This window comes from Levilactobacillus yonginensis (genome assembly GCF_003946265.1).
In the GTDB taxonomy this organism is placed as follows: Bacteria; Bacillota; Bacilli; order Lactobacillales; family Lactobacillaceae; genus Levilactobacillus; species Levilactobacillus yonginensis.
The window spans coordinates 1-56792 of the sequence record NZ_RHNO01000018.1; the positions used below are offsets into that span (position 1 = coordinate 1).

48 protein-coding genes are annotated in these 56792 nt (G+C 48.6%); 38 read left to right on the forward strand and 10 right to left on the reverse strand.

What is annotated here, in order from left to right; all coding sequences use genetic code 11:
* Positions 1-347: 347 nt before the first annotated feature.
* The 4 genes from EKM87_RS09290 to EKM87_RS09305 all read right to left on the reverse strand — a co-directional run bounded on the left by EKM87_RS09290 (position 348) and on the right by EKM87_RS09305 (position 4073).
* The gene (locus EKM87_RS09290; RefSeq protein ID WP_125684068.1) at positions 348-764 is read right to left on the reverse strand and encodes a MerR family transcriptional regulator; all 417 of its coding nucleotides are present in this window, start codon (positions 762-764) and stop codon (positions 348-350) included.
* Between the two features lie 279 nt (positions 765-1043).
* The gene (gene yidA / locus EKM87_RS09295; RefSeq protein ID WP_125684070.1) at positions 1044-1853 is read right to left on the reverse strand and encodes a sugar-phosphatase; all 810 of its coding nucleotides are present in this window, start codon (positions 1851-1853) and stop codon (positions 1044-1046) included.
* Between the two features lie 4 nt (positions 1854-1857).
* A complete protein-coding gene (locus EKM87_RS09300; protein WP_125684072.1) occupies positions 1858-3222 on the reverse strand; it encodes an HD domain-containing protein in 1365 nt (454 codons plus the stop codon).
* Between the two features lie 20 nt (positions 3223-3242).
* Positions 3243-4073 carry a lipoate--protein ligase family protein gene (locus EKM87_RS09305; RefSeq protein ID WP_125684074.1) on the reverse strand — a complete coding sequence of 277 codons (831 nt, stop codon included), beginning with the start codon at positions 4071-4073 and terminating at the stop codon, positions 3243-3245.
* A gap of 887 nt (positions 4074-4960) precedes the next feature.
* Here EKM87_RS09305 and EKM87_RS09310 point away from each other — a divergent pair.
* The 3 genes from EKM87_RS09310 (at position 4961) to EKM87_RS09320 (ending at position 7884) form a co-directional block, all read left to right on the forward strand.
* The gene (locus EKM87_RS09310; RefSeq protein WP_125684076.1) at positions 4961-5401 is read left to right on the forward strand and encodes a DUF1934 domain-containing protein; all 441 of its coding nucleotides are present in this window, start codon (positions 4961-4963) and stop codon (positions 5399-5401) included.
* Between the two features lie 44 nt (positions 5402-5445).
* Entirely contained in the window at positions 5446-6105 is a 660-nt protein-coding gene (gene rpoE, locus EKM87_RS09315; RefSeq protein WP_125684078.1) for a DNA-directed RNA polymerase subunit delta, read from the forward strand.
* Positions 6106-6276: 171 nt separating this feature from the next.
* Complete coding sequence (locus EKM87_RS09320) at positions 6277-7884, forward strand: CTP synthase (protein ID WP_125684080.1); 1608 nt, start codon at positions 6277-6279, stop codon at positions 7882-7884.
* A 696-nt stretch (positions 7885-8580) separates the two neighbouring features.
* On the opposite strand, the gene EKM87_RS09325 is transcribed toward EKM87_RS09320, so the two are convergent.
* Complete coding sequence (locus EKM87_RS09325) at positions 8581-9000, reverse strand: MarR family winged helix-turn-helix transcriptional regulator (RefSeq protein WP_125684082.1); 420 nt, start codon at positions 8998-9000, stop codon at positions 8581-8583.
* A 140-nt stretch (positions 9001-9140) separates the two neighbouring features.
* Between EKM87_RS09325 and alsS the strand changes: the two genes are divergently transcribed.
* From alsS to EKM87_RS09340, 3 genes are all read left to right on the forward strand, one after another.
* Positions 9141-10817, forward strand: coding sequence for an acetolactate synthase AlsS (alsS, locus tag EKM87_RS09330; protein WP_125684084.1), 1677 nt, complete (start codon positions 9141-9143; stop codon positions 10815-10817).
* A 14-nt stretch (positions 10818-10831) separates the two neighbouring features.
* Positions 10832-11542, forward strand: a complete 711-nt coding sequence (gene budA / locus EKM87_RS09335; protein WP_125684086.1) for an acetolactate decarboxylase — start codon at positions 10832-10834, stop codon at positions 11540-11542.
* A 246-nt stretch (positions 11543-11788) separates the two neighbouring features.
* Positions 11789-13045, forward strand: coding sequence for a hypothetical protein (locus EKM87_RS09340; RefSeq protein WP_125684088.1), 1257 nt, complete (start codon positions 11789-11791; stop codon positions 13043-13045).
* A gap of 117 nt (positions 13046-13162) precedes the next feature.
* On the opposite strand, the gene EKM87_RS09345 is transcribed toward EKM87_RS09340, so the two are convergent.
* Positions 13163-15496: an ABC transporter ATP-binding protein/permease gene (locus EKM87_RS09345; RefSeq protein ID WP_125684090.1), complete on the reverse strand. Its 2334-nt coding sequence runs from the start codon at positions 15494-15496 to the stop codon at positions 13163-13165.
* Positions 15497-15784: 288 nt separating this feature from the next.
* Between EKM87_RS09345 and EKM87_RS09350 the strand changes: the two genes are divergently transcribed.
* The 11 genes from EKM87_RS09350 to EKM87_RS09400 all read left to right on the forward strand — a co-directional run bounded on the left by EKM87_RS09350 (position 15785) and on the right by EKM87_RS09400 (position 28449).
* A complete protein-coding gene (locus tag EKM87_RS09350) occupies positions 15785-16321 on the forward strand; it encodes a TetR/AcrR family transcriptional regulator (protein WP_125684092.1) in 537 nt (178 codons plus the stop codon).
* 126 nt (positions 16322-16447) lie between these two features.
* The gene (locus EKM87_RS09355; RefSeq protein ID WP_125684094.1) at positions 16448-17734 is read left to right on the forward strand and encodes a UDP-N-acetylglucosamine 1-carboxyvinyltransferase; all 1287 of its coding nucleotides are present in this window, start codon (positions 16448-16450) and stop codon (positions 17732-17734) included.
* A 100-nt stretch (positions 17735-17834) separates the two neighbouring features.
* Positions 17835-18086, forward strand: a complete 252-nt coding sequence (locus EKM87_RS09360; protein WP_125684097.1) for a type B 50S ribosomal protein L31 — start codon at positions 17835-17837, stop codon at positions 18084-18086.
* Between the two features lie 108 nt (positions 18087-18194).
* A complete protein-coding gene (locus EKM87_RS09365; RefSeq protein WP_125684099.1) occupies positions 18195-18584 on the forward strand; it encodes a hypothetical protein in 390 nt (129 codons plus the stop codon).
* 199 nt (positions 18585-18783) lie between these two features.
* Positions 18784-19506: a class A sortase gene (locus EKM87_RS09370; protein ID WP_125684101.1), complete on the forward strand. Its 723-nt coding sequence runs from the start codon at positions 18784-18786 to the stop codon at positions 19504-19506.
* 502 nt (positions 19507-20008) lie between these two features.
* Entirely contained in the window at positions 20009-20458 is a 450-nt protein-coding gene (locus EKM87_RS09375; protein ID WP_164506471.1) for an LPXTG cell wall anchor domain-containing protein, read from the forward strand.
* Between the two features lie 14 nt (positions 20459-20472).
* Positions 20473-21261 carry a WxL domain-containing protein gene (locus EKM87_RS09380; RefSeq protein ID WP_164506472.1) on the forward strand — a complete coding sequence of 263 codons (789 nt, stop codon included), beginning with the start codon at positions 20473-20475 and terminating at the stop codon, positions 21259-21261.
* A 41-nt stretch (positions 21262-21302) separates the two neighbouring features.
* The gene (locus EKM87_RS09385) at positions 21303-22004 is read left to right on the forward strand and encodes a WxL domain-containing protein (protein WP_125684107.1); all 702 of its coding nucleotides are present in this window, start codon (positions 21303-21305) and stop codon (positions 22002-22004) included.
* 95 nt (positions 22005-22099) lie between these two features.
* Positions 22100-23149, forward strand: a complete 1050-nt coding sequence (locus EKM87_RS09390) for a DUF916 and DUF3324 domain-containing protein (protein ID WP_125684117.1) — start codon at positions 22100-22102, stop codon at positions 23147-23149.
* Between the two features lie 536 nt (positions 23150-23685).
* The gene (locus tag EKM87_RS09395) at positions 23686-25935 is read left to right on the forward strand and encodes an L-type lectin family protein (protein ID WP_125684119.1); all 2250 of its coding nucleotides are present in this window, start codon (positions 23686-23688) and stop codon (positions 25933-25935) included.
* A gap of 300 nt (positions 25936-26235) precedes the next feature.
* A complete protein-coding gene (locus tag EKM87_RS09400; RefSeq protein ID WP_125684121.1) occupies positions 26236-28449 on the forward strand; it encodes an L-type lectin family protein in 2214 nt (737 codons plus the stop codon).
* A 115-nt stretch (positions 28450-28564) separates the two neighbouring features.
* On the opposite strand, the gene EKM87_RS09405 is transcribed toward EKM87_RS09400, so the two are convergent.
* Entirely contained in the window at positions 28565-29026 is a 462-nt protein-coding gene (locus tag EKM87_RS09405; RefSeq protein WP_125684123.1) for a low molecular weight protein-tyrosine-phosphatase, read from the reverse strand.
* A 107-nt stretch (positions 29027-29133) separates the two neighbouring features.
* Here EKM87_RS09405 and EKM87_RS09410 point away from each other — a divergent pair, with 107 nt between their 5' ends.
* From EKM87_RS09410 to EKM87_RS09455, 10 genes are all read left to right on the forward strand, one after another.
* Complete coding sequence (locus EKM87_RS09410; protein WP_125684125.1) at positions 29134-29709, forward strand: LemA family protein; 576 nt, start codon at positions 29134-29136, stop codon at positions 29707-29709.
* Between the two features lie 8 nt (positions 29710-29717).
* Positions 29718-30608, forward strand: coding sequence for a zinc metalloprotease HtpX (htpX, locus tag EKM87_RS09415; protein ID WP_125684127.1), 891 nt, complete (start codon positions 29718-29720; stop codon positions 30606-30608).
* Between the two features lie 75 nt (positions 30609-30683).
* Positions 30684-31469: a hypothetical protein gene (locus EKM87_RS09420; RefSeq protein WP_125684129.1), complete on the forward strand. Its 786-nt coding sequence runs from the start codon at positions 30684-30686 to the stop codon at positions 31467-31469.
* A 195-nt stretch (positions 31470-31664) separates the two neighbouring features.
* Complete coding sequence (locus tag EKM87_RS09425) at positions 31665-33050, forward strand: UDP-N-acetylmuramoyl-tripeptide--D-alanyl-D-alanine ligase (protein ID WP_125684131.1); 1386 nt, start codon at positions 31665-31667, stop codon at positions 33048-33050.
* 191 nt (positions 33051-33241) lie between these two features.
* Positions 33242-34846, forward strand: coding sequence for a DEAD/DEAH box helicase (locus EKM87_RS09430; protein WP_125684133.1), 1605 nt, complete (start codon positions 33242-33244; stop codon positions 34844-34846).
* A 250-nt stretch (positions 34847-35096) separates the two neighbouring features.
* Complete coding sequence (locus EKM87_RS09435) at positions 35097-36239, forward strand: baeRF6 domain-containing protein (RefSeq protein ID WP_125684135.1); 1143 nt, start codon at positions 35097-35099, stop codon at positions 36237-36239.
* Between the two features lie 195 nt (positions 36240-36434).
* On the forward strand, positions 36435-36791 hold the full coding sequence (gene acpS / locus EKM87_RS09440) for a holo-ACP synthase (RefSeq protein ID WP_125684169.1): 357 nt from the start codon (positions 36435-36437) through the stop codon (positions 36789-36791).
* Positions 36792-36796: 5 nt separating this feature from the next.
* Complete coding sequence (gene alr, locus EKM87_RS09445) at positions 36797-37924, forward strand: alanine racemase (protein ID WP_125684137.1); 1128 nt, start codon at positions 36797-36799, stop codon at positions 37922-37924.
* A gap of 81 nt (positions 37925-38005) precedes the next feature.
* Entirely contained in the window at positions 38006-38233 is a 228-nt protein-coding gene (locus EKM87_RS09450) for a hypothetical protein (protein ID WP_125684139.1), read from the forward strand.
* Between the two features lie 29 nt (positions 38234-38262).
* Positions 38263-38646, forward strand: a complete 384-nt coding sequence (locus tag EKM87_RS09455) for a type II toxin-antitoxin system PemK/MazF family toxin (protein WP_125684141.1) — start codon at positions 38263-38265, stop codon at positions 38644-38646.
* Positions 38647-38729: 83 nt separating this feature from the next.
* On the opposite strand, the gene cbpA is transcribed toward EKM87_RS09455, so the two are convergent.
* From cbpA to EKM87_RS09470, 3 genes are all read right to left on the reverse strand, one after another.
* The gene (gene cbpA, locus EKM87_RS09460; RefSeq protein ID WP_011667295.1) at positions 38730-39371 is read right to left on the reverse strand and encodes a cyclic di-AMP binding protein CbpA; all 642 of its coding nucleotides are present in this window, start codon (positions 39369-39371) and stop codon (positions 38730-38732) included.
* Between the two features lie 308 nt (positions 39372-39679).
* On the reverse strand, positions 39680-41068 hold the full coding sequence (locus EKM87_RS09465) for a L,D-transpeptidase family protein (RefSeq protein WP_125684143.1): 1389 nt from the start codon (positions 41066-41068) through the stop codon (positions 39680-39682).
* A 324-nt stretch (positions 41069-41392) separates the two neighbouring features.
* A complete protein-coding gene (locus EKM87_RS09470; RefSeq protein ID WP_125684145.1) occupies positions 41393-42358 on the reverse strand; it encodes an L-lactate dehydrogenase in 966 nt (321 codons plus the stop codon).
* Positions 42359-42651: 293 nt separating this feature from the next.
* Here EKM87_RS09470 and pth point away from each other — a divergent pair, with 293 nt between their 5' ends.
* The 11 genes from pth (at position 42652) to dusB (ending at position 56472) form a co-directional block, all read left to right on the forward strand.
* Positions 42652-43209 (forward strand): aminoacyl-tRNA hydrolase, encoded by a 558-nt coding sequence (pth, locus tag EKM87_RS09475; protein ID WP_125684147.1) that lies wholly within the window; start codon positions 42652-42654, stop codon positions 43207-43209.
* 16 nt (positions 43210-43225) lie between these two features.
* Entirely contained in the window at positions 43226-46774 is a 3549-nt protein-coding gene (gene mfd / locus EKM87_RS09480; protein WP_125684149.1) for a transcription-repair coupling factor, read from the forward strand.
* Between the two features lie 11 nt (positions 46775-46785).
* On the forward strand, positions 46786-48366 hold the full coding sequence (locus EKM87_RS09485) for a polysaccharide biosynthesis protein (protein ID WP_125684151.1): 1581 nt from the start codon (positions 46786-46788) through the stop codon (positions 48364-48366).
* 1 nt (position 48367) lies between these two features.
* Positions 48368-48640 (forward strand): RNA-binding S4 domain-containing protein, encoded by a 273-nt coding sequence (locus EKM87_RS09490; protein ID WP_125684153.1) that lies wholly within the window; start codon positions 48368-48370, stop codon positions 48638-48640.
* Positions 48641-48753: 113 nt separating this feature from the next.
* Positions 48754-49164 (forward strand): septum formation initiator family protein, encoded by a 411-nt coding sequence (locus tag EKM87_RS09495; RefSeq protein WP_125684155.1) that lies wholly within the window; start codon positions 48754-48756, stop codon positions 49162-49164.
* Between the two features lie 346 nt (positions 49165-49510).
* Positions 49511-50077, forward strand: a complete 567-nt coding sequence (locus EKM87_RS09500) for a S1 domain-containing RNA-binding protein (RefSeq protein ID WP_125684157.1) — start codon at positions 49511-49513, stop codon at positions 50075-50077.
* Between the two features lie 66 nt (positions 50078-50143).
* Positions 50144-51505: a tRNA lysidine(34) synthetase TilS gene (gene tilS, locus EKM87_RS09505; protein ID WP_125684159.1), complete on the forward strand. Its 1362-nt coding sequence runs from the start codon at positions 50144-50146 to the stop codon at positions 51503-51505.
* Between the two features lie 16 nt (positions 51506-51521).
* Positions 51522-52064 carry a hypoxanthine phosphoribosyltransferase gene (gene hpt / locus EKM87_RS09510; protein WP_125684161.1) on the forward strand — a complete coding sequence of 181 codons (543 nt, stop codon included), beginning with the start codon at positions 51522-51524 and terminating at the stop codon, positions 52062-52064.
* A gap of 108 nt (positions 52065-52172) precedes the next feature.
* On the forward strand, positions 52173-54281 hold the full coding sequence (ftsH, locus tag EKM87_RS09515) for an ATP-dependent zinc metalloprotease FtsH (protein ID WP_125684163.1): 2109 nt from the start codon (positions 52173-52175) through the stop codon (positions 54279-54281).
* Positions 54282-54555: 274 nt separating this feature from the next.
* Positions 54556-55443: an Hsp33 family molecular chaperone HslO gene (gene hslO / locus EKM87_RS09520; protein ID WP_125684165.1), complete on the forward strand. Its 888-nt coding sequence runs from the start codon at positions 54556-54558 to the stop codon at positions 55441-55443.
* A gap of 12 nt (positions 55444-55455) precedes the next feature.
* Positions 55456-56472 carry a tRNA dihydrouridine synthase DusB gene (gene dusB, locus EKM87_RS09525; protein ID WP_125684167.1) on the forward strand — a complete coding sequence of 339 codons (1017 nt, stop codon included), beginning with the start codon at positions 55456-55458 and terminating at the stop codon, positions 56470-56472.
* The last annotated feature ends 320 nt before the right edge of the window (positions 56473-56792 follow it).

A 56792-nucleotide genomic window follows, 5' to 3' on the forward strand; every position in this document is an offset into this window, starting at 1 on the left:
TTCCTCAGTGAGATACTGTTTAGTGTACACAAAATTTCGAAACATTTTTATTTACAGAGCTTGACTAAACGTAGGAAAATGAGTCTGAGACAAAATTCTAAAATTTGAACTAGTAAGTGGTGTTAATTGCCGATTCGTAGCAATTAACACCACTTTTCTCTAATAAAAATCTTACCAACTTATTTGGTGAGATTATCATCTCGTGGCTTTACCGCCAATCATTAGACGGTTAGTTAGTAGATGCTTATCGTTGAACCAACTGGGCGACAAAAAAATCGAGGTACCAACCAACGGGCACCTCGAAACTAGGTTTGCTTCATGTCAATTTGCCTCATCCGGTCCAAATTTTAGATGACCTGATCATCTAATTCGCCGATTTGTTCAATCATGGTTTCTAACTCACTATGTGAGAGGGTGGAACGAGTCAGTGCTTCAGCCATTTCATCGGTCAGTCCTGAGAGGGCCGCGTAGAAATGCTGATTGTCGATGAACTGGGTGTGTTTACCCGTGATAAAACGTAAGGTATCTGCGCAACAGGTGGCGCTTACATTTTCCGAACGCAACTGTAAGATGTGTTTGATTTCTGCGAGAGGAAGGCCCGCTCGCTTCAAACTATGAATAATTCGGTAAGTCGCAAGGTCACTTACTGTGTATTGACGGTAGTTACGGGCGGTTCTTACGGGAACTAGCAAGCCAGCCTTCTCGTAAAACCGCAGTGTATCTCGACTACACCCCACCTTAGCCGCAAATTCAGTCATGTTCATAATCAATCATCTCCTCTGATTGCCGTTAGGATAACACGCTGGCCCACTAAAGGTTTAAATAACGCGGTTAAATCCCGATTTTTAACCGAGGTTCGTTTAGTTTATAAAAAAATCGACTTATCTGCTTGGCGGGTAAGTCGATAACACTTGTAATATTTTGGGTAATCATAGCATTGGTAATTTCCTATAGGTCACCCAAAAAATACTATCCAAAGTCACGCCGAGTTTAGTCGGGTTCGTCACTTAGAGATAGTATTTTCAATGACTTAGTAAGGTGGTTTAGTCTAATGCGTACTTACGAATGGCAGCAGCTACACCATCCTCGGCGTTGGTCAACGTGACCGCTTGGGCGGCTTCTTTGACTTCGTCGATGGCGTTGCCCATGGCGACACCTAAGCCGGCGTATTTGATCATGGTCAAATCATTGCCTTGATCGCCTAGGGCCATGACGTCAGCTGGCGTCAGGCCTAGTTTGGTGACCAACTCGTGGAGGGTGTTCCCCTTGCTGGCGTTTTTGTTCATGATTTCCACGAAGTAGGGTTCACTCTGTACGACGTAGAACCGATCCTTCAGGTCCTGGGGAATCAACGGTACGATGCGGTTGATTTCTTTAGGGTCACCCACGAACATGGCTTTAGAAATGGTCAAGTCACGGCTCATTTCGCTGGGGTCGCGGTACCGAATGAACATCTTGACCAGGTAACTTTCACCAATCGTGTAAGCACTGATGTTTTTGTTGGTGGTGTAGATGTAGTCGGGCGTTTCAATCTGAAAATTGATTTGGAGTTTCCGAGCAGCGGCTTCTAAGTCGACGTAGTTATCATAACTAAGTGAGTGGTACGTCAACACGTTGCCAGAGACAGTTTGGGCTACCGAGCCGTTGAGTGTGATGGCATACTGTTCATCACCGTTGATGCCTAAAGCATCCAGGTAGGGTTGGACCCCAGCCAGGGGCCGGCCGGTACAGAGGACGACTTTGATGCCTTGTTTGAGGGCGGCCTGAACGGCAGTCACCGTTGCGGGAGCCAGTTCGTTTTTTTCGTTCAGCAGGGTACCGTCGATGTCGATTGCAATTAATTTGATGGTCATCTGGTTAAATCTCCTTGGGTTGAATGAGTTGGTTGTTTTGAATGTAACTCCCGAATTCATCGTAGATCGGTTGGAAAATTTCGGGTGCGTCGTCACCGGGATTCAACATTTCTTTCGGGAAGAAGAAGCGTTGATCCCCGCTGAATTTACCGCGAATGGCGTTGACCAGGTCGGACACCGTTGAAAGTTCAAGCAAGGTACCGTCTGGTTCTTGTAACTCAATCTGGGTCAACGGATACGTCATCTTTGGATCGTAGGCGTCATCGTATGGCAGATCATAGCTGTTGTCGGTGGCGGTGTAGTAGTCGGTGTTAAAACCAACTGAACGAATCATTTCTTGAAGTTGGGGTAACAGGGATTGCGTTTCAGCGGTGTACTCCGCACTTTTGAGCGGTTTGCGATCGAGGAAGCGGTGCGCGAGGTCGGCCAAAATTTCGTCCGGTGACTGGCGCCAGTGAATGAAGTAGGTCGTGAGGACACCGTCGTCCAAGTTTAAGTAGTCTTGGAGGTCGAACTGGTGATTGAAGAACGGTAAGAGGAGGTGGGGGATGAAACTTTCGTCACTTTCCCCGGCCTGATAAAGTTCGTTAGCCCGTCCCAGTAGGTGGTCCAAGATGACTTCCATGGCCCGAGATACCGGGTGGAAGTAGACTTGTTGGTACATTTGGAATCGACTGACGATGTAGTCTTCTACCGCATGCATGCCGTTCATGGCAAAGGCGATGCCGTCCTTGTAGGGCCGCATGACCCGTAGAATCCGGGTGAGGTCGAACGTTCCATACTGTGTGCCTGTGTAGTAGGCGTCACGTAACAGGTAATCCATGCGATCGGCGTCGATTTGACTGGAGATCATTTGAACGACCTGTGGGTTGGGGTACGTTTTTTGAATCACGCTTGCGACTTCGGCTGGAAAGGTTGGGCTCACCTGGCGTAAGACTTGGTTAACCTCGGTTTCCGGGGAAGTTAGGATTTCAACGGTGATGGCTTCATGGTCGGTATGGAAGATGTGTTCAAACGTGTGTGAGTATGGTCCGTGACCGATATCGTGGAGTAGGGCCGCACATAGTGCAGTCAAACGTTCGCCGTCGTCCCAACCGCCATCGCCCGGCGTTTTGGTCGGGTAGTTACGCTGGAAGTTGTCACAGATTTGGCGCGTAATTTCGTAGACCCCCAGGGAGTGGGTGAAGCGGGAGTGCTCCGCCCCATGGAAAATCAGCGAAGCCGTACCAAGTTGCTTGATTCGACGAAGACGCTGGAACTCCCGGGTGTTGATAAGGTCCAGAATAATTTGATGTTGTACGTAAATGTAATTGTGAACGGGGTCCCGGAAAACTTTTTCACGGGGCAACCGCGTTTCGGCGTATGTCACACTGATTCCTCCTTAACTTTTTATGGGGTCAACCGGGGTTGCCGGCGGGCCATCTGGGCGGTCGCATGTTCTAAAGAAGTTGTAAATTCAGGCGTCGCCATGGCGGTAGCCAATGATTCGTGGCCGATTGTGATTCCCGCCTCTTCCAATGCCGTGGTGAACCGCGTTTCAGCGTCGATTAAGCTGATGGGTTGCTTCAAAAGGTCGGCAGTAGTGGTCATGACGGTTGGGTCCACGTCAGGGAAGTCCCAGACGTTTTCCTCACCCGCCAGGCCGGCTTGATAAAAGTCCCGTACCAGGTGGCCACGAGCAGCTTGATTGCCATTTACGCCCAGATACAACATTGTCACTAAGGCGTGCGGACTGCGCCGTTGAGCAATACCGGCAATTTTAAGGCCGTTAACGCTAAGGTCGAAGTCGCCGGGACAATAGGAATTGGTGATTTCATAATGTTCTAAGGCTAGCTCGGGCCAAGCAGCGGCCACGAGGTCCATCATTTGGCTGTATGCAGCATCGACACTGAGTGGGGGCGTTGTGAGCGGGGCAAACAGGGAAACGTTAAGGACGCCACCATCGCTAACGACAGCTAAGCCCCCAGAGTTTCGCAGAACTACGTCATAGCCATGGCCTTGAACGGCTCTAATTGCCGCTCTAAGGTGGGGAAGCCGCTTATCCTTCAGTCCCATGATAACGGTGGGCTGCATCGTCCAGAAGTGCAGAATGGGCGTCTGAAGCTGTGGTACAAGGTCTAGTAGAGCATTGGTGTAACCAAACGCCTGATTCTTTTGATTAGCTGGGATCGGCGTTGTCACGGTCTGAATTTTGTCTGTGGGGAGGTCAAAGGGAACCATCGAACCCGCCTTCTTTCGTCCAATATCTTCAGTGTCCCATTATACTAGAAAACGCTTGCTACGTCATGGTCTGGACCATTCTTACCAAATACATAGGAATCGTCGGCTAAATATGATTGGCAACTCCGTCACGGCCGGCAGAAACTACGCCCGGTGAGGCAGACCTGGAGCCTAAGGAGCGGTCTCCAGGGCGCCTTTGAAGCTCCAAGCCCGAGTTTCAAAGGACGGCCAGTCCTCTAAGGCCGAGAACTCCGTCACGGCCGACAGGAACTACGCCCGGTGAGGCAGACCTGGAGCCTGAGGAGCGGTCTCCAGGGCGCCTTTAAACCTCCAAGCCCGAGTTTCAAAGGACGGCCAGTCCTCTAAGGCCGGGAAATTCGCCCGACCTTAGAGGACATCCACGGGGCTCCGTTCCTGCCAACCGTGACTCTGCGTGGTGAAAATATATTGGTGTAACAATCTAAATTAAAAAAATTGAAGTGTCGATCTCCATTTGGCTTAGAGAGCTAGTATTTGAAGAACTTCAATCTACTAGTTAATGCTTGTAGCTGTTTCGTTAATTTCATTCATTTAGGAGGGCTGACTAAAATATAACTGTGAATGATTTATGTGTGATAGGCGTCGTAAACATTAGCTGTAAGGACACTTCTCTGGGGCTCAGTGGTGAAATTATTCTTAGTTGGGGCGGTTTTCCTCAGCCTAAAATAAGGTTGAGCTTAAAGACTTGGCGTTTTTTCAAGGCTTCAAGTCGTGTCCACCACGTTCTAGTCCCAAAGAAGTGTCCGGTAAGGCGAAATTATACCTGTTGAGAAACGTATAAATAGTATGTTTTCATAGTTAAATGAACTATAATTAAAACAGACAATTCACGGAAAGGAAGTGTGCAAATGGATCAGTTATCAACGGGGGTGCCCGTCATGATTCACTTGGAAACGCACATTAAACAAAACGACGACGTTTCCGACTACCGCTTGGATGTGGATGGTCAGCTGGTTCAGATGGGGACTAACCTCTATCTGCGCTACCTGGAACCAAATAATGAGACCGGGGAACAGACACCAGTCACCATGAAATTCACGCCCGAGGGTGATGTGCATTTGACCCGTAATGCGGAAGCGGAGTTACGACTCCACTTTGTGAGCGGGAAGCGGGTTACGGCCCGGTACAAGACACCTTATGGCATTATGCCGATTGAAACCGTTACGCCATTTTTGGAAACGAGTTTCAAGGAACGGCCGTTCAGCGGTAACGTTAAAATTGATTACCTCCTGTATGCGGGAGAAGAATTGGTTGGTAACTACAAGATTCGATTGCAATTTACGGCATAAACGAGTATCATATTTCGTAGACTGTGGAAAGGACGTGCACCAGTTTGGAATTAAAAGTCTTTGAGGGCCAGAATAAAAAGGAATTATCAATGATCGAAGTTGCTCACGCCATTTTGTCTCAGCACGGCGACGTGATGGGGTTTGCCGACTTAGCTAACGCCGTCCAATCATACTTGGGCGACAGCGACGAAGAGATTCGTGACCGGCTGTCCCAATTCTATACGGATTTAAATGTCGATGGTAGTTTCATTTCTCTGGGTGATAACCTTTGGGGACTGCGAACTTGGTATCCGTTTGAATCCATCGATGAAGCAACGGTTCACGCTGAGGAAGATGAAGATCAACCTAAGCGTAAGAAGCGTAAGAAGGTTAATGCCTTCTTGGCTGACACGACAGATGACGATGATGTGATCGACTACGATGATGATGATCCCGAAGACGACGACAACAGCAGTTATGCTGATGACGACGATGACGATGATGACACCACCACCGGCTCAACACCAGACCTGGGCAAGCTCCAGACTGGGTTGGGTATCGACGACGATGACGAAGAAGACGGTTCGGAAGATATTCCGGACGGTATCGAAGACCAGCTTTCCCAAATGGAAACGCCGGACGACGATGACGACGAAAGTCTCGACTTCTCCGCTGACGATGACGAAGCCGACGATGATGAAGATGACGACGAACAACAGAAATAAATTTTCTAAGTTCGCTTGACCTCCTCCCCAAAAGCAGGTATTATATTTTTTGGGCTCCTTGCTACTTGGTAGTGAGGACAACTGGACGGTAAGCTCCCTATTCGCTAGGAATAGGGAGCTTTTTTTATGGTTTTCCAACCAACCCTAAATAATCTTACAAGGAGTTTGCACATGACCAAATATATTTTTGTGACTGGCGGCGTGGTTTCATCACTAGGTAAGGGGATTGTTGCCGCTTCCCTAGGACGGCTTTTAAAGAACCGTGGTTTAAACGTAACCATTCAGAAATTCGATCCGTACATTAACGTGGATCCCGGCACGATGAACCCTTATCAACATGGGGAAGTCTTCGTGACCGACGATGGGACCGAAACGGATTTGGACTTGGGTCATTACGAACGTTTCATTGACAACAATCTGAACAAATATTCCAACGTGACGACTGGTAAGATTTACTCCGAAGTTTTGGAGAAGGAACGTCGCGGTGACTATCTGGGAGCAACTGTGCAAGTGATCCCTCATATCACCGGGATGATTAAAGAAAAAATTATGCGAGCTGGCAAGACGCTGGGTGCAGACTTTGTGATTACTGAAATTGGTGGGACTGTTGGGGACATTGAATCACAACCATTCCTTGAAGCCATTCGGCAAATGAAGTCTGAAGTTGGTGACGAAAACGTGGTTTATATTCACACCACGTTGGTACCAACGCTGCACGCCGCACACGAAATGAAGACGAAACCAACGCAACATTCCGTGCGTGAACTGCGGAGCATCGGGATTCAACCAAACATTTTGGTAGTCCGGACGGAAGCCCACATTACGGATGATATGCGTCGTAAGATTGCCTTGTTCTGTGACGTGCAACCTTCAGCAGTTATTGAATCAATGGATGTGCCAACAATCTACTCAATTCCATTGTTGTTACAGGAACAAGGTTTAGACCAAATCGTCTTAGACCACTTCAAGGTGGAAGCACCAAAGGCTGACATGACAAAGTGGGCAGCAATGGTTGACCACATGCAAAACCTGACGCGGACAATCAAGATTGCGTTAGTGGGTAAGTACGTTGGGTTACATGATGCGTACATTTCGGTGGCGGAAGCCTTACAACATGCTGGGTACCCGGTTGATGCCAACATCGACTTACAGATGGTCGACGCTGAAAAGATTACAGAAGACACGGTTGCTGATATCTTAGGCGACGTTGATGGTGTCGTGGTTCCCGGTGGTTTCGGGGATCGTGGAATTGAAGGCATGATTACTGCCATCAAGTACGTGCGGGAACAAGATATTCCTTACCTGGGGATTTGCCTGGGAATGCAGATGGCCAGCATTGAATTTGCTCGCGACGTTCTTGGTTACAAGGATGCCAACTCAACGGAAATGGACCCTGAAACTAGCCACAAGATCATTGATCTGATGGCTGACCAGACGGACGTCCATGAAATGGGTGGGACCCAACGTTTGGGCCTGTACCCTTGCAAGTTGAAGCCAGGTTCGAAAGCTGCTGCAGCTTACGATAACCAGGCGATGGTGGAAGAACGTCACCGTCACCGTTATGAATTCAACAACCAATACCGCGACGAAATGATTGCCAAGGGATTGGTCTTCTCTGGGACTTCTCCTGACGACCATTTGGTTGAAGTCATTGAATTACCAGAAAAGAAGTTCTTCGTGGCAGCCCAATACCATCCAGAATTCTTATCACGGCCAGAACGGCCAGAAGGCTTGTTCCGTGACTTCATTGCCGCTGCTAGCAAGGAAGTTAAGGACTAAGTTTTAAATGGTTTAATCATTGAATAGAGGAAGCCCCACCACCAAACGTTGATAAAACGCTTGGTGGCGGGGCTTCTTTTTGTCTGTAGTGCAGATATATTAATTTAATTTTGTAAACGTTACTTGAATGAATGAGTTCAGCGGAAACGTTGTTTAAACTTTAATAGCACCAGATAACAGCCATAGCTTGCATACTTGTGAACGATAGTGTGATTTAAATTAAGGTCTAAAGATTTGAAAACACTGAATCACCAATTATGCTTGATACAACAAGGATTGGGTATTGTTGTTTAGTCAGAAATAGTGGGGAACTGCCGCCTGACTGTTTGCCAAGTTTGGACCGGAACGCGGTGGGAAGGACGGGACAAGTCAAAGGATGTGCCCCTCGCTTGCAGCCGCAAACCACGTCCTCGGCTACCTAAGTGCTTAGTGGAGCGCCAATAATACTGAATAAGTGCTGTCATCCAGGTATTTAAGCTAGCTTAGTTTCTAAGAACCCGTTTAACCGGAGGTGGTCAGAGGGTGGAGCCCGCTGTGTCGACGGTGTTAGCCGAATTTCGGCTTACAGCGTGGGACGTGTTTGGAGACTGGTGGTTTTCCAGGCTTCAAACCGATCCGAAGGACCGCTTTTCAGGCCGAAGGCGTTCCCCACAGCAGGCGGAATCTCTGACCGCCGCAGGTGGCCAATTAACCAGTTTATTTTTCAACGATACTAGCTACAGCGGCTTCGATGGCGGGAATCAGGGGGCTGTGTGCATCGATGCCGGTTTCATCAAACCGGGCCTGCCACCAGCTCCGACGAATAGTTTGTACCTGCTCAACCACGGTCTCCCCCGTGGCGGTCAGTGAGAGCAACTGGGCTTTACCGGTCCCAGCGGTCTTAGTCAGATAGGTTAAGTTTTGGAGTTTATTGACCTCTCTAGTGGTCAATCCCTTGTCGATGACCAGTGACTTGGCCACCTGGTTCTGATTAATACCGGGCTGTTCGTGAATCGTGAGTAACACGCAGGCTGCGGTAGGGTTCAGTCCCAGTTCGGCGAACGCCTCACGCGTATCTTTATAATATTTACGGTGCAGGATGGAAATGTCCTGAGCCAGGTAGCCTAAGTCTTTCATTTGAAACTCCTTTCGAAATGATGTGTTGACAAAACAACACAACCTGATTATCATGGTTATATGTTGACTTGTCAACACGAACGAATTTTTAAACTTAATTAGCAGAATAGAAGAAAATATATAAAAGCGAGGTAATCTCCATGGCAGACACGAAAACGGGTGCGCAAGCCCTAATTCAAAGCATGATCAATCAAGGAGTCAAGTACGTTTTTGGTATTCCGGGTGCTAAGGTCGATCAACTGTTTGAAGGACTCCAGTATAGCAAAGATCCACGGACTCCTAAACTAGTTGTCACCCGTCATGAACAAAACGCTGCACTGATTGCTGCGGGAATTGGTCGTTTGACTGGTAAGCCTGGTGTGGTAGCCACTACCTCTGGTCCCGGTGTCTCCAACCTGACGACTAGTCTGATTACGGCGACAGCCGAAGGGGATCCGGTTATCGCTCTGGGTGGTCAGGTTCCTCAAGATGACTTAGCACGATTGACTCATCAAAGCATCCCTAGCAAGGAATTGATGGATGCTGCCACGAAGTCTAGTGTGGAAGTCCAAAACGCTGACAGTCTTTCTGAAACATTTGCCAACGCCTATCAGACGGCCGTTGCCCCCAAGGCTGGTGCAACCTTCATGTCATTGCCACAAAACGTGTTAAGTGATGCAGTGACTCGTCCAGAAATTGGTACCGTGCCAGTTGTTAATCAGGGTGTCGCTGATGAAGCCACTGTGGCTAGTATCGTTGCTAAGATTCAGGCGGCTAAGTTGCCCGTTATCTTGGCTGGGATGCGCGCTTCAGCGAACGACGTAACGGCAGCTATTCGGGACTTGCTGAAGCGGGTTGATTTGCCCGTCGTTGAGACGTTCCAGGGGGCCGGCGTGGTGTCACGAGACCTGGTTGCCAACTACTTTGGACGAGTCGGTTTATTCCGTAACCAAGTGGGGGATAACCTGTTGAAACGCAGTGACCTAGTGATTACTGTGGGTTACGATCCCGTGGAATATGAAGCACGGATCTGGAATACCGACCGGACTGGTGAAGTCATCAGCTTGGACAGCGTGGTGCCAGAGATCACAACGGATTACCAGCCAGAAATGGTGGTTCACGCTGACGTTGCCAAGACCCTTGACGCAATTGCGACTAAATTGCCTAGCGACTGGAACCTGGCGCCGGCTGTTCAGACTGAACTGACCGACCTTTGGCAAAAGTTCACTGATCAGGCGGAAGTACCAGTGGCAGACGACGCCCACGGCATCCATCCGTTAGCCATTATCAAGGCATTACAGGCTGCCGTGGATGACGACACTACGGTCACCGCTGACGTCGGTAGTTTCTACATCTGGATGGCCCGGTATTTCCGGAGCTATCAGCCCCGGCATCTACTCTTCAGTAACGGGATGCAAACGTTAGGGGTGGCATTACCGTGGGCCATTGCGGCCGCGCTTGAACGACCAGGTCAACCTGTCGTCTCCGTTGCGGGTGACGGTGGTTTCCTCTTTTCCGGTCAGGAATTAGAAACGGCCGTTCGTTTGAAGTTACCAATCGTCCAACTCATTTGGGATGATGGGCACTATGACATGGTGCGGTTCCAGGAAATCGCGAAGTACGGGCACGACGCCGGCGTAGACTTCGGTCCCGTCGATTACGTGAAATACGCTGAGAGTTTTGGGGCCAAGGGTGTGCGCGTTGACCACGCTGCTGACTTAGCGGGTACGTTGGCCGAAGCGATGCACACTGATGGCCCAATCGTGATTCAGATTCCGGTTGACTACCGTGATAATCTTAAATTGAAGTCCTTACTTTTGGAAGACGTTTTAAACTAAAGGAGCCATGCAGAATGGATACGACAAAATTATTTCAACACGGGACGTTAGCCCTGTTGGTGCCGGGCCTTTTGACCGGGACCCTCACGATGAAAGAATTGCTTCAGCACGGGGACACCGGTATTGGCACCGGTGAAGGCTTGGATGGTGAGCTGATTATTTTAGATGGGCAACCCTATCAAGTCAACAGCCGTGGTGAGGTGAAGGTCGTTGGTGCCGACTTTACGTTGCCATTTGCGAACAGTCACTTTGCCGATTACCAACCCTTAATGACGGTGGAAAATGCCAGCAAAACTGCGTTTAATCAACAGATTCTGGCGTTAAGCAAGCTGGATAATGCGTTCTTCTCGGTCAAAGCAACGGGAACCTTTACCAACGTGAAGACCCGGGCCGTGGCTAAGTCGAGCCAGCCGTACCAGTCTTTAGCGGAAACCGCTAAGAATCAGAGTGTTTTTACTCGGGATAGCGTTCAGGGAACCTTGATTGGCTACTACTCACCGCAGTTATTTGATGGCATTGCGGTCGGTGGTTTTCATCACCACTTCCTGGCAGATGATCGGAGCTTCGGTGGCCACTTGCTGGACTTTGAAACGGTGACTGGTGAAGTCAGCGTTCAACCGTTCAGTACGTTGGAACAACACTTACCCATTGATGATCCGGACTACCGAGCCCACGACTTCGCTGAAGATAACATCAAGGAAGACGTGCATCAAGCAGAGGGTTAACCAAATAATCATGAATTTAAACAGTGTCGCATTATTGCTCAGGTTTACTGGGCAGTAATGCGGCATTTTTTGGTAAAGGACACTACGCTTTTTCCAGTCGTGGGTGTATTCTTAATACGTAAGTGGTTGCAATTTTTGATTCTAAAATAGCACAAGACATCATTACAGTTGGCAGAGGGGCCCCGTTCGTCGTGCGATAAGTACAGACAGGCCGCTTTTATTTTGTCAAACTAAAGGAGAACGACGATGAAAACCAAGGTCAAATTAGTGGGGTTAGCGTTGCTAGCCATGATGGTCGTGAGCGGTTGCCATGCTAAGCAGAATGCCAGTCAGTCGGAAACGAAGCTAGCTGATCAACCCCAACCGTCCAAGCTGACGACGGCACTGAAGCCGGCTAGTCAAAAAGCAGCGGAGGATTCCGGTACGCAGAGTAATCAGCAGGTGACTTATTCAAGGTTTTATTATCATCAAAACCATTGGCGCTGGGCATTGACTGCCAAGGGCAAGACAATCGTCAAGGGTATCGTCACGAAGAGTCAGAAGAAAGATTCTGACCAGAAGCTGACGATTAAGCGAAACAATGGTCAGAAGATGGCGTTGACTCTGTCGTGGCTGGATGGTGGGCTGCATTCTTACAGTCTTAAAAGTAGTACCCCCAAGTTGAGTCGAAACTTCATTATTGGCGATGATGGAACGGCCTGGACGAAGGGGGTTCCTTCAGAACTGAAAGGGACTTGGGAGACTGGCATTTATGATGCCAAACGATTGAATTTAGGCGGGAAGCTGGACAGTAGCAGTTCTTCGGTAGACAAACAGACACCTAAAGAAAAGACTTATTTTTATATTCTGGATACGACCCTCGATGGCTTGAATAATAGTTATGATCAGCAAGGGAATAAGGCTGGTGACGGTGCAGGTTGGGGTGTCAACTCGAATGTGTCTTACAAAAAGTTAACCGGTGGGGATTACTTGCTGAAGTCATACTGGGCTGGTCGAAAAGTAGCTCCAGATGTTTATCGGGTCAACCTGACTGGTAATCGGCTGAAATTAATTGATACGTTGGGTGATATCCCAGTGATGACCCGAAAATCAACCAAGGATACACCAGTAGTGGACGATGAGTCTAGTTCTAGTGACACTGATTCGGATAGCACCAGTTCAGCTACTACGGCTACGAGTAGTAGTGGTGCTGATACCAATAATTTAACGACGGCTCAGGTGAATGATTGGGTTTGGACGAATATGCTGAAAGATGATCTTAAAGGCAATCCAGATAAATTTGCGCAGAGCGACTATTTGTTTATGCAAAATATGAATAAAAAAGGCACTTTAGATATTGACGTTCGTGAAAATCATTCGACCAGACGGATGCAAGAGGCTGGTGCATCTCCTGATATCGATCCCAGAGTGGCATCTTACGAAATTAATGCTAAGGGAGAATTGATGAAGCAAGATATAGTTACAGGGAAATACAAAGTCGTTTCAACGCAATACGGCGAATGATTTTCAAGCATTAAGCGGTCCTGCTAATGGGTTAGTTGTTGGCCAGCCAGCTCAATAGACAGCCAAAAAACGACCTATCCAACAAAGCGGATAGGTCGTTTTAAGTGTATTTAGAAATTATTCAGAACGTAAGGCCGTTGCCGCGTCCTTCTTGGCCGCCATCCGTGCGGGGATGTGACCACCTAACATTGTCAGGACGGTACTGATGATAATCAACACGATACCGTGAACGGGGTTCAGGTGGGCAACGTTGCTCAAGTCAGTGATGTTTTTCAGCACCACATTGATTGGGAACGTCAACAACCAGGCAATGACGACACCCAGTGCACCAGAACCGACACCCAGGATAAAGGTTTCAGCATCGAAGACGCGGGTAATGTCTTTCTTCCGAGCACCTAATGCTTTCAAAATCCCAATTTCCTTGGTCCGTTCAAGAACGGAAGTGTAGGTGATGATGGCAATCATAATCATACTGGTTACCAGCGAGATACCCGCAAAGGCGACCAATACGTAGGTGATGGCATCCATTAAGCCACCAGTCAGGCTGGAAACTGTCCCGGCCATGTCGGTGTAGATCACCTTGTCGGACTTGCTCTTACCCTTGTTGTACTTGTCGAGGTAGGTCAACACCTTATCCTTGTTCTTAAAAGTGTTGGGGTAGATCAGAATGCTAGCAGGTGTGGTGGAACCACCTAAGTAGCTGACCAACGATTGCTTCGTGGTCTTATCCACGCTTTGGCCCGTAATGACGTTGTCGCTGGCCTTCTTTTGGGCCTTAACGATCTTAGAACCTTTATTTGCTTGAATGATGTTCTGCGTTAACTTGTCGCTGTAGGCAATTCCGGAAGCCAGCACGTTTTCGGAAGACTTCGCCTTGACCTTCACGATACCCGCAACTTTCAACGTCATGTTGTGGCTGTTGTTGTACAAGGTGTTTGTGGCCTTGTTCGGAACATAATTGCCAGTAGGGAGGTTTTGGTAGTAATCGTTGTTGTTGACGACCTTGATCTTGGTGCCCACGATTTTACCATAGCTAAACTTCTGGTTGTCCTTGGCGGTGTAACCCAGGTTCTTCAACGCGTTGATGTTGGTTGAGCCGTCCCGGTCGACGATTAAGATAATGTCGTTGGCGCTCTTGGGATATGAACCAGAAACCAGTTTGTAGTGTTTCTTCAAAAAGTTGGTGCCGCCATCGTTGGCGCTAGGGTAGACGGAACCACCGACACCGGTGGAAGCAGACATGGCGGATTGCATGGCGCTGGAGCTGCTAGAACTACTGTTATCAACGTTGGAGAAGGAGACCGTCTTAGTCTTGCCATTGACTTGGCGCAACAGGTTCATTCCAGTCGAGTAAGTGTACGTCACGTTCTTGCTCAAATTCTTATCGAGTTTTTTAACGTAGTTTAAGTAACCCTTGGTAAGCTTGTTGGTGTGAGTCGCCTTGTCCTGTTGGCTAACTTTGGCCGTTACCCGTTTGGCGTTGTTGGCCTTCACTTTATCATTGGCCTGGGTACCAGTGGTGCTAGTAGCGGTCTGTGAAATCGTGACAGGGAACTGAGCCAAGGTGTTGGCCTGAGTCTTGTTGATCTGTGTCTGGAATCCGTTGGACAAGGCCAAGACGACGGCAATACCGATGATCCCAATACTGGAAGCGAAGGCCGTCAGAGCAGTCCGTCCCTTCTTGGTCCGAATGTTATTGAAGGAAAGCTTCAAAGCAGTCCAGAAGGTCATCCGCGTCTTCTTCAACTTAAATTGTTCGGCATCGGCGTGTTCGTTGTAAGGGTTCGAGTCGTTTTGAATCTTACCATCTGCGAATTCGATGATCCGGTCGGCGTATTGCCGAGCCAGTTCAGGGTTATGCGTCACCATGATGACCAGCCGTTCAGCGGAAAGTTCCTTGATCAGCTGCATGATTTCGTTACTGGTCTCGGTATCCAGGGCACCGGTTGGTTCATCACAGAGCAGGATTTCTGGCTCATTGGCGATTGCCCGGGCAATGGCGACCCGTTGTAATTGGCCACCAGAAAGTTGGTTAGGTTTCTTATTGATGTGTTCAGTCAGACCAACGCGGTCTAGGGCCTTAAGGGCCTTTTCCTTCTTTTCTTGGTTGGAGACCCCACTCAGGGTCATCCCCATTTCAACGTTGTCAAGAATGCTTAAATGGCTGATGATGTTGTAGCTTTGGAAGATGAAACCAACAGAGTTGTTCCGGTAGGCGTCCCAGTCGGAGGCGGAGAAGTCTTTAGTAGACTTACCTTCGATGGCGAGGTCACCAGAATCATAAATGTCCAAGCCACCGATCCCGTTCAGCATGGTTGTCTTCCCAGAGCCACTAGGCCCCAGGATGGCCACAAATTCCTGTGAACGGAAGGCAACGGAGACGTCATCTAGGGCCTTCGTGACGGAATCGCCCACGTGGTAGTACTTTTTGATATGTTTGAGTTCCAGCATTTGAAATAATCCTTCCAATTTTTGATTTTGGCTGTTGTTACTTCGGTTTTTCTGATAAAATGGCATTATTGCAACACCGTGTCTTATATCATAAAAACAAATGGTCGACAGAACAAGCGTCAATGTTGACGGAAGTGTTGTAAACACAACAGTTTTTATGAAAATGTTGTTTTGATACTTACGCACACCGTGTTTTGCGGTCCCTACCATACCATAGAAATAGTGGTGACAGCACGTAATATCTCTCGTGGTCGGGCCGGTGTGTGGCACAATTAGGAGTGAAAATCTATGGTTGGTGTGAAAAATAATCGGCGCGCCCAGTATACACAGGGGATCATTCAACAAACTGTCCTATCATTACTGGAGAGTAAACCGATTAACGCCATTTCGGTGACGGAAGTTTGCGCGCAGGCTGATGTGAACCGCACAACGTTCTATCGGTACTATACAGACATCTATGACTGCGTTGCGAGCATCGAGAAGGCCTTTGTGACGTCGCTGAACCCCTTGGAGGGGGCAACGCCAACACAGGCGTTAGAACACCTGTTAACGGCATTCTACGAAGACAAAAAATTAAGTAACTTAGTATTTGTTGAAGGTAAAACCAAACTATTAGAACGGATGCAGGCATTGATGCGGCGAAATGGCCCGGAACCGCCACTGATTGACGATTACCAGGGGACCTACATTGGCGCCGGTTTGCAAAGTATCCTTAAAAAATGGGTCAAGGACGGGATGCCTGAGACACCCCGTCAATTGACCCAAATTATTATTGACACCATTCTAGCCAAAGACCTAGATGACCTACGAGACCAGGTCTTGTAGTCGCGGAATATTACATTTTGCGTGAAATGCCGGGAAACAGTTGTCTTTTTGCCTGGTATTATTTATCATGGTATCTGACTGTATGGAATTATATGGAAGATAAATTTAAGTGGGGAACACATCACAATGAAGAAAATGATTATTCATGGCGGCCAGCGCCTTTCTGGAGAAGTGACGATTGGCGGCGCCAAAAATAGCACAGTGGCATTAATTCCGGCAGCGATTCTAGCTGATACCCCGGTGCGTTTTGATATGGTACCGGATATCCTCGATGTGCATAACTTAATGCTTATTTTGAAATCAATGAATGTGCAATCAACCTTTGAAGATGGGGTCCTCACCATTGACCCAACGGAAATCGTCGAAGCACCGTTACCCAGCAAGGCTATCAAGAGCTTGCGTGCGTCGTATTATTTTATGGGGTCCTTGTTGGGGCGGTTCCAACGGGCCACGCTGAGTTTTCCTGGCGGCGACAATATTGGGCCACGGCCAATTGACCAACATATCAAGGCGTTCAAAGCCTTGGGTGCTCAGGTTGACGAGCACGACGGGACGGTTCGCATTACCACGGGGCCAGAAGGCCTGCATGGGGCGCGGATTTTCTTAGACATGGTTTCGGTTGGCGCAACGATCAACTCAATTCTGGCAGCGGTTAAAGCAGTTGGAACGACGGTGATTGAAAACGCTGCGAAGGAACCAGAAATTATCGACATTGCTACCTTCTTGAACAACATGGGGGCGCACGTGCGTGGTGCCGGAACTGATGTTATTCGGATCGAAGGGGTGCCAACGTTACGGGCAATGAACACCCATACCATTATTCCTGACCGGATCGAAGCTGGGACATACCTGTCCATGGCAGCGGCCGTTGGGGATGGCGTGGTGTTAAAGAACGTGATTCCTGAACACTTGGAGGCCTTTACCGCCAAGATGATCGAAATGGGCGTCCCCTTGGAGATCAACGAAGACAGTATTTACGTGCCGCGGTCCGAGGACTTACAGCCCATTCAGGTCAAGACGATGCCATTCCCTGGTTTTGCCACGGATCTGCAACAGCCGTTGACGCCGCTGTTATTTAAGGCAGACGGGAGCAGTGTGGTCATTGATACCATCTACCCTAAGCGCATTAAGCACATCGCTGAATTACGGAAGATGGGGGCCCACATTCGTTCTGAAGAGGGCACCATCATCATCGATCCGAGCGATGAATTAGTGGGCAGCCAAGTTCAGGCTGGTGAGATCCGGGCCGGGGCGTCGCTGGTGATTGCCGGGCTGATGGCCGAAGGTGACACAGAGATCAGTCAGGCAGATAATATTCTGCGTGGCTACGATCGAATTGTCGAAAAATTAACGGCGCTAAACGCCGACGTAGAAATCGTTGATGATAGCCTGGTTGAAAACGGCCAAGATTAAGCATTGCCGCGATTATAATTTCATGGTATAATTCAACGGTTGACGATTAAATCAATCTCTGGTCCAGTAGATGGATCAGGGCAAAGGAGCGAAATACATTATGAAGCAAGGAATTCACCCAGATTACCACGAAGTTGTGTTCCAAGACTCAAGTACTGGTTTCCAGTTCTTGTCTGGTTCAACTGCAACTTCTGACGAAACGGTTGAATGGGAAGACGGTAACACGTACCCATTGATCCGTGTCGAAATTACTTCTGATTCCCACCCATTCTACACTGGTAAGCAAAAGTTTACTACGGCCGATGGTGCTGTGGACCGTTTCAACAAGAAGTACGGTTTATCCAACGACTAATTATAAAATTTATGATTTGTCTTGCCGGCGACAGTTCAACTGTCGCCGGTTTTTTTGTGGGATGAAACTGCAAAATTTTAGGGAGATAGTCTATTCACTATTTAGGAGATGGCAAAAATGTATCGTAAGACGATGACAGCCTTATTGGTAGTCGGAAGCTTGGGGTTGGGCAGCCTAGCGATTGGCAGTACCCAAGCACAAGCGGCTAAGTGGCATAAGGGGGCACCTAAGATTGCGCGGGGCCATTGGCATGATAAAGATGTGATGCGGGGCCGCATGGGGGAGACCATGTATATCAGTAAGAAACTATTTGTTCTAGATGATAATGATCCGCACCTCACCCATCTGAAATACAAGAAAATGGGGAATCGCCGCTACAAATTTCGTGGCTATGAATTTGAAGCGGGAAAGTGTCAATCGACAGTGACGATGCACTTTATCAGTAAGCATCGTGTGACTTTTAAGCAATATGGTCATCGCTCGACCCTTTATAAATAGAGCTGACAGAGAGTCGTTCTCCCATGTAAGGGAAGAACGGATTTTTGACATTATTTTTTTGGGGTAGCGATGCTTGATAGCGCAGATAGTTTCAACGAATAAACCCGTTCTCGGTGTATTCGGCTTTGTTTTAGTCAGTAAAGGGCGTAAAATACGAAAGCGAAGAGAACGAATTATTTGGGGAATGGAGTATGTAATTATGGCAGACAATAACAAGCAAGCACCCAAAAAACAAAAGAAGAGTCGGTGGCGATGGTTCTGGTCGACACTATTCGTCCTGTTGATCGTGGTGTCACTGGGCCTGATTTTCAACGAACAGATTAAAAATTGGCTGATTTCTTCCTATCAACCGAAGATTACGCAGAAGTCCGTTAAGAAAAACGAGAAGAAAAAGGCGTCGTTTGATTTCAGTAAGGTCAAGTCACTGGATTTCTCAACGGTAGCTAACGCGCGTTGGAACACGGCGGATATTCACGTGGTTGGTGAGATATTGATGCCGCAGTCTAAGATTCACTTGCCGATAGCTCGGGGGGTCAGCAACGAGGTTCTCGCGTTAACAGCGGGGACCATGCGGCCGGACCAAAAAATGGGTGAGGGAAATTATCCGCTGGCTGGGCACCACATGAGCTCACAAACGATTCTGTTTAGTCCATTGTATTGGAAGACCCGGGTCGGGCAGACTATTTACCTGACGAATGCTAAAAAGGTTTTCGTGTACAAGGTGAGCGTACGGAAGTTTATTCCGGCGACTGACGTAAAAGTGGTTGATCAGACTAAGAAGAAGCTGGTGACCCTGATTACTTGTGATGCAACTGGGGCTAATCGATTGATGATCCGTGGAACTTACGTCAAACAGATGGCGTACAAGAATGCACCAGTTTCCGTACAAAAAGGCTTCCATAGCGGCTTTAACAATAAATAGTTTTATAAAAACGGCGTTTTCTTAGAGATTTCTAAGAAAACGTCATTTTTTTTACATTTTTTTGCTTTTTTTTGGCATAAAAAAAGCAGGATTGTTTTCATGGGCCAAGGCCATAAGCCACAAGGGTTTATAGTACATAGGATATACCTTAGATATGTTGTATAAGAACCCCATTACCCTATAATATACAGGGTGCTTTTTAAAATATTCACAAGATATTTTGCGAATTAATTGCGTTATTAATGTTTAAAATTCACGCAAAAACGCTGATATAACAGTGCTTAATCTAAAAAATATAAATACGTATGAACTAAGACACGACGCGGGTTGGATGGGATTAGTTCTCGTTTTCACCACAGATTATAGATTGTGGACAAGTTAATTGGGTCGTGATAGTATATGGCCTGTAATCAGATGAGATTCGATTCGCCTTGCAAGACAGGTCCATTGGAAATGGTAATGAGTTGCTTGGAAAGATACGGACGTGAGGATGGGAACAGCGATGCGTTTTCAAAAACTAGGATTGCTGATACTGAGCCTGCTTACCGTCGGTTGGGGAATTCCAACAACTGCTCGAGCTGCTGACCAATCGTCAGGGGATGTTCAACAGTCGCATTACTCGGTCACTTTAACGCCACCTACGACACCAACGATCACGACACCAAGTGGTTCAGTTAGTGGGGGACATGACGGCGATCTAGTGAGCGGCGGTGGCGCTGACGATGGTAACCCTGGGACAACTTCGAAGCCCGTCAACACGAGTGCTTCGGGTGGTCAAGGGGCTACCGCGAGTCCGGCGACGGGCAGCAGCCCAACCAACCAGACTTCGAAGGGCCGCTTACCTCAGACTTCTGAGGCGTGGTTCGGCTTAGGTACGATGGCCGGTATCATATTGTTGCTTACGGTTTGGATAGGATTTTTGACGAGTAGACGGAAAAAGACAAAAAGTTGAGGGAGACTATAATGATGATGACTAAGAAAACTTTACAATTACTTGCTACTACTGCACTGCTTGCTGGGTTAGGTTTTAACACTGTTACTGCTAGTGCAGCAACGGTGAACCCTGCTGAAAAAGATGCTACTTCAATTTCCAAAGACACCCAAGCTAGTGTTAGCTTGACTGGTGGTGGCGATGAAGGTGGTAACGCTGCTGGTGGGATTCACTTGATCACTGCTCCTAACGTTGCTTTTTCCGGTACTTTAACTGGTGACAAGCAAACTTTATCCGAAGTCACTTTTGACAATAAAAACTTTGCTGACGATAGTGTAGCTAAAGCTGGTACTCTAGTTGTTGCCAACCAAGGTTATGAAACTGGCTGGACCGTTCAAGTATCTGCCGGTGCGTTTAATCTCACCAACCCAGCGGCTAAAGACGCTAATGTTACAAAAGACTCAAAGGTTCTGGCAGCTTCCCAATTGGTACTGGATGCTTCAAAAGTTAGCCCCAAGGAAGGCGCCAACCAAAGTGCTTCACCTCTTGGTAACAAGGTAACTTTGAACTCTGATGGTACCACGGGTAACTTGCCAATTTTCCAAGCCTCAGCTGGTAAGGGTATCGGGACTTGGATCTCTCAATTTGACAAGGCAACTAGCTCATTTGAAATTGCTGCTGGTAACAAGGCTGGTAACTATACTTCTAAGTTGACTTGGACGTTAGCTAACACGCCTGACACGACTGGTGCAAGCACACAGGCGCCAGAAAAGCCATCCACTCCAGCACCCACTGCACCAGCAACTCCAGCAGCCAACAAATAACACACGCTAATCCGTTGCTATAAGCAAAGGAGGGCTGCGTAGTGACCAACAAAATAACTAAAATAGTGGCCTCATTTGCTTTGGCGTTCAGCCTTAGCGTGGGGTTGCTACAAAGCCCAGCATCAGCCGATACGTATGGAACAACAGCTTCAACGAACCTGAAGCCTGGGGATACCAGTGGATCGGTGAAACCCGTCGATCCAGAAACACCGGAGAAACCATTTCCCGGCGACCCAGGAGATTCAGGCAACGGGGGGACCGGTTCGACCGGCCCACTTACGTTGGACTACGTTCCGAACCTAACTTTCAAGCAAGATTCTGTGACGGGCCAAGTGATTAACACGACCGCCGAGAATTCCAGAGCCTTTGTTCAGGTCAGTGACCGGCGTTATAATGGCGCCGGCTGGAAACTGTACCTAACGGCGGGGTCCCTGACTGGTCAAGCTGACCATCATCAGGTGACTCACGGCGACTTAGCTCTGGGTCAGTCAACCTTTAAACCGAAGGCAGCAGGGACTGTCAGCGGGGCACCAACCGTAACCGTTGGGGCGAAGCAAGACATGACGATGAATGTGGCGGAAATTGTGGCACACGCCGCACCGGACCACGGGTTAGGGACGTGGATGATGCGCATCAATGCAAATTCAAGTTTACCGGCGCGTCTGTTCGTCAATGCCGGCGAGGTAACCCAACAGCAACTTTACACGGGCGTATTGACCTGGCAGTTAACAGACACACCTTAAAAATGATGAGTTTTAAAGAATGCGGTGGCGACAGCTACCGCATTCTTTGTTACAATGAACCAAAAAGAGAGTGGATATGGGAGGCCGAATTAATCATGAAAAAGTGGTTACGGTTATTGGTAACATTTGGGGCGTTACTGCTAGCGTTCGGGTGGTTTCAACAATCCGCACGCGCAGAAAGCGTAGGGTACACGGTTGGGGCCGTGTTACCCAAAAATCAGGACGATAAAAAGGTGACTTACTTTGCTTTACGGGTTAAACCCAATCAGGAGCAGAAGTTAGCCATTGTGATCAGTAATACTGGGAGTAAGAAGAAGACCTACCAGGTGGGGGTCAATCAGGCCGTTACCAACAGCAATGGGGTCGTTGATTACAGTATGGCGAGTCCTAAGCTAGATTCCTCGTTAAAGGTAGGAATTAAGGATTTGTTCGGTAATAAAACCCAGCGGGTCACTGTTCCAGCTAAGAGTAAGCAGAAAGTTTATGTTTCTTACAAGATGCCAGCTAAGCGACTCGATGGTATGATCTTGGGTGGTATTTACGTCAAGCAACTCACGGCGAACGAAGCGGCCAGCAATAAAAAGGGTGTTAGCATCAAGAACGCCTTTGCTTACGTCATTGGTCTACGACTACGGGAGAGTGACGTGGACGTTGCACCGGACATGAAACTACTTTCGGTCGAGAACGGCCAGTCAAATAAGTACAACCAGGTTGAGGCTAACTTGCAGAATCCACGTCCAGGTCTGATGAGCAACTTGAAGGTCAAGACGAAGATTACCAAGCAGGGTGAAAGCAAAACCATTTTAAGCAATGAAAAGTCTTCCATGGCCATGGCACCAAACAGTAATTTCAATTACGCCATTCCGTGGGGGGACAAGCAGTTGAAGGCCGGCACCTATACGTTAACGCTGGATGCATACGCGCAAGGTGGGTATCATTGGCACTTCGTGAAGGACTTTAAGCTGACTCAGAAGAAGATTGGCCAACTACAAAACAAGTTCAACACACCGGCACCTAAGAAGAATTATTTCTGGTGGTTCGTTGCTGGTGGGGCCATCATCATTCTGTTATTGTTGATCATTATCTACTTGTTGTTGAAGAACAAGAAGCGTGATGACGATGATGATAAGGTAAGCAAAGACTAATATGATTCGCTGTAATGCTCGGTATCTAGTCAAGATACCGAGTTTTTTTGTGTTTTATCATAAATGAATTGATGGATTTTTCCACGAATAATGCATATTAATTAGCTGTATTAGTAATAATAAGTAATTCGAGATTACTGACATTTGGCTTGTCTTTACAGAGTAATCCTGGAACTACGGCGACTGGATAGTTATCCGGTGATAAATTAAATATTCAAAAAAGGGTTATTTACTAATAAATTTAGGTTAATGTGTGGAAAGTAAAAGGCTTGAATTTTGTTAGGAGACCACATATAATTGTACTGGTTAATAAGAGAAGTAGTACAGGGGCGTTGACTTTTTGGCAATTAGACTAGGGTTGTCAGTCAACGGCGCATTCAATTACGTGTACAGAAATGTCATTGCAATTAAACTGTACAACTAAATGTAAAGTTAACTGCCGGTTAGGTGTCAAGGCAGGTAGTAGGTAGGAAGCATGGCTCATCGACAAGACTAGGTTGCCGACGAGCTTTTCACGTTTAAAGGGGAGGGATTAGTTGAAAGTCAAAGCCATTTTATTAGGGTTGATTGCCCTAACGGCGGGCCTGACGATTGGTGGCCATTTAATAACGGCGCAAGCGGATACGGATTCAGTTACGGTGAAGGCACCAGCAGGGATCACAGTCGGTAGTTATTTCTCTCCGGGAACAATCGCCAATAATTCTGCCGAATTGATGGATACAGGTCACGGATTAGATCAAGCCGTCAAGTTAACGAATTACCGGGTTGGAACTGAATTGGGAACAATTTGGACCAGCAATGAAGCAGCGATGAATTTAAACGAAAATGAAAAGGCCTCGATGTGGCTTTACTTAGGTAATGGAAATTCTTCCGCTGCGGATGGAATTTCTTTTGTTATGCAGAATGATGATCGGGGAGTCGGTGCTAGTTCAACTAATGCGGCTGGTCAGCCACTTAATGGCCAGACGTTAGGTGTCTGGGGTGGTGACGCGCGGACAGACTTTACCAAGCCGGTTGATACGCAGGCAATTGCCGACAGTGCCATTCAAAAGAGCTGGGCGCTAGAATTTGATACCTTTGCGAACGGCACTTCAACTGATTTGAGGAATGGTAAGGCAGATAACGATTTTGATGCCGACATCACCGGTGGGTATCCCCATATCGGATCTAACTATCCTGGGGACAAGAACAGTTATGCACAGGGAACGCTTAGCAATGGTAAATACTATGCGAAGCTCAATCACCTTGGAGTTTTGAAAAAAAGTTACAGTTATCTCTCAGATGGTTTTTGGCATCACTTAACCTTGAATTGGAACAATGATGCTAAAACGATGACCTATACGTTTGGTGATAAGGATCCGTCGACTGGTGCACTGATTGCAACTGTTGCGGATGGCGGTACCGCGCAAACCGCGACAGTTCCGATTGATCCCAGTAAGCTAGGTGTTGGTAGCGATGGTCACGTTCGGTGGGGCTTTACCGGCTCGACCGGGATCGCCAAGAATGCGGAAGAAAATGCGGTCGTCTTTGAACAGGTTCCTGGACTGGTCAATGCCAGTGCCACGGCCGATATTACAGACAATTCGCAAGATGATAAGATCATGACGTCCGCAACGACGGATAAAATTTATACCGGTGACCGGCTATCTGTAAAGTATCACTTGAGTTATGATGGGGGCCGTGAATCTTGGCAAAATGTTCAAGCAACGTTGAAGTTACCAGCTAACGTGGCGTTTAATGATACAGCGACCATCACCTACGCGGATGGCTACCAGCAACAGATCACTGGCTTAGATAATAGTAATATTTCCGGCCAGACCGTCAACGTTGCCTTAGATGCTGGCCATGTTTTATCGGACAACAACAAGACGGCTACCATTACCTTAAAGGGGAAGGGCGTACTCGCGAGTGGTGTGACTTCGGCCACCTCTAAGTCAACGCACAGCAATTTTGATGGTTCTAACGCGTTGACCGATGCCAGCTTGAACGCCTTCAATGTGACCCAGCCAGCTGCAGGCGCCATGAGTATGGTACTGACCAGTGGTCAAGTTGGTATTGGTGGCACGACGAGTAGTGAAACAATGACTGGTACTAAGGATGTGACAGTTACTGGGAAAGTCAATTACGTGAGTGGGAACGCTAGTAAAAATAGCGATATCACCTTACATCCTACGTTGAACGGCGAGGACCTGGCCCCGGTATCCTTAAAGGACAGTGATCCGGCGGGCCAATTTAGCTATACGATTCCGGCCGCTTCACTTATTTCTGGGCTGAAAGACGGCAATCAACTGATTATGTACGCGCGCGACCAATCAGGTCGGTCAACCAATGATACGGTCTATACGGTCAACGTGAAGGAAGGGACGATTAAGCTTGACGTCCCTACTGAATCGTCTTTCAATGGAGATGATCCGCAAAAGCTGACTGGAAAGTCGATGTCCTTTGCGCCGGACAGTAATCTTCATGTGAACGTCAACGACACCATGGGAACCGGCGACCAATGGACATTAACGGCCTCGGCTGATCCGATGGTAGCAGAGCTTCAAGGTAATCCAATCAATGGTGACCTGACGTACGTTGATCAGAACGGTCAACAGAACAGTCTGTTGGCAGGGGCCGTTACGATCATGAAACATACGACGACGTCTGACAATGATGTGGTCGATGTCATGCAGGACTGGAACAAGAACCAGGGCCTCCTGTTGAAAACGAACCCTGGATTAACCATTGGGACGTACAAGACGACTATTCACTGGACGTTACAAAACACGATGGCGACTAATTAAAAAAAAGTTATTGATATTTAGTGTGAAGCTACCCGGGGAATCGGGTAGCTTTTTTGCTGTCTATGGCGGAAATGAAGCGGATTTATTCTAGATAAATATGATGGATTTTCAGAGCTGAATCAATTATAAATACTGTTATATCAACGATTTAGACGTGCTGTTTCGGTAAACGTGGTATACTAAAGGAAATTAATCAGGGGTGTTAGTATTATACGAGGATAACTACATTAAAATAGTTATAATCATTTGAAAAGTTTAGATGAATCGGCAGTTGCTCCTGATCGGGAAGGAGCCACCAGAATGATGGTTAAGGGAGTCGTGTTAGGTTTTGTTAGTTTTTTGGTTGCCAGTTTTTACCTATTAACAGTAACCGCACAGGCGCGAACGCCGTTTGATTTAAAACATGGGCTGGAGACGACGCCGCAAGGAATTGCCCTGCCAAGTCTATTTGAAGCTGGGCGGTCACCTTGGAATCATGCAGTTGTCGTTCCTTCACAGAATAGACGGACATCAACAACGCAGGTGGTCCAACTCACAGATGATGCTGGTCAGGTGGGCGCGATTTGGTCTAAAGAGAACTATCGGTTCAACCTAAACCACCGACAGACTGTCTCGATGTGGCTGTATTTTGGCGATGGTGGGAGTTTCCGAGCAGATCGAAACGTTGCTGGGGATGGCATGGCCTTTGTTTTGCAGAATGGCGGGGGTGTCCAGGCGGCACCCAAGTATCCCGGGAAAATTTTTGGTGAATCCTTAGGGGTGTGGGGAATCGATAATTCAAATGATTTTTTCTCTACTGCTAAAGACGTCGCCAAGACAGCTATTCAACACAGTTGGGCGTTGGAATTTGACACATTTTTGAACAAAACGGCTGACCTAAATAGCGGGGGAAAAGGCGATGCCTTTGACCTCGACAGTGATGATAATAATTTGATGACGCCGCATATTGCTTCCAATTATCCTGGTGAATCCAGCAGTTATGTTCCTAAGGACAATTACAGCTTAATTCGATTTGCCCGGTCTTATAAGCTTTTGCATAATGGGGTTCTCGCTGGCAACGACTTTAATTTTCTTTCGAACGCCAGGTGGCATCATTTAACATTAACGTACGAGCCCAATTCATCTGATTCTAAAAATGCTAGCATCACGTATTCTTTTAATGACCGGGACCCAGTCACCGGCGTGTCGGCCCGGTCTGGTATGACGGCGACCGTTCCTATCGACCGAAGTATCATTGACCCCGATGATACGGGCAAGGCTTGGTGGGGCTTTACGGGATCAACTGCCAGTATGGAAGAAAATAATCTAATTGTGTTTGATGAGCTTCCAGATTTGGTTGATAGCGAGGCACAATCACACTTGCGGGTGCAGGTAGCCGGCGCAACTGATAAGATGATTCCGGTGAAAGCAGGGGATACTCTAACTAAAGGCGACAAAGTGAGCCTGTCTTATCAGTTACAATATCTGAATGGTAGCCGCTCATGGCACAATATTGAGACCCAACTTCGTTTACCTCAGCGTCTGCGTTTCAACACGATGAAGATCCATTATCCTGATGGAACGGAGGCGAATCTGACTGGAACGGACCTGACCCAGCCAGTGATCCGGCAGAAAATCCAGACACTCTCTGATGACTGTAATCAAGCGACTATTGAGTTGACAGGCGTAGTGAAGGATTCGACGGGGCCGGTCCCAGCGGCCACCAGCGAATTTAAGGGAGACGAAGCCGTTGCATCTACGTCGACGCCAGAGTTTCGCGTACAGGGAAGCAACAGTATGGTCTTACATTTAACGTCGACAGCGAGTCTCACCGTTGATAACAGTCAGTCGGTTTCATTGCCAGGGATGGTTGACCTTTCCAAATCGCAATACCAAAGTGGCGACGTGAAGATTAGGGGAGAGTTAAATGATGATACCCAGTTACCAGAGCAAAAGCTATTGGCTTCTGACACGCGAGGTGCCTTTAACTACAAGATCCCAGCCAATACGTTAAGTAAGGGACGAAACACATTAAAATTGACGGCGGTTGATCCGGATGAGGCGTTTTCTAACACGATAACAACGTCTTTGATTGCGACCAACGAGCCTAAAAGTACGGGGACTTTGGGCTTTGCCAATTTGGCCGGTCAGGCCGATTTTTCTGGCGAACTAACGGGGAATCGCCAAACGCTACCCAATCACTCAACGCTGGACCTTCAGATTGAAGACTCACGTTCAGCTGGTCATGGTTGGGACTTAAAGGCCAGACTGAATCAGCCGTTGACCAATGCGGTAACTAAGCAACCGCTACTTGGTGATCTTTATTACGCGACAACCTGGGGGAATCATGAGGTGCTTTCAAGTGCAGACCAAATCGTTGCACATGGTGAGACTGATGGAGATGATCAGGTAGTCGATGTGACGGCTAAGTGGCAACAACTATATGGCCTATTTCTACAAGTAAATGCAGGTGCTCAGCAGGGCCTTTATTCTGGGAGCATTACCTGGACACTTGCAGATACACCGCATACTTAAAGATAAAAAACTCACGAGAAAAAGGGCCGAGACGTAGTGTCTCGGCCCAAGGTATCTCATGGGGGTTATTTGAAAATGGCTAGGCCAGTCAGTTAAACCGCTGGCCTACAAAGGCCTACTTAGTCAGTTCATCTAGCCAAGCAGGTAATGCCGCTGCCAATTCTTGATAAGTCAGTTCAAACTTGTGGGTGTACCAGGGGTCGTCAATGGCCTCGCCAGTACGACCTGGGAGAATATCCAGGCAGAGCTTAACCTTGGCCACATCGGCCGCTGAGGGGACCATTCGTTGCAAATTAGCCACGTTGGCATGGTCCATCGTAATGATGGTATCTGCCCAGTCAAAGTCCGCGGCCGTAATTGGCCGGGAGCGATGGTGACTCGCATCCAGTCCGTGAGCTTGCATAGCTTTGAGGGCTCCGGGGTGGGGATGGTTACCTTCTTCTTCAGGGCTAGTGGCGACAGAAGCTACTTCAAACTGGTTGGTGAGGTGACGCTGCTCTAGCAGATCATTGAAGATGGCCTCCGCCATTGGTGAACGACAGATATTACCGAGACAGACAAACAGAACGTGTTGCATAGGTGGAACCTCCTAATTTAATGTTAAAGTCAGGCAAAGCTACTGGCCTCGCGATTTTTCATTTGTTATGATGAGTTTACCAGAGTCCATAGGAGGAGTGATAGAGAATGGTTGCAATAATTTTAATTATCGTGCTAGTCATCTTGGTGGCGTGGTACATTGGTGCCTACAACGGGTTGATTCGGACACGGACGCACGTTCAAGAATCTTGGAGTCAGATTGACGTTCAGCTCAAGCGACGGAATGACTTGATTCCTAACTTAGTTTCAACGACCAAAGGGTATGCGAACTACGAGCAGTCCACGTTAAAAAAGGTGATTGCTTTGCGGAACCAATTGACTGAGGTTCCCGCTGATGATCATCAACAGACTATGGAAGTTTCTAACCAATTATCTACGACGTTGCGGTCACTGTTTGCCCTGTCTGAAAATTATCCAGACTTAAAGGCCAACACGCAATTTAGTAAGTTAATGGAAGAATTAACGAATACTGAAAACAAGATTGCTTATTCTCGGCAGCTGTACAACAGTTCAGTGGCCAACCTGACCATGAAGATTCAGTCCTTCCCAAGTAACATCGTCGCCAAGGTTCACCATTTCCAAGAGAGCGACTACTTGCAAGTTCCTGAAGAAGAAAAGACGGCGCCGAAGGTTAACTTTGATGACTTTGGCCAAGATAAGTAGGCGATAACATGTTGTATGATCAAATTGCCATGAATAAACGCCGAACAGGGTATGTGATGTTTGGGTTTGGTGTGTTAGTGCTCGCCATCGGCGCAGCACTAGGTGACCTCTTCTGGGCGAACTGGGAGTCAGGAATCTTGTTGGCAGCGGTGGTCACCGGGGTCTACATGCTGATTATGATCAGTCAATCGACCAACGTGATCATGAGCATGAACCATGCCAGAGAAATTACCGATGAAAATCAGGCACCAGAGTTGTGGCACTTGGTGGAAGACATGGCGATGGTAGGTCAAGTACCCATGCCGCGGGTCTTCATCATTGAAGATGCCAGTCCTAATGCCTTTGCGACGGGCAATAATCCCGAGCACGCTGCGGTTGCAGTCACGACCGGTATTTTAGAACGATTGAACCGTGAAGAGATGGAAGGGGTCATTGGCCACGAAATTTCTCACGTCCGAAACTATGACATCCGTTTACAAACGATTGCGTTGGCATTGTCGGCAGCCATTGGCCTGCTGGTCAATTTTGCCAGTAACTGGCTCTGGTGGGGTGGTGCACGACGGCGGGATGATCGTGATTCCGGTGGCAATGCCATCGGTTTGGTTATCTCAATCGTGCTGATTATTTTGGCACCACTCGCTGCCAGCATTGCTCAGATGGCCTTGTCCCGGAACAGAGAATACCTAGCCGATGCTTCTAGCGTGGAATTGACTCGGAATCCGCAAGGTCTAATCAGTGCGTTACAGAAGATTGACGACAGTGCGCCCATGAAGGCGGCCGATGCCAATAGCGCGGCGCTTTACATCAGTGATCCCTTCAAAGGAAAGAAAAATTTCGCTGATTTATTTGCCACCCATCCACCGATGGCCGACCGGATTGAACGACTCGAAAAAATGTAAAAATTTATGGACAGTTGGAGGCGGTTTCGTAGTACAATTAAACATGATTGATACTAGGGGAAAGAGTGTTGGAGTATGCGCGGAAATTTCATTTATTTAAGTCTAGAACCCGTGACGAATATGATTTATTCGTTGGGCATATCACCAGCTGATTTTTTAAATGGCGTTCCGGCCATCCCAAATCAGTTGCTTTTGCTGAACGAAGAATCCGGTAATGATGTGGAAATTAATCCGCACACCCGGTTACAGACGGTCACGGGCCAAGCGCAAGTTCGACGTTACCTACTGGGTAAGCACGAGCATGCGGTGAAATGGTTAGACTACACGCACAGCGATGATCTCGATTTCCTCTTACCAGGTGAATTAGCCGAACTTCTTTACTTGGCACACATGGAGACGCATATCCGCACGCCGTTCTACGCGAAGCTGCAGAACGACTACGCGTTTCTAACGCTAAGGGATGGGTTCTACAAAATCTATTACCGGCATTTAGCGGATTTCGATCATGTCTTAGAGGTTAGTATCAAGCGGCACTTACGCGCAATGCACAACAACCGGTGGGTCTTTGCCCGACCCTTGGCCATTAGCGACTTGCCTCATGAAATTGTCTTACAGCTGACGCAAGGTTTGATGGATGGTATGATCGTTGCCTTTGATCAATTGGTTGAACGTCACCGCGTTTACGTGATTCCGGTGCGAGCAATCACGCATCCAGAGCGGCAGAACACCTGGTATTCTCAAGAAGAGGTCTACGCGGATTCACGGGAAGTTGCGAGTCTGCGTTACGATTTAACCACTGGTGAGTGGGCGTTGAGCATTCACGACAACCAGGTCTTTAGTGACGTGGCTGATTCCATTTAAAAAATTTGTCAACCACTGTTGGGCCCTTGCCCTCAGTGGTTTTTGTTTGCGTTTTAAGTTAGGTGAGCGCAATTCATGGTATAATGAAAAACAGATTTTATTGCGACTAGAACTGTTCGGCTGACTTACCGAACGGAAATCAATTTGACAACGGGACGGTCCCAGCGGCCATTCCGCCAATTAGGAGTAGAAAACATGAAGATGCAGCTTGCTGAAATTGCTCATGCAGTTGGAGCAATCAATGATTTCGAACAATGGCGTAGTGTCAGTGTGACCAGCGTGGCCTTTGACAGTCGACACCTCCAGCCGGGGGGACTCTTTATCCCATTGACTGGCGAACAGGACGGCCATCAGTTTATTCAATCGGCCATTGACCACGGGGCAGTTGCCACATTATGGGCCCGCGACATGGTCAGTGCTCCAGCTGATTTTCCCGTTCTCCAAGTGGCGGATTCTCTAAAGGCTTTGCAGGCCTTGGCTCAGTACTATTTATCTAAAATCAATCCGCGAGTGGTTGCCATTACTGGTAGTAACGGTAAGACGACCACGAAGGACATGATTGCCGCGGTGCTGGCCACGCAGTTCAACGTGACCAAGACACACGCCAACTTCAACAATGAAATTGGTGTACCCATGACAGTTCTATCTATGGAACCTAACACTGAAATGTTAGTGGTTGAAATGGGGATGGACCGGCCTGGTCAACTCGACTTCCTAAGCAGCTTGGTAATGCCAGACCTGGCAGTGATTACCATGATTGGTGAAGCGCACATCGAATTCTTTGGGACGCGTGACAAGATTGCGGATGCCAAGATGGAAATCACGCACAGTCTTAGTGACGATGGTATCTTCGTCTATGATGGGGATGAACCGTTACTGCGCGAACGTTCAACTGATTTGGTTCAACGGCAAGTAACGTTCGGCCAAGAAGGGACCAATGCTCTTTTCGCTACCGACGTTCAAGCGACGTCCACGTCGACGAGCTTCGTGACGAATCAGTGGCCCAAGGTGACCTTTACGATTCCTATGATTGGGGCCTACAACGTAAACAATGCCCTGGCAGCTCTTTCTGTGGCTTCCGTTTACCGGATTCGTCCTGAGAGTGCACAGAAGGCATTGGCTACGGTCAATCTGACCGAGAACCGGGCCGAATGGCTGGAGAGTAGTACCGGAACGGCTATCCTGAGTGACGTTTACAACTCCAACCCAACGGCCGTCAAAGAAGTCTTAGCGGCCTTCTCACAGACGCCAGTTACCGGCAAGCGGTACGTGGTTCTGGGAGATATGTTGGAGTTGGGTGACCAGGCTAGTGCGATGCATGCTGGTCTTGCTACGGCAATCGACCCCACGGCTATTGCTGGCGTGTACTTGGTTGGTCCGTTGATGGAGTCGTTGGCTAAAGCATTAGCTGATCGTTATCCAAACCTGCCAGTAGCCCATTATGGCGCGGATGAGCTGACAACGCTTACAACTGATTTACAGGCGAAATTAACCCCTGCTGATCAGATTTTATTAAAGGCATCCCATGGCATTCATTTGGAGCAAGTGTTGGCCGCACTGCGGGATTCCGCTGAAAACTAAAATGAAAATGAAGCAACTTCCACGAGTCTTGGGAGTTGCTTATTTTGTTTCAGCGTTGTATGATGGCTTAGTTGTATTTAAGAAACGAAATTACCCCGTTCTAGCCAATCATCATCCGCACCAAGGAAAACGGATTTTTTCCAAGTATTTTGAGGCACTAGGGCGACGTATCCATTAGGAGGAAAATATTTTTGAAGTTTAACGAACTAGGTCTTTCTGAAGACCTACTGAAAGCAGTTACCACAGCAGGTTATGAAGAAGCGACCCCAATTCAAGCCGAGACAATCCCAATGGTCTTAGCTGGTCAAGATGTTATTGGCCAAGCTCAGACTGGTACTGGGAAGACTGCGGCCTTCGCTTTACCAATCTTGGAAAAGATTGATAAGAGCAACGAAAACGTGCAAGCGTTGGTTGTTTCCCCAACACGGGAACTGGCTATCCAAACCCAAGAAGAAATTTATAAATTAGGCCGTAACGAACGGGCAAACGTCCAAGTCGTTTATGGTGGGGCAGATATTCGTCGTCAAATCAAATCCTTAAAGAACCACCCGCAAGTGGTTGTTGGGACCCCGGGTCGGTTATTGGATCATATTCGCCGGCACACGCTGAAGTTGGACCACGTTCAAATGTTGGTCTTAGATGAAGCTGATGAAATGTTAAACATGGGATTCTTGGATGATATTGAAGACATCATCAAGCAATTGCCAGAAGAACGTCAAACGATGCTCTTCTCAGCAACGATGCCACCCGAAATTAAGCGGGTTGGTGTTCAATTCATGCAAGACCCTAAGCACGTGAAGATTAAGGCTAAGGAATTAACGACCGACTTGATCGATCAATTCTACGTCCGTTCACGTGACTTTGAAAAGTTTGATGTGATGACGCGTTTCTTCGACGTTCAATCACCAGACTTGACCATCGTCTTCACACGGACGAAGCGTCGGGTCGATGAAATCTCTAGTGGGCTGCAAGCTCGTGGCTATAACGCTGCAGGGATTCACGGTGACTTGACGCAGAAACGTCGGACACAAATCATGAACGAATTCCGTCATGGTCAATTGGACATCCTGGTTGCAACCGATGTGGCTGCTCGTGGGATCGATATCAATGACGTGACCCACGTTTATAACTACGATATTCCACAAGATCCAGATAGCTACGTTCACCGTGTCGGCCGTACTGGTCGTGCCGGGAAGCATGGTGTTTCCATGACTTTCGTAACGCCTAATGAAATGGATTACTTGCGTGAAATCGAAAAGCTGACGAAGGTGCGTATGCTTCCTTTGAAGCCACCTTCGGATGAAGAAGCTTTGGTTAGCCAATTAGGTGCTGCTAAAGAAGCAGTTAACGAATTGGTTAGCAAGACGGATACCGAAAAGTTCGCTAAGACGGCCGAGAGCCTCTTGAACGAATACGATGCTGAAGACTTGGTTGCAGCGCTCTTAAACGACCTGACCAAGGACAACAGTAACCAAGTACCCGTTAAGATTACCCCAGAACGGCCATTGCCTAAGCGCGGTGGCAAACGTCACGGCGGTGGCGGCTACCATCATGGTGGCGGTAACCATCGTCGTAGCGGCAATGGTGGTAACGGTGGCGGTGGCTACCGTGGTCATCGTAGCAACGACTCACGTGGCGGTGGTCATGGTGGTTCACGTGGCGGTCATGATTCTTCTCGGAGTCATGACTCACGGAACCATGGTGGCGACAGCCGGAACCATCGTAGCAACGGTGGTAACAGTGGTCGGCGTAACGAGGGTGGTAGCCGCGGCTTCACCATTCGTAAGAAAGACTAGTTTTACCTAAAAATTGATTAGAAGTGAGCTCTTACCGGCGGCAACCGGTAGGGGCTTTTTCTTTGCGTCCAATTACAAAAAATTCACCAGGTGGGAACGCCGGCAAATCAACGATTAGAAAATAAATTCACACTATAAATTGATATTGGATAAAAATATTAGTTGCGTTTGTCGCCTGACCATGATATTATTCTCTTATTGAATTGATACGAAGAATCTTATGACAACCAACTATGGAGGATAAATCATTATGGCAAACCACTTTGACTTACACGCAGCACTGACGCTCGCCACGAAGCCAGGTCCTTTTGTGACAATGACCTTACCCATCACGGGGATTCCGAATACCGACCGAACACAATTTAATAGTTTACTGAAGCAGGGACGGTCTCAATTGACCGAATTAGCACCCGACAGAGTGTGGTCTGCGTATGAGCCAGCCTTTGCGCCCTTTACTCACGGTGCGTTAACCAACGGGAGTGCCATGGGACTGCTGATTATGGCTGGGCCAACAACGAGTTATCACTATTGGTTACACAGCCCGGTAATGCCAACCTTGGCAGTAACTTATCAGCCAAACGTACTGCCGATTTTACAGGCGCAAGATCAAACAAGTGATTACGACTTACTCTTACTTGGCCGTGATGCCTTCGAGTTGGCACAGGTTCGGGGTGGTCGCGCCGAGCTCGTCAATCTTCCGATCGAGGCTCCCGCCACTATGGCGCAAGCCCTAGGCGAGGAAGTTCGTGACCGAGGTCGTTGGCAACGGTCCGCTGGGGTTGGGACGCATTACAGTGGCACTGGGTCATTGGATACTGCTAAAGCCGCTGACCAACGGAACTACTTTCAGCAGGTCGATACCTACGTGACACAACACTATTCAAACGTGGCCCAGGTGCCCCTGATTTTAGTTGCCGGTGCGAGTGAACAAGGGAATTTCCGCAAGCTTTCCCAGAATGCTTACCTGGATTCTACGGTCCAGGTAACCCAGGTGCCGAACCTGACGGCTGCTAATCAGACACTCACAGCCTTAACGGTTGTCGTGAACCGTCAGCGCTATGAACAGGCGGCTCAGATTCGTCAAGATGCCTTTGCTAAAGCCCGTCAAAATGAGCAAATCGTGATGGATCTCGGCCGGTTAGCAACAGCGGCCGTTCAAGGTCAGTTGACGCAACTCTGGATTCGGACGGAAGCCTTTCAACCGGGCCATTTGACTGAACAGGGTGCAGTGATGACGGCGACGTCTCTGAGCCGGCAGAACAATCTCTACAACGATTTGGCACTCTTGGTTAGCCAGCTTGGTGGTGAGGTTCACTTGCTACCAGCTGAGATGATGCCAACGAGTCAGCCTATAGCTGCACAACTCCGGCTCCGTGAGGCCGTGATGCATTAATTTAGGGACAAGGGAGAGTGCGGACTGCGAGCCCACTCTCCCTTTTGACTAAATTGGGTGGGATTACGACTACCTGAACACCGACCCGCTTCTTAACATTAGTTTACAATTACGCTTAACTGGGTAACTTGTTGCGGTAATCACGCTTTGCTGTGATAAAATACAGTCTGGACAAAATAAAGAGAGGTGATGAAAGTGATCTACGGAATTGGTATTGATATCACTGATCTGGCACGGGTCAATGCGGTTGTGGCTAAGCAGCCGCAATTCCTAGATAAGGTTCTGACCCCCAACGAGTTGACTGACTATGGTCAGCTAAGCGGGCAACGGGCCGTTGAATTCATTGCCGGACGGTGGTCGGCCAAAGAGTCATACAGCAAAGCTTTGGGGACTGGTATTGGCAAGGCCGTAGGATTTCAAGATATCGAGATTCGCGACGACCAGACCGGCCGTCCAAGCGTAATCCGTCATCCCTTCGGGGGCAACGCCTTTGTGTCAATCTCACATACGGCGACGGTGGTCATGACGGAGGTAATTTTAGAAAGAGGGTAAGGTTCATGGTAGTAGTAGGGGGGCACCGGCCAACACAGCTGGTAATTGATCGTCAGGCCTTACGGGCCAATATTCACACGGAAGTTGACCGTTTAGCCGCGGGTTGCGATCTTTTCATGGTCGTGAAGGCCAACGGCTATGGTCACGGGGCCGTACAGGTCGCTCAGGCGGCCAAGGAAGCCGGTGCCACGGGATTTTGCGTGGCAATATTGGACGAAGCATTAGAACTCAGAGCAGCCGGATTCGATGAACCCATCCTGGTGTTGGGGGTCACGGAACCCGCTGACGCACCAGTCATGGTCGAACAAAATATTTCCGTTGCCGTGGCTGACTTGGAATGGTTGGAATTAGCAACGCGATCACTGTCGTTGTTTGAAACGGTTCAGCCACTGCCCATTCATTTAGCATTAGACACGGGAATGGGACGAATTGGGTTTCAGACCAAGGCTGAGGTCGAGGTGGTCGTTGATTTTCTCCGACAACATCCGGCACAGTTTAACTTCGAAGGGATCTTCACCCACTTTTCTACGGCGGATGATCCCAATGACGATTACTTTCAGAAGCAAGTGGCTAAATGGCACGATTTAACGGACTGGTTACCACAAAAACCGCGGTACGTGCACGTCTCCAACTCGGCAACGAGTTTGTGGCACGACGCCTGCAACGGTAACATGGTGCGCTTCGGAGCGGCCGGTTACGGGTTGAATCCTTCGGGAACGGCCATTGCTGAACCGTATCCGCTACAACCAGCAATGAGTCTGACCAGTGAATTGATGCAGGCCCGGTTGGTTCCAGCGGGCTCATCAGTCAGCTATGGGGCGACCTATACCTTACCGGAGGATGAATGGATCGGAACAGTGTCCGTTGGGTACGCCGATGGTTATCCACGACGGATGCAAGGCTTCGATGTCCTAGTTGACGGTCAGCGCTGTGAAATTGTTGGTCGCGTCTGCATGGATCAATTGATGGTGCGGCTGCCACACCGGTATCCCCGGCGAACCAAGGTCACGTTGATCGGTCAGGATGGTCACGAACGGATTACACTGCAAGACATCGCGGACTACTGTGACACGATTCATTATGAAATTGCTTGTGGGTTCACCACGCGGGTACCACGGGTCTATCGTCATTAATTTATCGTGTTATGTGTCCAGGGGTGGTGTTTCGTGGTAAACTGTATGAGACGAAGTGAATTTACTTGAGGAGGGCAATTCATGGCTCAATCGCAGCAATTAGAACGACCACGGTTACGAGGACACATTTCCCGCAGACAGCGGCATCAAGCGCTGGTTCCTCTGCGAGCGGCAGCTTCACGTAAGCTGGCTTTGATTGTTGGGTATCAAGCAATGGCTTTGATCAACCGGGATATTGCTCGCGTCTTCACACCATGTGAAGAGGAAGCCGAGCGCCGGTTAACAAACTTTCGTAGAACAAAGCATTAAAAAATTAATCAGATAGGGGATGGCGGCCCATGGCCCGTGTTGAAGTCAAACGCGGTGACGTTTTCTTCGCCGACCTATCACCAGTCGTTGGTTCGGAACAGGGGGGCATGCGCCCCGTTTTGATCATCCAGAACAACGTGGGAAATCACTATAGTCCAACCGTTATCGTGGCGGCAATCACCGCTCGAATCGAGAAGCCTAAAATGCCGACGCATGTCGGCATTTCCGCTGACCGGACCGGAATCGAGCGTGATTCCGTCATTTTGCTTGAGCAAATTCGGACGATCGATAAGCAACGGTTGCGGGACCAGGTGACTCACTTGGACGAAAAAACCATGGCAGCGGTCGATGCTGCACTGGCAACCAGCATCGGCTTGGTGGACAAGGCGCGTAAAAGAAAAGGTAAAAAGTAACACCTACATAGTTTCACGGTGACTTGCCCAAAAAAGCGGTCACGACTTCATAATGGAGTCGTGACCGCTTTTTTGTGACATATTTAGTTCTCGTGACGTAAATCTTCAATTTCTGGGACGTGGAATTCTTTACGTTCCAACGCCTTAACGATTCGGTCGAGCTTTTCTTCATCCACTTCGGCTGGCAGAGTGAACATGGTCCGATGAACCAGTTCGCCTTCCTGCGCATCCAAACTGATGACACTCGCAATCGACGTGTACTTGGTGATGACCTTGGCCATCCCAGCGAGGTCGCCTCGTTCACCGGCAGAAACGACGGTTAAAACGTAACTTCCGATGTTGACGTTCCAGGATTGGGACAGCATGTCCATCAACCGGGTATGCGTCAGAATCCCATAGAAAGCGTTCTTGTCGTCTAAAACGGCAATGTAGGGTAAGTCCTTGATTGAGAAGAAAACGTTGAAGAAGGCCGCGTTAACGGAAATAAACTTGGTGGCATTTTTCAGTAACGATGTCACCGGGAGCTGCATATCGCCGCCCCGGGACTTGTGGCGATAGATGTGCATTTTATAGATGTTACCCCGAAAGATCTGCCCGGTTTCATCCAGGATGGGAACACACCGGTAGCCCGAGTCTTCCAAGACCTTTAAGGCTTGTTCCAGGGTGACGTCCTCGCGAACCGTAACCAAACGTTCTTTCGGTTTCACTAGGGATTTAAGCAGCATAGCAGATGACCTCCTAAAATTAGAAACTTCTAATAATCTCTTCTAATAATACCATAGTTGCCCTAACTCCGACCAGCTATTTTCAGAGAAATTGGTGGTAAACTCACATAAACCGCGGAGATGGCAGTTACTCCATGATTTATGTGAGGTCGCCAATCGTCTAACCGATGATTCCTCATAAACGGAGGGTTTACCAGTCGTTCGGATGTTAGTGCCAAAACGCCGATTGGTAATTTTGGAGGCAATTTGGGCGAGAAAAAAGTTGTGAGCCACCGGAAGGGTGACACACAACTTTTTTTAAAATTAAATTAGAAGATGACAACGGGAGTGCCCACTTTAACGTTGTTAAAGACTTCACCGACCTTCGAAGGTGGTGTGTTGACACAACCGTGAGAGCCGTGAGACTTGTACCAGGTACCACCGTATTGAGGTTGCCACGAAGAATCGTGGATCCCAACACCAGTGTCATCAACTGGCATCCAGTATTTAACTGGCGAAGCGTAACTTGAGCCGTTATCGTTTTGACCACGTAAGGTGGCGTTACGTTGCTTGCTCCAAATGACCCAGACACCAGCTGGCGTGTGGTGCGCAGTCGTTGGTAAACCAGTAACAACATCGGTCGAAACGACGACTTTTCCGTTCTTGTAGACCCACATGTGTTGGTTGGTCTTATCAACCTCAACGTAGGAGTTACCAATGTCGGTACCGTTGCTGTGATAACCGCTCCCTTGAATTGCAGGGGTCCGGGACATGCCCTTAGCAGCTAAAACAACCTTACTTAAAGCAGGTGTTTCTTTCTTAACTTTAATACTCCACCCGTATAAACCTGCAGGAACCTTGACCGTTCCGCGCTTGGTGGACTTGAAGGTCCGGGTCTTGTTTACGGTGCCGTATTTCTTGCTTAATTTAGTCAGGTAAGCTTTAATAGCCGTATCATTGGTCGATAACTTCCCAGCCTTGAACGTTAACCAACTAGCCAACGTTTCAGCAGGAATTGTGACCTTATGATTGCTTAGCTTGTACACGTAACTCTGTTTGGTAATGGTCTGAGCCTTAGACTTTGCCGCCTTAAAGGTTGCGGAGGTCGACGTCACGGCTGGCTTAATGTAGTCACCGGAAACGTTAACGGTCGTCTCGCCCTTCTCAATGGCTTGTGAAATTGAAGTGGCCAATTTACTGGTGTCGAGTTGATTCCCGGCCTGTTCCTTTGTCACCGCAAACTCACCATTTGCATAGGTGAAGGAGGCATCTTTGGCAGCGGTCCGTGTCTTGTTTGCCTTAGTGGTAATGGACTTTGCTAGTGTCCGGACACTTTCTTGATTTTCCGTGCTAGCATTCAGCTGGATACTGTCTGCCGTAGCGGTAGTCAAGTGAATTGGCCAGCTCCAAACGTTTTGCTTGGAGATCAATTGCTTCAACGCTGATGGGGAAGTCACCTTTAAGTCAACTTCGTTGGTCTTGAAAGTGGTGACGGTTTGACTACCGTCTTTCACCGTCAGCTGTTGATTCTTCAGTGCAGCTTTAAGCTTCGTTCCCGCCTGTTGGGCCGTATTACCACCGACGTTGACGCCGGCAATCTCGGTATCCTTAAAGAAGACGTTTGCTGAAGAGTAGTGTAATGCTTGTCCAACGTAGATTGCGCCGACCGCCACACAGGCGGTGACCAGGCCAATCACGAGGGCTTTCCGTTTTTTCATAAAATGTGACCTCCTAATATAGCCAATGGAGGAAAAGTCGTCATGCTTAACTATCACCAATTAGCATAACTCTAGCTTACTTCAAAGTTCCTTAAAAGACAATGTGAATGCGTCAATGAAAACGCTTACGTAACAAATTGTGGTCAGTTTTGGTTGGCAGATAGTCTTGATTTGCTTGGATCGATAGGGGGTGAGTGCGGGTCGACCGAAAAAAAGATTGGGCAAAATTCTTTTGGACTCATCAAATTATTTTGTGGAATACCGGTCAACGAAGGGATAAAAAAAGTGCCACGCCATAACGGCGTGACACCTCTAATCGTTTAATTAAGCTTCAAGGGCAGCTAAGCCATCCTTGGTAACTTTCTTCAAGGTTTCAGCTGAAGACTTCATAGCAGCTAATTCCTTGTCTGAAAGTGGCACTTCAATAACACTAGCTAAACCTTGAGCGTTGATAACGGCTGGCGTACCAATGAAGATATCGTCCAAACCATATTCACCGTTCAAAGCAGCACCGATAGGCAAGACGGCGTTTTCATCACGCAAGATTGCCTTTGTGATGCGCATCAAGCAGGTAGCAACACCATAGAAGGTTGCGCCCTTACGGTTGATGATTTCGTAGGCCTTGTTACGAGTTTGGTCTTCGATCTTGTCCAAGTCGTCTTGAGTAATGCCTTTTTCTTCAGCAAACTTCAAGAATGGCTTTGAACCAACAGTGGCTGCACTGTAAGCAGCAAATTCGGAGTCACCGTGTTCACCCATGATGTAGGCATCCACGTTCCGTGGGTCAACGTTAAGCTTCTTAGCCAACGCAACACGCAGACGAGAAGTATCCAGAGAAGTCCCTGAACCGATAACCTTTTCCTTTGGGAAACCTGAGAATTTCCAGGTAGCGTAAGTCAAAACGTCAACTGGGTTAGCTGCAACCACGAAGATGCCGTCAAAACCTGATTCGACAACTGGCTTAACGATTGAAGACAAGATCTTCAAGTTCTTGTTAACCAGGTCTAAACGAGTTTCGCCGGGTTTTTGTGGCGCACCGGCAGTGATTACAACAACATCGGCGTCGCTGCAGTCAGAGTAGTCACCTGAGTAGACTTTCTTTGGTGCGGTAAAGACTTGTGCATCTTCAAGGTCTAATGCGTCCCCTTCGGTCCGTTCCTTGATAACATCCACAATTACGAATTCTTCGGCTAAACCTTGGTTCATCATTGAGTAGGCGTATGAGGAACCTACGGCACCGTCACCGACTAAAACAACTTTTTGATGATTCTTATTAGTCAAAATATTCATCTCCTATAAGTATTTAACACTTCAAGGGTCACGTTCATTACCCGCTAACAAGTATAACATGAGAACGCTATATCGACTATGGGGGAGCCTCTTTATTTTATGAAAAAAACGTTTACTAGCAAACGCTTCCTATAAGGGTCACGATGAGTGAACTTCACAAGCGACTATGCTATACTCAATAATGTTGATTTGAAATACGTAGATAAACTGAGTGTGCTGAACGGGGCTAAGCGTCCGTCCAGCTATTTTGCTTCCAGCTCAGATGACCTAATTTTTGAGGAGAACAGTATAAGATGAAAATGATTGTTGGTTTAGGAAACATTGGTCCCCAGTACGATGGCACACGGCACAACACGGGCTTCATGGTGGTTGATGCTTTTGCTAAGGAACACGGTATTGACTTGACGACCCGTAAGATGGACGCAAAGTACGGTACCGGCATCGTGAATGGTGAAAAAGTGTTGGTCGTGAAACCAACAACGTTCATGAATGAATCCGGGCGGGCAGTCCACCCATTGATGCAATACTTCAAGATTGACTTGGATGACATCATGGTCGTTCACGATGACATGGATCTGCCGGTAGGCCGAATCCGGTTGCGGAATCACGGATCAGCCGGTGGTCATAACGGAATCAAGAGCATCATTGCCCACGTTTCAGATCAGAAATTCAAACGGTTACGGGTCGGAATTGAACACCCTCAGCAACATTCCGTGGTGGACTACGTTTTAGGAAAGTTTACCAAAGACCAAGCGCCGCTCTTTAACCAAGCGACGGATCAGGCCGTCGCTGCACTTGATGATTGGTTAAGCGGTACCGAATTTACTCAGTTGATGAATCAGTACAACTAGAATAGGAAGTTATCACGTGAATTTAGAAGGATTTATGACGCAGACCGCGCAGTACGGCGCGATTCGCCAAGCCATAGCTCCTGGTCAACGACAGTTGGTCACCGGGCTCAATGGGTCGGCTGAAACCTTGTTCATTGCCAGCCTCATCCATGATCAGCAACGGTCCATCGTTTACGTGACGGACACGCTGTATCATGCTGGTCAGTTGATGGATGACCTGGCGAACCTGCTAGAAGATGATGAGCTGTTTGAGTTTCCAGTTGAGGAACTCTTAGCGGCGGAAGTTGCCACCAGTTCGCCAGAATACCGGTCTGCTCGGATCGATGCGCTACGGGCTTTGCAGAGCGACCGGCCAGTAGTTATTGTGACGGCGTTATCTGGTCTGCGGCGGTTTTTGCCAGACCCTGATAATTTTGCCGGAGCACGGTTTACGGTTAAGGTTGGCGCGGATTTTGATTTGGAGAAACTGCAACAACAGCTGTTTGGCATGGGCTATGCCCATCAAAAACTAGTTGCCGCGCCTGGGGATTTTGCCGTACGGGGCTCCATCGTTGACATTTATCCGTTAGCGGCGGACTATCCGGTTCGGCTGGACTTTTTTGACACGGAAGTCGATTCCCTGCGGTACTTTGATCCGGCGACCCAGCGGAGCATCGAAAATGTTGATGCGGTCGAAGTATTGCCAGCTACGGATTTCATTCTCACAGCTGACGAGCGTGCAGCCGGCGCCACTGCGTTGACCACGGAGCTGAAGGCTCAGACTGCTAAGCTAGATGCGGAAGCAGCGACAACGCTGACGGATCAAGTACAACCACTTGTGGATGGCCTGAAAAAAGGGTCCGTTGATCCGCAATTGATGGAGTTTGCGGACTATTTATTCCCGGAACATCACCAACTACTGGACTACTTACCAGCTAATGGGGTGGCTTTGTTCGGGGATTATTCGCGTCTACAGGATGCCGAACGCCAGTTACTGGAGGACGAGGCTAACTGGGCGACGGATAAGTTGACCCATCACCAAATCTTTGCGCAACAGACCTTTGGCGGTGAACTCCGGCCAATTGTCAAGAATGACGCTCACGCTCAAATCATGTTGGCTTTGTTCCAGAAGGGCATGGGGAGCATGCGATTCCACGCGGTCACCAACATTACGACGCGGGCCATGCAACAATTCTTTGGTCAGTTGCCAGTGATGAAAACCGAAATTGACCGGTGGCATAAACAAAAGCAAACGATTTTACTACTGGTTCAGGATGAGGAACGACTAGCAAAGATTGAACAAACCCTAGATGATTTTGAAATTCAGGCTGTTTTGACCAAGTCCAGTAACGTTCAACCGGCACTGACCCAATTGATTCCAGAACGCCTGCGCACCGGATTTGAATTGCCAGAAGCCAACCTGGTCGTCATCACTGAGGGCGAGATGTTCCAGAAGGTGACGAAGAAGCGGCCACGGCGTCAAACCATGGCGAACGCGGAACGTTTAAAGAGCTATACCGATTTAAAGCCAGGCGATTACGTCGTCCACGTTAACCACGGTATCGGGAAGTTTATTGGGATGCAAACCTTGACGGTGGATGGTGTTCATCAGGATTACATGACCATCGATTACCAAGACAACGCACAGTTGTTTATCCCGGTTACCCAGTTGAATTTGATTCAGAAATACGTGTCTTCTGAGGATAAAAAGCCTAAGATCAACAAGTTAGGTGGGTCCGAATGGGCTAAAACTAAACGCAAAGTCGCGGCTAAAATTGAAGATATTGCCGATGAATTAGTCGACCTCTATGCCAAGCGGGCTGCTGAAAAGGGCTATGCCTTTCCGGTGGATGATAGTCTACAAACGGACTTTGAGAATGATTTTCCGTACGCGGAAACGCCGGACCAGTTGCGGACGATTGAGGAAGTTAAGCACGACATGGAAAAAGGGCGGCCAATGGATCGTTTGTTAGTTGGTGACGTTGGGTATGGGAAGACGGAAGTCGCGTTGCGGGCAGCCTTTAAGGCTGTCGAAGCGGGCAAACAGGTCGCCTTCCTGGTACCCACGACGATTCTGGCACAACAACACTACGACACGATGGTCAGCCGGTTTGAAGGCTATCCCATCAATGTCGAGATGTTTTCGCGATTCCGGACGACCAAGCAGATTCATCAGTCGATTAAAGACCTAGAGACCGGTCAGTTGGACATTGTGGTCGGAACACACCGACTTTTATCGCAAGATGTGAAGTTCAAGAACCTAGGACTGGTGCTGGTCGATGAAGAGCAACGGTTTGGGGTCAAACATAAGGAACGGTTGAAGCAGCTGAAGGCTAACGTGGACGTGTTAACGCTGACCGCCACCCCCATTCCCCGGACATTGCATATGTCGATGCTGGGTGTGCGGGACCTGTCTGTGATCGAAACACCACCTGCTAACCGGTTCCCAATCCAAACCTACGTGATGGAACAAAATGCGGGTGCCATTCAGGATGGTATCCGACGGGAGATGCAACGGGGCGGTCAAGTCTTCTACCTGCATAATCGGGTGGAGGACATTGAAAAGACCGTCAGTCAGGTGCAAGCGTTGGTGCCCGAAGCACGGGTCGGCTACATCCATGGTAAGATGACGGAAGCCCAGCTGGAAGGGGTGCTCTTTGACTTCCTTCGCGGGGATTACGATGTTCTGGTCACGACGACGATCATCGAAACCGGGATCGACATTCCGAATGCCAATACGTTATTCGTTGAAAATGCCGACCGCATGGGTCTTTCACAGCTGTATCAGTTGCGGGGACGAATCGGACGGAGTAATCGCGTGGCATACGCGTACTTCACGTACAAGCCGAACAAGGTACTGACCGAGGTCAGCGAGAAACGGCTTGAGGCCATTAAGGACTTCACTGAACTGGGGTCTGGTTTTAAGATTGCGATGCGGGACTTATCCATTCGGGGTGCCGGGAACTTGTTGGGTAAACAACAACATGGGTTCATTAATTCCGTGGGGTATGACCTGTATACGCAAATGTTAAGTGATGCCGTTGCCAAGAAGCGGGGCAAGCAAACGCAACCGAAGACGGATACAACCGTCGAACTGGGGGTTGAAGCTTACCTGCCGAGTGACTACATTGAAGATGAACAACAAAAAATTGAAATGTACAAGCGAATTCGCCAACTGGAAAATGATGATGAGGTCAGTGAAATTCAGGCTGATTTAATCGACCGGTTTGGTGAGTATCCCGATGCTGTTAGCCAGTTGTTGACCATTGGTCAGTTGAAGCTAGCTGCTGATTTAGCTCTGGTCGATAAGATTCGTCGTAAGGACGGCGATATCTTCGTGACGATTTCTAAGCGGGGAACCGATATCTTGGGCGGCGAGGATGTTTTCAAGGCCTTGGCGGCAACCGATTTAAAGGCCACCGTGGGAATCAACGACGACCGACTACACATCAAATTGGTCATCCAACCTAAGATGCAGACGGCAGACTGGTTGCCACAGTTGCAACAGTTCATGGCTGCGTTACGGGATATCGTGGAAGTGACCACAAAGCCAAAGGACGATGACAAGTCCGCGGCTGAAGACTAAGGAGGCCAACCATGGGCAACCGCAACGTAAATACGACCTTGCAGGGTGCCCTGATTCTCTCGGTAGCGGCGTTTATTGCGAAGCTACTGAGTGCTGTATACCGGGTCCCCTTTCAAAATATGGTCGGTAACACCGGCTTTTATGTGTATCAACAGGTGTATCCCCTCTATGGTATTGGTATGACCTTTGCGTTGAGTGGGTTACCCGTCTTTATTTCTAAATTGATTGCGGAGGCCCCCGACCTCCCCAGTCAGCAGCAAGTCGCCCGTCAGGTGACACGGTGGGTCTGGGGCCTAGCTTTAGTCCTCTTCGGGGGATTGATGCTGGGGGCCCCAGCGATTGCTCGCGGCATGGGCGACGTCCAATTGACACCGTTAATTCAGATGGTCTCGTGGATGTTTCTCTTTATGCCCGCGCTCTCAGTGGGGCGGGGGTACCATCAGGGACGGTTCAACATGTTGCCAACGGCCCGTTCACAGGTCATTGAGCAATTGGTGCGAGTCGTTGTGATTCTCGTGGCCGCCGGTTGGGCAGTTCATCATGAGTGGTCAGTGTATCGGATGGGAACCTGGGCGTTGAGTGGTGGAACCGTGGCCGCCGTAGCAGCACTGTTAGTGCTCCCACGGTGGCGGCGACGCGACGTCACCACTGCAGTCCGAGTTCCACACGTTGGCCGTCGTCTGCTGGTTGAGGGGGGCACCCTGTGCCTGCTGACCGCAATGATGGTGCTCCTACAGCTTGTGGATTCCTTTACCGTCAAGAACGGTTTGGTGGCTGGGGGGATGAGTGATCTGGCTGCGAAGAGTCTTAAAGGGGTCTATGACCGAGCGCAGCCGCTGGTTCAGTTAGGGTTAGTGGTGGCGGTAGCATTTGCGACGTCATTGTTGCCAGCCCTGGCCGAAGCCCAGCAACGCGACCGACCACAGGCGTTTAAACAGTTGACGACCACCATGATGCACATTGCTTTGGTGATTGCGACGGCCGCAACGGCGGGACTGATCAGTCTGATGCCGTGGATCAATCGGCTCCTCTTTGGGAATACGCAGGGGTCGGACATGCTGGCCGTGTATATGCTAAGCATTATCTTGGCCACCCTGATTCAGACGTATAACAGTGTCCTGCAGAGTAAAAATAATTATCGACTGACGGTCGTTGCCCTAATCAGTGGGTTGATTGTGAAAGCAGTCGCCAATCACTGGTCCGTGGCACACTTTGGTGGCAACGGTGCAAGCTGGCTGACGGTCGTGAGTTTAGGTGTGATGTTCGTGATCATCTGGTATGGTTCGGCTCAGGAACTACGCTCGGGCATTTGGACGCAAGGCTTTATTCGCAAATTAATTGGCTGCACCATTCTAATGGTGGTGGGGGTCCAAGCGGTCGGTGTGGGTCTAGAACACATCTGGCCGGCGATGATGACTGGGCGTCTAGCAGCTGGTGGCGCACTGCTCATCACGATTCCCGTGGGAGTTGTGATTTTCTTTAGCCTGGCGCTGAGCTGGCAATTACTCACGGTGCGGGAATGGTTAGCTATTCCGCACGCAAAAACAATTTTAAGATTATGGCAGAGACTTAGCCAATACGGAGGAAAATAGTATGCGATTAGATAAGTATTTAAAGGTTTCACGGATCATCAAGCGGCGTTCAGTCGCTAAGGAAATTGCCGACAAGGGTCGGATCATGATCAACGGCAAAGTGGCCAAGTCCTCTAGCGAAGTTGCGCCTAAAGATGAGCTGGTTATTAAGTTCGGTAACAAAACGTTAACGGTTCAAGTCGATGAATTGTTGGAAACGACGAAGAAGGACGACGCTGAACGGATGTATACCATTGTCAAAGAAGACTACGAACAGGACTTTCGGCAAGAATAGGCGGTCTAATGTGACGAATGTTTTACAATATGCTTAACTAGCTAGACGTCCAATTTGAAACTTGCTATACTCAAGATAAACTATCTGGTAAAAAAACTTGAGGAGTGAGTGGGATGGCTGACGTGAAACCGCAACCGGCGAAAATTGAACGTTTAGAAAATGATTATACCCGGCGGTTAGATAAGCAGGCCACCCAACAACACCATCATCGGTGGCTGGGCAAACGTCGTGCGCGACGGGCCACGCGGATTATCATTGTGTTTGCCGTCTTCATGACCATTTTGGGAATCCAGTGGGTACGCACGAATGCAAGCCTGCATACGGTCAATCAGCAGGTCACAACTAGTGAACAGCAGTTGACTAAAACGAAGGCGACCAATCAGAAGCTCAAGTTACAGATTAAGCAACTTAATGACAAAGATTACTTGGGTCGTTTAATTCGGTCCAAGTACTACTACACCAAGTCCGGTGAGACAGTCTATAGTCTACCCGGTGATCACGCCACCGACGTGACCGCAAAATAGCGCTCAAGGAGGCTGTGACGGCAAGGTCATGGTCTCCTTTTTGATTAGATTCAGTCGTTGCGCGATGATTAGCCCGGATGGTTAGATTTATTCAGTGGCCAACGGGCCCGGCAGTGCCGCCTGGATAAATTTATTTGTATGGCAGGCTGGGCGTTTTATTAGTTTACCCACCAAAGTAATGGGAGAACGGCTAGAAACGCCGGTATCGCTGGAATGTTAATCTGACGCGGTTTAACAGATGTTCAAAAACGATTGATTTGGCTTTTCTTTTTGATTTTTCACGTTTGGGATTGTTAGAAGTTGTGTTATACTGAAAGCACTTATTTTAAGGAGGAACTTCTTGTTTATGGCAATCGAGGTTGGAGCTAAAGTTTCCGGAAAGGTCTCCGGAATCACGAACTTTGGCGCATTTGTTGATTTAGGTGACCACAAGACCGGGTTGGTTCACATTAGTGAAATTTCCGATGGGTTCGTGAAGGATATTCACGACGTTTTATCTGTCGGTGATGAAGTAACGGTTAAAGTATTGACCGTTGGAGATGACGGGAAGATTGGTTTGTCGATTCGTAAGGCAACCGACAAACCGGCATCAGAACGGCCACAGCATAGTCGCAGTGAGCATCATGGTGAACATTCTGAACACCATGGTGGCAATCACGATTTCCACGGCAATGGTGGTCGCGGCGGTGAAAGCCATGGTAACGCTCATGGCGGTCGTCGCTTTGAAAATAACGGTTCCCGGCCACACCATAATTCGGCAAATGGTCGTTTCTCAGGCCATCACGCAGCCCAACATGAAGAGAGTTTCGACGACTTGATGTCAGGGTTCATGAAGCAGAGTGAGGACCGTCTGGCAACAATTAAACGCAACACCGAAGGTAAGCGCGGTGGCCGTGGTGGCCGTCGTAGTTAAATGTGTCTTCGATTAGGACCGCATTCGTGCGGCCCTTTTTCTTAATTAACAGAAAGGGTCGGTAGTGTGACGTTAGAGACGGATTTCCAGCATAATTGGCGTCAGCAAGGGTGGGCAACTGCACCAGGACACGGGCTGGTAGCTGTGTCGACTGGTGTCGATTCCATGGTGCTCCTCACCTTGCTGAGCCGGTTGCCACACGACCAACGGCCGCAGTTGACCGTCGTGCACGTTAATCATGAATTACGGACACAGAGTGCGGCGGAGGAAGAATTTCTGGTCAACTGGTGTGCTGACCAGCAAATTCCGTTGGTCACGACACACTGGCCGCGGGCCGAACACCCAGATCACGGGATTGAAGCCGCTGCCCGAGATTTCCGTTACCGGTTCTTTACGAAGCAGTTGCAGCAGCAGTCGGCCGGCTGGGTGGCAACAGCTCACCAAGCCGATGAACAGGCAGAGACCATCCTGCTGAAACTGTTACGCGGTGGTGAGTTGGCGCAATTGACGGGGATGGCTGCCGAACGCCCCTTAGGCAATGGTAAGGTGATTCACCCGTTGTTGCCGTTTAAAAAGGCGGAGCTTGTGACCTTTGCTCGTCAAATGGCAATTCCTTGGTATGAGGATGCCACCAATCAGGATCTGGAAGCCAGCCGTAACCGAGTTCGTCACCAAATTCTGCCGCAATTGCGGACCGAGAACCCGCAGGTGATTGACCATCTAACGGCGTATGCCCGTGAGTTAGGGGCAGTCATGGCAGTGGCTGACACGGCTCTGGATGCACAATTGGCTGGCATCGTTGAGACTGGCACGGGACAGGGGAGTGTCGATAAATTGTTGGCCCGGCCATTGTCCGAGCAGCCGTTGTTACTAGCCCGGCTGATTAAGCGGTCGGCACCGACCGTGGCTACTAGTGAGTCACATCTCAATCAGTGCCTACAACTCTTGCGCAACTCGCAGCGACCGTCCGGAATGGTTGATTTTAGCGGGGGCTGGGCGTTTCGTAAGAGTTACGATCAGTTTGAATTTACGCAACCTAAAAATTTACAGCAAAAATCCGTGGAACAATTTAGTTTTATGGTAGACTTAAACCAATGGCGACCCATTGGCAATGGCCGGTTACTCGGCTTCTTTCCAGCAAGTTCGTCAATACAGACCCCGCACGAGACGGTGGCGCTACAGTCGGCACAATTCCCTTTATGGGTTCGACGGTGGGCGGCCACTGATCAGTTGCGACTAGCCAGCGGCCACCATCAGAGTGTGCGGCGGGCATTGATCAACGCCAAGGTTCCTCGTTCTGAACGGGCGGCCCAGTTGGTCTTGGTTACGGCCCAGGGGGAAGTCTTGACGGTACTTGGCGTGAAATGGTCGGTTTGGCCACGACGGGCGCACACAAAAAACTATCATATTGTCTTGAAACACGAATAGGCGAAAGGGGAACAGCATGAACAACGATATTTTGAAGGTCCTTTATAGTGAGGAAGACATTGCTGCAGCTTGTAAACGACTTGGAACACAACTCGCCGAGGATTATAAGGACAAAACGCCTTTGATCATCTGCGTGTTAAAGGGTGCAATTTTGTTTATGACCGATGTCATTCGTGACATGGACATCTACGCAACCATTGATTTTATTGACGTCTCCAGTTACAACGGGGGAACTGCATCATCCGGAACCATTCGTTTGCTGAAGGACCTGGATACGGATGTTGCCGGCCGTGACATCTTGTTAGTTGAAGATATTATCGATACTGGTCGGACGTTGAAGTACTTGGAAGACCTGCTAAAAGACCGTCATGCCAACTCAATCAAGGTCTGCACATTGATGGATAAACCCAGCGGACGAGTGGTTGAAGCAAAGGCTGATTATGTTGGGTTCAACGTTCCGAGTGAGTTCGTGGTTGGGTACGGTTTGGACTACGAAGAAAAATATCGGAATCTCCCGTACGTTGGTGTTTTGAAGCCATCCGTTTATTCAGATAAATAATTAGTCAATGATAGTCAATTGTGATAACATCTTATTTAGTCAAAGGGCACAAGCCCTAAATTTTGTTCCTAATTTAAATGCTGGGAACTGTGAGTAAGGAGGCACGACATGAATAATCGACGAAATGGGCTGTTTCGGAATAGTCTATTTTACATTGTGATCTTCTTGTTGGTCATTGGTGTTGTTTACCTATTTAATGGTAATAACAGCAGCTCACAATCCCAAGAAATCCAATCGAGTCAGTTTGAGAAGGACCTGAGTACGAACAAGATCAAGAAGTTCTCTATTCAACCTTCCGGGGGAGTTTACAAGATTACCGGTGAATACCGGAACGCCCAAAAGCGTTCTACCAATACCGGCTTTAGTCTTGGGGGCTCGCAGAGTACCGCGGTGACCGGGTTTACGACCCAGGTCTTAACGAACAACTCGACGGTTTCCGAGATTGATAAGATCGCCAAGAACCATAATGTAAAGGTCAATACCAAAGCAGAAGAGTCAAGTGGCTTCTGGATTAACTTGTTAGTCTACGTAGCGCCACTAGTTATTTTCTTCTTCTTCTTCTACATGATGATGGGTCAAGCCGGCCAAGGCGGCGGCAATGGTCGAGTCATGAACTTTGGGAAGAGCAAGGCCAAACCAGCTGATAGCAAAGAGAATAACGTTCGCTTTGCTGACGTTGCTGGTGAGGAAGAGGAAAAGCAAGAACTGGTCGAAGTTGTCGAGTTCTTGAAGAATCCCCGTAAGTTCGTTTCATTAGGTGCCCGGATACCATCTGGTGTCTTACTGGAGGGTCCTCCTGGTACTGGTAAAACGTTGCTGGCGAAGGCCGTTGCTGGTGAAGCTGCGGTACCATTCTTCTCGATTTCTGGTTCAGATTTCGTGGAAATGTTCGTTGGTGTCGGGGCTAGCCGTGTCCGGGATCTGTTTGAACAGGCCAAGAAGGCCGCACCTTCGATCATCTTTATTGATGAAATTGATGCGGTTGGTCGTCAACGGGGTGCCGGCATGGGCGGTGGTCACGATGAACGTGAACAAACGTTGAACCAATTGTTGGTTGAAATGGATGGGTTTACTGGTAGTGAAGGCGTCATTGTGATGGCTGCTACCAACCGTTCCGATGTCTTAGACCCAGCCTTGCTGCGGCCAGGACGGTTTGACCGGAAGATTTTAGTTGGTCGACCAGATGTTAAGGGTCGGGAAGCTATCCTGAAGGTTCATTCTAAGAACAAGCCTTTAGCTAACGATGTCGACTTGAAGGAAATTTCTAAGCAGACGCCTGGGTTTGTGGGTGCCGACTTGGAAAACCTTCTAAACGAAGCGGCCTTATTGGCGGCTCGGCGGAATAAGACTCAGATTGATGCTTCTGACTTAGACGAAGCGGAAGACCGGGTTATCGCTGGCCCTGCGAAGAAGGACCGGGTCATCAGCCCTGAGGAACGCAAAACGGTTGCTTACCACGAAGCCGGCCATACGATTGTCGGCTTAGTGTTGAACGATGCGCGGGTGGTCCACAAGGTTACCATCGTTCCCCGTGGGCGTGCAGGCGGATACGCCATCATGCTTCCACGTGAGGATCAGATGCTGATGTCTAAGAAGGATGCCATGGAACAAATCGCTGGACTCATGGGTGGACGGACTGCTGAAGAGTTAATCTTCCATTCCGAATCATCTGGGGCTTCCAATGACTTTGAACAGGCAACGCAAATTGCCCGGTCCATGGTTACCCAATACGGGATGAGTGACGAATTAGGAACCGTTGCACTGGAAAGTGCTGGCGGCCAACCATTTGCTGGTGCAGGTTACCCTGGCCAACCTAGTTACTCTGAACACACTGCTAGCTTAATTGATAGTGAAGTTCGTCGAATCATTGGGGAAGCTCATACGACTGCCCGGAAGATTTTGGAAGAACATAAAGCAGAACACAAGATTATTGCGGATGCCTTGCTGAAATACGAAACGCTGGACGAAAAGCAAATTCTCAGCTTGTTTAACACTGGGGAAATGCCTGAGAAGGACGGTAGTAGCGAATTTCCAAGTGAAAAGGCTGCAACTTTTGAAGAATCTAAGCGGGAACTAGAACGGCGTGAAGCTGAACGACAAGCCTCTACGGAAGCTAAGTTAGCTGAATCTGCCGCTACCACTGAATCTGACAACAGTCAGGCCAGTGAAGCAACGAGTTCTGCAGCGGATGATCAAAAGCCAGACGACTCTGAATAATCAAAATGCGAAGGGTTTGAGACAAAAGTCTCAAACCCTTTTTGCGCCCGAACGTATATAGTTGAAACGTGTGACAACAGGCAGTCAACTCCGCATAAGCCTGCTAGACGAACAATCCAAGACTGGGATTATTCGTCTAGCGACGTTAATGCTCATTGACTAACCGCCTTTTGCCGTACTCTCTTCTTGTGACTCATCGGGGTTAGTCTTTGCAATTTAGCGGGTTTCTGGTAAGGTTAGGCATGATGAAATGTGAAAGGACGACAGTAGACAAATGGCAGATTATTTAGTAAAAAGTTTAATTGATGACGGGATGTTTCGGGCTTACGTAGTCGATGCAACGGACATGGTAGCTGAGGCTCAGCAACGGCATGATACTTGGAGTGCAGCAACGGCAGCTTTAGGGCGGACCATGATTGGGACGACTCTGTTAGCAACGTCGCTCATGAAGGGTGACGAGAAGCTGACGGTGAAGGTTGATGGTCACGGACCAGTGGGCGCTATCGTCGTAGATGGTAATGCCAATGGTGAAGTTAAGGGTTACCTGCAGTACCCACATACGAGCCTGGCACTGAATGAAAAACACAAGATCGATGTGCGCAAGGCGGTTGGCGTCAACGGGATGCTGACGGTGACGAAGGACTTAGGCCTTAGTCAACCTTACACGGGTCAGGTTCCTTTGGTTTCTGGTGAGTTAGGCGAAGACTTCACTTACTACCTGGCCAAGTCTGAACAGATTCCTAGTTCCGTTGGTGTGTCTGTGTTCGTACAGCCAAATAATACGGTCAAGGTTGCCGGTGGGTTCATGATCCAAGTGATGCCGGGTGCCAGTGATGAGGCGATTGCACGGTTGGAAGAACGCTTGAAGGAAGTGCCGATGGTTTCCGAACTGTTGTTAGATGGTCAGACACCAGAGGACATTTTACAGTTACTGTTCAAGGATGAAAAAATCAAGATTTTGCAGAAGATGCCAGTTAGTTTCAAATGTGATTGTTCTAAAGACCGATTCGCCAAGGCGTTAGCTTCAATTCAGCCTAAGGCCATTCAGGAAATGATTGATGAAGACCACGGTGCAGAAGCTGTTTGTCATTTCTGTGGCACAAAGTATGAATTTTCTGAGGACGACTTGAAGGATATCCTGGTTAAAGCACAGGCTGACTAGGAGGCGAATGCAATGGCATGGAAGATTGGTGACGTTACGATTCCTAATCGGGTGGTAGTTGCACCCATGGCAGGAGTCACCAACGTGGCGTTTCGGTTAATTTGCAAGGAATTCGGCGCTGGCTTAGTTGAATGTGAAATGATCTCTGGCCAGGGAATTCACTACCATAATCAGCGAACGCTCCACATGATGGCAGTTGATGAGCGAGAGCATCCGATGAGTATCCAGATTTTCGGCGGAACTCAGGAGACTTTGGTTCAGGCGGCACAATTTGTGGATAAGCAGACCCCAGCCGATATTATCGATATTAATATGGGGTGCCCGGTGAACAAGGTCGTGAACACGGATGCTGGTGCTAAATGGCTACTGGATCCGAATAAGGTTCATGACATGGTCGCGGCAGTCGTTGCTGCGGTTGACAAGCCAGTAACGGTGAAGATGCGAACCGGCTGGGATGATCGCCACGTTTATGCGGTGGAGAATGCCTTGGCCGCTGAGAGTGCCGGAGCGAGTGCCATTGCTATGCATGGCCGCACCCGTAAGCAAATGTATCAAGGTAAGGCTGACTGGGACGTATTGGCAGATGTCGCCAAGCACCTGACGATTCCATTTATGGGTAATGGGGATGTTCGTACGCCAGAGGATGCTAAGCGAATGTTGACTGAAGTTGGGGCTGATGCGGTGATGATTGGCCGAGCAGTTATGGGTAATCCGTGGTTGTTGAGACGCGTTAACCACTATTTAGACACGGGCGAGCTGTTACCGGAGGCGACTCCTGAAGAAAAAATCGCCATTGCTAAGGAACATCTGCACCGGCTATGTCGGGCCAAAGGTCCTGAAGAGGGGCCGCGGGACTTTCGGAATCAAGTCGCCTATTACCTTAAGGGGATTCCCCACACGGCTAGGACCAAGGTTGCGTTAACGGATGCTACGGATGAAGAGGTTATGGTCACCCTGTTAGATGGATTTTTAGATAAAATGGCGGCACGGCGTCAACGGACACCAGTTGCTAGGTATACGAATGGCTGAATATTCAAGGCGGGAACGAGTCTTAGTTCCCGCCTTTTTTGGTTATTTATCAATTAATTGAGATTTTATGCAAAAAAGGCTTGACCAGGACTGGAATCGTTGGTATAGTTATAAACGTTGTCACGGAGACACAGAGAGTTGTGTCACTGATAAAAAAGAAATTCAAAAAGTTCTTGACGGCAAACGATAAGATATGTTATTCTTATAAACGTTGTCACGGAGCGCTTGTTCCTTTGATAACAAGGTAGACCTTTGAAAACTGAACATTGTTTCGACAAACCAAATATGTGTAGGGCGGTTTGATACTTGGTATCAAACCC

Excerpts from the sequence above, each read along its gene's own strand:
- EKM87_RS09290 (WP_125684068.1), bottom strand. The coding sequence starts at position 764 with ATGAACATGACTGAATTTGCGGCTAAGGTGGGGTGTAGTCGAGATACA.
- yidA (WP_125684070.1), bottom strand. The coding sequence starts at position 1,853 with ATGACCATCAAATTAATTGCAATCGACATCGACGGTACCCTGCTGAAC.
- EKM87_RS09305 (WP_125684074.1), bottom strand. The coding sequence starts at position 4,073 with ATGGTTCCCTTTGACCTCCCCACAGACAAAATTCAGACCGTGACAACG.
- EKM87_RS09310 (WP_125684076.1), top strand. The coding sequence starts at position 4,961 with ATGGATCAGTTATCAACGGGGGTGCCCGTCATGATTCACTTGGAAACG.
- EKM87_RS09320 (WP_125684080.1), top strand. The coding sequence starts at position 6,277 with ATGACCAAATATATTTTTGTGACTGGCGGCGTGGTTTCATCACTAGGT.
- EKM87_RS09325 (WP_125684082.1), bottom strand. The coding sequence starts at position 9,000 with ATGAAAGACTTAGGCTACCTGGCTCAGGACATTTCCATCCTGCACCGT.
- alsS (WP_125684084.1), top strand. The coding sequence starts at position 9,141 with ATGGCAGACACGAAAACGGGTGCGCAAGCCCTAATTCAAAGCATGATC.
- budA (WP_125684086.1), top strand. The coding sequence starts at position 10,832 with ATGGATACGACAAAATTATTTCAACACGGGACGTTAGCCCTGTTGGTG.
- EKM87_RS09340 (WP_125684088.1), top strand. The coding sequence starts at position 11,789 with ATGAAAACCAAGGTCAAATTAGTGGGGTTAGCGTTGCTAGCCATGATG.
- EKM87_RS09345 (WP_125684090.1), bottom strand. The coding sequence starts at position 15,496 with ATGCTGGAACTCAAACATATCAAAAAGTACTACCACGTGGGCGATTCC.
- EKM87_RS09350 (WP_125684092.1), top strand. The coding sequence starts at position 15,785 with ATGGTTGGTGTGAAAAATAATCGGCGCGCCCAGTATACACAGGGGATC.
- EKM87_RS09355 (WP_125684094.1), top strand. The coding sequence starts at position 16,448 with ATGAAGAAAATGATTATTCATGGCGGCCAGCGCCTTTCTGGAGAAGTG.
- EKM87_RS09360 (WP_125684097.1), top strand. The coding sequence starts at position 17,835 with ATGAAGCAAGGAATTCACCCAGATTACCACGAAGTTGTGTTCCAAGAC.
- EKM87_RS09365 (WP_125684099.1), top strand. The coding sequence starts at position 18,195 with ATGGCAAAAATGTATCGTAAGACGATGACAGCCTTATTGGTAGTCGGA.
- EKM87_RS09370 (WP_125684101.1), top strand. The coding sequence starts at position 18,784 with ATGGCAGACAATAACAAGCAAGCACCCAAAAAACAAAAGAAGAGTCGG.
- EKM87_RS09375 (WP_164506471.1), top strand. The coding sequence starts at position 20,009 with ATGCGTTTTCAAAAACTAGGATTGCTGATACTGAGCCTGCTTACCGTC.
- EKM87_RS09380 (WP_164506472.1), top strand. The coding sequence starts at position 20,473 with ATGATGACTAAGAAAACTTTACAATTACTTGCTACTACTGCACTGCTT.
- EKM87_RS09390 (WP_125684117.1), top strand. The coding sequence starts at position 22,100 with ATGAAAAAGTGGTTACGGTTATTGGTAACATTTGGGGCGTTACTGCTA.
- EKM87_RS09400 (WP_125684121.1), top strand. The coding sequence starts at position 26,236 with ATGATGGTTAAGGGAGTCGTGTTAGGTTTTGTTAGTTTTTTGGTTGCC.
- EKM87_RS09405 (WP_125684123.1), bottom strand. The coding sequence starts at position 29,026 with ATGCAACACGTTCTGTTTGTCTGTCTCGGTAATATCTGTCGTTCACCA.
- EKM87_RS09410 (WP_125684125.1), top strand. The coding sequence starts at position 29,134 with ATGGTTGCAATAATTTTAATTATCGTGCTAGTCATCTTGGTGGCGTGG.
- htpX (WP_125684127.1), top strand. The coding sequence starts at position 29,718 with ATGTTGTATGATCAAATTGCCATGAATAAACGCCGAACAGGGTATGTG.
- EKM87_RS09420 (WP_125684129.1), top strand. The coding sequence starts at position 30,684 with ATGCGCGGAAATTTCATTTATTTAAGTCTAGAACCCGTGACGAATATG.
- EKM87_RS09425 (WP_125684131.1), top strand. The coding sequence starts at position 31,665 with ATGAAGATGCAGCTTGCTGAAATTGCTCATGCAGTTGGAGCAATCAAT.
- EKM87_RS09435 (WP_125684135.1), top strand. The coding sequence starts at position 35,097 with ATGGCAAACCACTTTGACTTACACGCAGCACTGACGCTCGCCACGAAG.
- alr (WP_125684137.1), top strand. The coding sequence starts at position 36,797 with ATGGTAGTAGTAGGGGGGCACCGGCCAACACAGCTGGTAATTGATCGT.
- EKM87_RS09450 (WP_125684139.1), top strand. The coding sequence starts at position 38,006 with ATGGCTCAATCGCAGCAATTAGAACGACCACGGTTACGAGGACACATT.
- EKM87_RS09455 (WP_125684141.1), top strand. The coding sequence starts at position 38,263 with ATGGCCCGTGTTGAAGTCAAACGCGGTGACGTTTTCTTCGCCGACCTA.
- cbpA (WP_011667295.1), bottom strand. The coding sequence starts at position 39,371 with ATGCTGCTTAAATCCCTAGTGAAACCGAAAGAACGTTTGGTTACGGTT.
- EKM87_RS09465 (WP_125684143.1), bottom strand. The coding sequence starts at position 41,068 with ATGAAAAAACGGAAAGCCCTCGTGATTGGCCTGGTCACCGCCTGTGTG.
- EKM87_RS09470 (WP_125684145.1), bottom strand. The coding sequence starts at position 42,358 with ATGAATATTTTGACTAATAAGAATCATCAAAAAGTTGTTTTAGTCGGT.
- pth (WP_125684147.1), top strand. The coding sequence starts at position 42,652 with ATGAAAATGATTGTTGGTTTAGGAAACATTGGTCCCCAGTACGATGGC.
- EKM87_RS09485 (WP_125684151.1), top strand. The coding sequence starts at position 46,786 with ATGGGCAACCGCAACGTAAATACGACCTTGCAGGGTGCCCTGATTCTC.
- EKM87_RS09490 (WP_125684153.1), top strand. The coding sequence starts at position 48,368 with ATGCGATTAGATAAGTATTTAAAGGTTTCACGGATCATCAAGCGGCGT.
- EKM87_RS09495 (WP_125684155.1), top strand. The coding sequence starts at position 48,754 with ATGGCTGACGTGAAACCGCAACCGGCGAAAATTGAACGTTTAGAAAAT.
- EKM87_RS09500 (WP_125684157.1), top strand. The coding sequence starts at position 49,511 with ATGGCAATCGAGGTTGGAGCTAAAGTTTCCGGAAAGGTCTCCGGAATC.
- hpt (WP_125684161.1), top strand. The coding sequence starts at position 51,522 with ATGAACAACGATATTTTGAAGGTCCTTTATAGTGAGGAAGACATTGCT.
- ftsH (WP_125684163.1), top strand. The coding sequence starts at position 52,173 with ATGAATAATCGACGAAATGGGCTGTTTCGGAATAGTCTATTTTACATT.
- hslO (WP_125684165.1), top strand. The coding sequence starts at position 54,556 with ATGGCAGATTATTTAGTAAAAAGTTTAATTGATGACGGGATGTTTCGG.
- dusB (WP_125684167.1), top strand. The coding sequence starts at position 55,456 with ATGGCATGGAAGATTGGTGACGTTACGATTCCTAATCGGGTGGTAGTT.